General features: G+C 40.2%; 54 protein-coding genes and 2 riboswitches (2 of these 56 cut by a window edge). Of the genes, 37 read left to right on the forward strand and 17 right to left on the reverse strand.

The genetic code is table 11. The features are described from left to right. The 5 genes in view from Q7657_RS17245 to Q7657_RS17265 are tightly spaced (at most 11 nt apart) and all read left to right on the forward strand, a layout consistent with a single transcriptional unit that may run on beyond the window. Nucleotides 1-367, forward strand: the end of a protein-coding gene (locus tag Q7657_RS17245) for a hydrogenase small subunit (RefSeq protein WP_107166522.1). 770 nt of this gene lie to the left of the window's left edge; the window shows 367 of its 1,137 coding nt (coding positions 771-1,137); the start codon falls outside the window, past its left edge; its stop codon occupies nt 365-367. Between the two features lie 3 nt (nt 368-370). Further along, nucleotides 371-2,074, forward strand: coding sequence for a nickel-dependent hydrogenase large subunit (locus Q7657_RS17250; protein ID WP_053989596.1), 1,704 nt, complete (start codon nt 371-373; stop codon nt 2,072-2,074). Between the two features lie 11 nt (nt 2,075-2,085). After that, on the forward strand, nt 2,086-2,829 hold the full coding sequence (gene cybH / locus Q7657_RS17255) for a Ni/Fe-hydrogenase, b-type cytochrome subunit (RefSeq protein WP_107166523.1): 744 nt from the start codon (nt 2,086-2,088) through the stop codon (nt 2,827-2,829). A 5-nt stretch (nt 2,830-2,834) separates the two neighbouring features. Next, nucleotides 2,835-3,380 carry a HyaD/HybD family hydrogenase maturation endopeptidase gene (locus Q7657_RS17260; RefSeq protein ID WP_107166524.1) on the forward strand — a complete coding sequence of 182 codons (546 nt, stop codon included), beginning with the start codon at nt 2,835-2,837 and terminating at the stop codon, nt 3,378-3,380. Next, on the forward strand, nt 3,377-5,119 hold the full coding sequence (locus Q7657_RS17265; RefSeq protein WP_107166525.1) for a Kae1-like domain-containing protein: 1,743 nt from the start codon (nt 3,377-3,379) through the stop codon (nt 5,117-5,119). Before Q7657_RS17260 ends, Q7657_RS17265 begins: the two co-directional genes overlap by 4 nt. Before the next feature lie 559 nt (nt 5,120-5,678). Here Q7657_RS17265 and Q7657_RS17270 read toward each other — a convergent pair. Beyond that, on the reverse strand, nt 5,679-6,452 hold the full coding sequence (locus tag Q7657_RS17270) for an aminoglycoside phosphotransferase family protein (protein ID WP_107166526.1): 774 nt from the start codon (nt 6,450-6,452) through the stop codon (nt 5,679-5,681). A 19-nt stretch (nt 6,453-6,471) separates the two neighbouring features. Continuing rightward, a complete protein-coding gene (locus tag Q7657_RS17275) occupies nt 6,472-6,939 on the reverse strand; it encodes a GNAT family N-acetyltransferase (RefSeq protein WP_107166527.1) in 468 nt (155 codons plus the stop codon). A 382-nt stretch (nt 6,940-7,321) separates the two neighbouring features. Here Q7657_RS17275 and Q7657_RS17280 point away from each other — a divergent pair, with 382 nt between their 5' ends. The 3 genes from Q7657_RS17280 (at nt 7,322) to Q7657_RS17290 (ending at nt 11,066) form a co-directional block, all read left to right on the forward strand. Beyond that, nucleotides 7,322-9,016: a phosphoethanolamine transferase gene (locus tag Q7657_RS17280; protein ID WP_107166528.1), complete on the forward strand. Its 1,695-nt coding sequence runs from the start codon at nt 7,322-7,324 to the stop codon at nt 9,014-9,016. A gap of 92 nt (nt 9,017-9,108) precedes the next feature. Further along, nucleotides 9,109-9,795, forward strand: a complete 687-nt coding sequence (locus Q7657_RS17285) for a response regulator transcription factor (RefSeq protein ID WP_107166529.1) — start codon at nt 9,109-9,111, stop codon at nt 9,793-9,795. A 2-nt stretch (nt 9,796-9,797) separates the two neighbouring features. After that, entirely contained in the window at nt 9,798-11,066 is a 1,269-nt protein-coding gene (locus tag Q7657_RS17290; protein ID WP_107166530.1) for a sensor histidine kinase, read from the forward strand. Between the two features lie 67 nt (nt 11,067-11,133). Here Q7657_RS17290 and Q7657_RS17295 read toward each other — a convergent pair whose 3' ends face one another. The 6 genes from Q7657_RS17295 to hypB all read right to left on the reverse strand — a co-directional run bounded on the left by Q7657_RS17295 (nt 11,134) and on the right by hypB (nt 17,873). After that, complete coding sequence (locus Q7657_RS17295; protein ID WP_107166531.1) at nt 11,134-13,611, reverse strand: COG1470 family protein; 2,478 nt, start codon at nt 13,609-13,611, stop codon at nt 11,134-11,136. A 785-nt stretch (nt 13,612-14,396) separates the two neighbouring features. Beyond that, the gene (locus tag Q7657_RS17300; protein ID WP_107166532.1) at nt 14,397-14,744 is read right to left on the reverse strand and encodes a hydrogenase maturation nickel metallochaperone HypA/HybF; all 348 of its coding nucleotides are present in this window, start codon (nt 14,742-14,744) and stop codon (nt 14,397-14,399) included. Beyond that, nucleotides 14,744-15,775: a hydrogenase expression/formation protein HypE gene (gene hypE / locus Q7657_RS17305; RefSeq protein ID WP_053989585.1), complete on the reverse strand. Its 1,032-nt coding sequence runs from the start codon at nt 15,773-15,775 to the stop codon at nt 14,744-14,746. Before hypE ends, Q7657_RS17300 begins: the two co-directional genes overlap by 1 nt. Further along, nucleotides 15,776-16,894 carry a hydrogenase formation protein HypD gene (hypD, locus tag Q7657_RS17310; RefSeq protein WP_107166533.1) on the reverse strand — a complete coding sequence of 373 codons (1,119 nt, stop codon included), beginning with the start codon at nt 16,892-16,894 and terminating at the stop codon, nt 15,776-15,778. Then, nucleotides 16,891-17,133 (reverse strand): HypC/HybG/HupF family hydrogenase formation chaperone, encoded by a 243-nt coding sequence (locus Q7657_RS17315; RefSeq protein ID WP_107166534.1) that lies wholly within the window; start codon nt 17,131-17,133, stop codon nt 16,891-16,893. Before Q7657_RS17315 ends, hypD begins: the two co-directional genes overlap by 4 nt. Nucleotides 17,134-17,138: 5 nt before the next feature. Then, nucleotides 17,139-17,873, reverse strand: coding sequence for a hydrogenase nickel incorporation protein HypB (gene hypB / locus Q7657_RS17320; RefSeq protein ID WP_107166535.1), 735 nt, complete (start codon nt 17,871-17,873; stop codon nt 17,139-17,141). A gap of 365 nt (nt 17,874-18,238) precedes the next feature. Here hypB and Q7657_RS17325 point away from each other — a divergent pair, with 365 nt between their 5' ends. Both Q7657_RS17325 and Q7657_RS17330 read left to right on the forward strand, forming a co-directional pair. Beyond that, a complete protein-coding gene (locus Q7657_RS17325; protein ID WP_107166536.1) occupies nt 18,239-18,805 on the forward strand; it encodes a hypothetical protein in 567 nt (188 codons plus the stop codon). 220 nt (nt 18,806-19,025) lie between these two features. Beyond that, complete coding sequence (locus Q7657_RS17330) at nt 19,026-20,378, forward strand: trypsin-like serine protease (RefSeq protein WP_107166538.1); 1,353 nt, start codon at nt 19,026-19,028, stop codon at nt 20,376-20,378. Between the two features lie 101 nt (nt 20,379-20,479). Here the strand turns inward: Q7657_RS17330 and Q7657_RS17335 are convergent, their stop codons facing one another. From Q7657_RS17335 to hutW, 4 genes are all read right to left on the reverse strand, one after another. Beyond that, the gene (locus Q7657_RS17335) at nt 20,480-20,887 is read right to left on the reverse strand and encodes a hypothetical protein (RefSeq protein ID WP_023931937.1); all 408 of its coding nucleotides are present in this window, start codon (nt 20,885-20,887) and stop codon (nt 20,480-20,482) included. 213 nt (nt 20,888-21,100) lie between these two features. Further along, the gene (hutZ, locus tag Q7657_RS17340) at nt 21,101-21,658 is read right to left on the reverse strand and encodes a heme utilization protein HutZ (protein WP_107166539.1); all 558 of its coding nucleotides are present in this window, start codon (nt 21,656-21,658) and stop codon (nt 21,101-21,103) included. 51 nt (nt 21,659-21,709) lie between these two features. Further along, nucleotides 21,710-22,225 carry a heme utilization cystosolic carrier protein HutX gene (hutX, locus tag Q7657_RS17345; protein ID WP_107166540.1) on the reverse strand — a complete coding sequence of 172 codons (516 nt, stop codon included), beginning with the start codon at nt 22,223-22,225 and terminating at the stop codon, nt 21,710-21,712. 28 nt (nt 22,226-22,253) lie between these two features. Next, entirely contained in the window at nt 22,254-23,651 is a 1,398-nt protein-coding gene (hutW, locus tag Q7657_RS17350; protein WP_107166541.1) for a heme anaerobic degradation radical SAM methyltransferase ChuW/HutW, read from the reverse strand. 442 nt (nt 23,652-24,093) lie between these two features. Here hutW and Q7657_RS17355 point away from each other — a divergent pair, with 442 nt between their 5' ends. The 11 genes from Q7657_RS17355 (at nt 24,094) to Q7657_RS17405 (ending at nt 35,763) form a co-directional block, all read left to right on the forward strand. Then, nucleotides 24,094-24,903 (forward strand): energy transducer TonB, encoded by an 810-nt coding sequence (locus tag Q7657_RS17355; protein WP_107166542.1) that lies wholly within the window; start codon nt 24,094-24,096, stop codon nt 24,901-24,903. A gap of 3 nt (nt 24,904-24,906) precedes the next feature. Then, nucleotides 24,907-25,608 (forward strand): MotA/TolQ/ExbB proton channel family protein, encoded by a 702-nt coding sequence (locus Q7657_RS17360; RefSeq protein WP_107166543.1) that lies wholly within the window; start codon nt 24,907-24,909, stop codon nt 25,606-25,608. After that, nucleotides 25,605-26,027, forward strand: coding sequence for an ExbD/TolR family protein (locus tag Q7657_RS17365; protein WP_053989576.1), 423 nt, complete (start codon nt 25,605-25,607; stop codon nt 26,025-26,027). Before Q7657_RS17360 ends, Q7657_RS17365 begins: the two co-directional genes overlap by 4 nt. Beyond that, nucleotides 26,024-26,887: a heme/hemin ABC transporter substrate-binding protein gene (locus tag Q7657_RS17370; RefSeq protein ID WP_107166544.1), complete on the forward strand. Its 864-nt coding sequence runs from the start codon at nt 26,024-26,026 to the stop codon at nt 26,885-26,887. The genes Q7657_RS17365 and Q7657_RS17370 overlap by 4 nt, the downstream gene beginning before the upstream one ends. Nucleotides 26,888-26,948: 61 nt before the next feature. Beyond that, nucleotides 26,949-27,986 carry a FecCD family ABC transporter permease gene (locus tag Q7657_RS17375; protein ID WP_107166545.1) on the forward strand — a complete coding sequence of 346 codons (1,038 nt, stop codon included), beginning with the start codon at nt 26,949-26,951 and terminating at the stop codon, nt 27,984-27,986. Then, nucleotides 27,983-28,849, forward strand: a complete 867-nt coding sequence (locus Q7657_RS17380) for a heme ABC transporter ATP-binding protein (RefSeq protein WP_498827371.1) — start codon at nt 27,983-27,985, stop codon at nt 28,847-28,849. Before Q7657_RS17375 ends, Q7657_RS17380 begins: the two co-directional genes overlap by 4 nt. 394 nt (nt 28,850-29,243) lie before the next feature. Next, entirely contained in the window at nt 29,244-30,248 is a 1,005-nt protein-coding gene (purR, locus tag Q7657_RS17385) for an HTH-type transcriptional repressor PurR (RefSeq protein WP_053989573.1), read from the forward strand. Nucleotides 30,249-30,425: 177 nt separating this feature from the next. Further along, nucleotides 30,426-30,514, forward strand: a riboswitch (cyclic di-GMP riboswitch). A gap of 137 nt (nt 30,515-30,651) precedes the next feature. Next, nucleotides 30,652-31,242 (forward strand): TfoX/Sxy family DNA transformation protein, encoded by a 591-nt coding sequence (locus Q7657_RS17390; RefSeq protein WP_107166546.1) that lies wholly within the window; start codon nt 30,652-30,654, stop codon nt 31,240-31,242. A gap of 454 nt (nt 31,243-31,696) precedes the next feature. Continuing rightward, nucleotides 31,697-32,302 (forward strand): carboxymuconolactone decarboxylase family protein, encoded by a 606-nt coding sequence (locus Q7657_RS17395; protein ID WP_107166547.1) that lies wholly within the window; start codon nt 31,697-31,699, stop codon nt 32,300-32,302. A gap of 10 nt (nt 32,303-32,312) precedes the next feature. Then, on the forward strand, nt 32,313-34,457 hold the full coding sequence (gene lpdA, locus Q7657_RS17400; protein ID WP_107166548.1) for a dihydrolipoyl dehydrogenase: 2,145 nt from the start codon (nt 32,313-32,315) through the stop codon (nt 34,455-34,457). An 85-nt stretch (nt 34,458-34,542) separates the two neighbouring features. Next, complete coding sequence (locus Q7657_RS17405) at nt 34,543-35,763, forward strand: ABC transporter substrate-binding protein (RefSeq protein ID WP_498827402.1); 1,221 nt, start codon at nt 34,543-34,545, stop codon at nt 35,761-35,763. 77 nt (nt 35,764-35,840) lie between these two features. Here the strand turns inward: Q7657_RS17405 and punR are convergent, their stop codons facing one another. After that, the gene (punR, locus tag Q7657_RS17410) at nt 35,841-36,743 is read right to left on the reverse strand and encodes a DNA-binding transcriptional activator PunR (RefSeq protein WP_107166549.1); all 903 of its coding nucleotides are present in this window, start codon (nt 36,741-36,743) and stop codon (nt 35,841-35,843) included. Nucleotides 36,744-36,848: 105 nt separating this feature from the next. Here punR and punC point away from each other — a divergent pair, with 105 nt between their 5' ends. The 12 genes from punC to Q7657_RS17470 all read left to right on the forward strand — a co-directional run bounded on the left by punC (nt 36,849) and on the right by Q7657_RS17470 (nt 49,163). Beyond that, entirely contained in the window at nt 36,849-38,072 is a 1,224-nt protein-coding gene (punC, locus tag Q7657_RS17415; protein ID WP_107166550.1) for a purine nucleoside transporter PunC, read from the forward strand. 219 nt (nt 38,073-38,291) lie between these two features. Beyond that, nucleotides 38,292-38,522, forward strand: coding sequence for a hypothetical protein (locus Q7657_RS17420; RefSeq protein ID WP_053989567.1), 231 nt, complete (start codon nt 38,292-38,294; stop codon nt 38,520-38,522). A gap of 374 nt (nt 38,523-38,896) precedes the next feature. After that, on the forward strand, nt 38,897-39,625 hold the full coding sequence (artP, locus tag Q7657_RS17425; RefSeq protein WP_008987257.1) for an arginine ABC transporter ATP-binding protein ArtP: 729 nt from the start codon (nt 38,897-38,899) through the stop codon (nt 39,623-39,625). A gap of 59 nt (nt 39,626-39,684) precedes the next feature. Then, complete coding sequence (locus tag Q7657_RS17430) at nt 39,685-40,413, forward strand: arginine ABC transporter substrate-binding protein (RefSeq protein ID WP_107166551.1); 729 nt, start codon at nt 39,685-39,687, stop codon at nt 40,411-40,413. Between the two features lie 3 nt (nt 40,414-40,416). Then, nucleotides 40,417-41,124: an arginine ABC transporter permease ArtQ gene (gene artQ, locus Q7657_RS17435; protein WP_107166552.1), complete on the forward strand. Its 708-nt coding sequence runs from the start codon at nt 40,417-40,419 to the stop codon at nt 41,122-41,124. After that, nucleotides 41,121-41,792 carry an arginine ABC transporter permease ArtM gene (gene artM / locus Q7657_RS17440; protein ID WP_107166553.1) on the forward strand — a complete coding sequence of 224 codons (672 nt, stop codon included), beginning with the start codon at nt 41,121-41,123 and terminating at the stop codon, nt 41,790-41,792. Before artQ ends, artM begins: the two co-directional genes overlap by 4 nt. 218 nt (nt 41,793-42,010) lie before the next feature. Next, nucleotides 42,011-42,367 (forward strand): c-type cytochrome, encoded by a 357-nt coding sequence (locus Q7657_RS17445; protein ID WP_107166554.1) that lies wholly within the window; start codon nt 42,011-42,013, stop codon nt 42,365-42,367. Nucleotides 42,368-42,399: 32 nt separating this feature from the next. Further along, entirely contained in the window at nt 42,400-43,833 is a 1,434-nt protein-coding gene (gene ccoN, locus Q7657_RS17450; RefSeq protein WP_107166555.1) for a cytochrome-c oxidase, cbb3-type subunit I, read from the forward strand. Next, entirely contained in the window at nt 43,826-44,434 is a 609-nt protein-coding gene (gene ccoO / locus Q7657_RS17455) for a cytochrome-c oxidase, cbb3-type subunit II (protein ID WP_107166556.1), read from the forward strand. Before ccoN ends, ccoO begins: the two co-directional genes overlap by 8 nt. Further along, the gene (gene ccoP, locus Q7657_RS17460) at nt 44,431-46,629 is read left to right on the forward strand and encodes a cytochrome-c oxidase, cbb3-type subunit III (RefSeq protein ID WP_107166557.1); all 2,199 of its coding nucleotides are present in this window, start codon (nt 44,431-44,433) and stop codon (nt 46,627-46,629) included. The genes ccoO and ccoP overlap by 4 nt, the downstream gene beginning before the upstream one ends. A 136-nt stretch (nt 46,630-46,765) precedes the next feature. Then, a riboswitch (Lysine riboswitch) is annotated at nt 46,766-46,940 on the forward strand. A gap of 85 nt (nt 46,941-47,025) precedes the next feature. Further along, nucleotides 47,026-48,606 carry a Na+/H+ antiporter NhaC family protein gene (locus Q7657_RS17465; protein ID WP_107166558.1) on the forward strand — a complete coding sequence of 527 codons (1,581 nt, stop codon included), beginning with the start codon at nt 47,026-47,028 and terminating at the stop codon, nt 48,604-48,606. Nucleotides 48,607-48,722: 116 nt separating this feature from the next. Next, a complete protein-coding gene (locus tag Q7657_RS17470) occupies nt 48,723-49,163 on the forward strand; it encodes a VOC family protein (RefSeq protein ID WP_060988206.1) in 441 nt (146 codons plus the stop codon). A gap of 70 nt (nt 49,164-49,233) precedes the next feature. Here the strand turns inward: Q7657_RS17470 and Q7657_RS17475 are convergent, their stop codons facing one another. The 4 genes from Q7657_RS17475 to Q7657_RS17490 all read right to left on the reverse strand — a co-directional run bounded on the left by Q7657_RS17475 (nt 49,234) and on the right by Q7657_RS17490 (nt 51,372). Next, a complete protein-coding gene (locus Q7657_RS17475) occupies nt 49,234-49,884 on the reverse strand; it encodes a Qnr family pentapeptide repeat protein (RefSeq protein ID WP_107166559.1) in 651 nt (216 codons plus the stop codon). 91 nt (nt 49,885-49,975) lie between these two features. Continuing rightward, the gene (locus tag Q7657_RS17480) at nt 49,976-50,368 is read right to left on the reverse strand and encodes a cystatin domain-containing protein (RefSeq protein ID WP_053989556.1); all 393 of its coding nucleotides are present in this window, start codon (nt 50,366-50,368) and stop codon (nt 49,976-49,978) included. Nucleotides 50,369-50,492: 124 nt separating this feature from the next. After that, nucleotides 50,493-50,834, reverse strand: coding sequence for a 5-carboxymethyl-2-hydroxymuconate Delta-isomerase (locus Q7657_RS17485; RefSeq protein ID WP_053989555.1), 342 nt, complete (start codon nt 50,832-50,834; stop codon nt 50,493-50,495). Between the two features lie 181 nt (nt 50,835-51,015). Then, nucleotides 51,016-51,372 carry a DsrE/DsrF/TusD sulfur relay family protein gene (locus tag Q7657_RS17490; RefSeq protein ID WP_053989554.1) on the reverse strand — a complete coding sequence of 119 codons (357 nt, stop codon included), beginning with the start codon at nt 51,370-51,372 and terminating at the stop codon, nt 51,016-51,018. A 315-nt stretch (nt 51,373-51,687) separates the two neighbouring features. Here Q7657_RS17490 and Q7657_RS17495 point away from each other — a divergent pair, with 315 nt between their 5' ends. The 4 genes from Q7657_RS17495 to gltS form a co-directional block, all read left to right on the forward strand. After that, nucleotides 51,688-52,215 (forward strand): hypothetical protein, encoded by a 528-nt coding sequence (locus tag Q7657_RS17495; RefSeq protein ID WP_053989553.1) that lies wholly within the window; start codon nt 51,688-51,690, stop codon nt 52,213-52,215. Between the two features lie 189 nt (nt 52,216-52,404). Then, entirely contained in the window at nt 52,405-55,473 is a 3,069-nt protein-coding gene (locus Q7657_RS17500) for a bifunctional diguanylate cyclase/phosphodiesterase (RefSeq protein ID WP_107166560.1), read from the forward strand. Nucleotides 55,474-55,541: 68 nt separating this feature from the next. After that, nucleotides 55,542-55,883 carry a hypothetical protein gene (locus Q7657_RS17505; RefSeq protein WP_107166561.1) on the forward strand — a complete coding sequence of 114 codons (342 nt, stop codon included), beginning with the start codon at nt 55,542-55,544 and terminating at the stop codon, nt 55,881-55,883. 671 nt (nt 55,884-56,554) lie between these two features. Next, nucleotides 56,555-57,671, forward strand: the 5' portion of a protein-coding gene (gene gltS / locus Q7657_RS17510) for a sodium/glutamate symporter (RefSeq protein WP_107166562.1). Its footprint extends 110 nt past the window's final position; only the first 1,117 of its 1,227 coding nucleotides appear in the window; its start codon is at nt 56,555-56,557; its stop codon lies beyond the right edge, outside the window.

A 57,671-nucleotide genomic window follows, 5' to 3' on the forward strand; every position in this document is an offset into this window, starting at 1 on the left:
CTGTGAGCGTCGTGGTCACTTTGATGCGGGCGAATTCGTGACTGAGTTTGGTGACGATAACGCTAAGCAAGGTTACTGCCTATTTAAGATGGGTTGTAAAGGTCCTTACACTTACAACAACTGCCCTACAGAGCGTTTCAACTCACACACTAGCTGGCCTGTGCTTGCTGGTCACGGTTGTATTGGTTGTTCAGAGCCAGACTTCTGGGATGAGATGGCATATTTCGAGAAGCCATTAAGCCGTAAGCCATTACATGGTTTAGATGCCACTGCCGATACTATTGGCGCAGTGACACTAGGCGTTACCGCTGTGGGTATTGGTGCTCACGCAGTAAGTAGTATTTTTGCAAAGAAAGTCGAGGAATAATTCATGAGCAAGCGTGTCGTAATCGATCCCATTACTCGTATCGAAGGCCACTTACGCATCGAAGTTGAACTTGATGCCAACAACGTTATTGAAAAAGCATACGCCTCTTCTACCCTGTTCCGTGGTTTAGAGATCATCATGAAAGGCCGTACACCTTACGATACTGGTCTATTAATGCAGCGTATCTGTGGTGTATGTACTTCATCTCACTACTTATGTGGCACATTGGCGGTTGAAAATGCAATCAATGCGCAAGTGCCTATCAATGCAAAATACATTCGTAGCCTGATCTTAACCTCACTTGAAATGCACGACCACATTGTGCACTTCTACCTACTTCACGGCCTTGACTGGGTTGATGTAGTGTCAGCTCTAAGTGCCGATCCTGCTAAAGCTGCGCAAGAAGCAATGAAGTGGTCGAAAACACCAATGGCAGCTGGTGAAGGTGAACTACGCGCCGTACAAGAGAAAGTACAAGGCCTAGTAAACACAGGTAAGTTAGGTCCGTTTGCTAACGCATACTGGGGCAACAAAACTTACGCTTTCACGCCAGAGCAGAACCTTATTGGTCTATCTCACTACCTTAAAGCACTAGAAGTTCAGCGTGTTGGTGCTGAGATGATGGCAATTTGGGGTGGTAAGAACCCTCACCCACAATCAATTGTTGTTGGTGGTGTGACGTGTGTACGTGACATGTTAGATCCTGCACGTCTACAAGAGTTTAAGCAAAAGTTTGTTCATGTTGCTGAGTTTATCGAACGTGCATACCAAGCTGATATTTTGATGGCAGCTTCGGCATTTGGTAAAGAGCCAAGCGTTCTAGGTGGCTGTAACATCAGCACCTTCATGTGTAGCGAGTCTATCCAGCTAAACGAAGAAACACATCTATTCACTAGCGGTGTGATCCGCAACAAAGACATCACTAAAGCAGAAGATGTGGATCTTAGCCTGATCGCAGAAGATGTGACTCACTCATGGTACAACGCAGATAAACCGCAGCACCCTTATGATGGCACAACCATCCCTGAGCATACGCCATTCATTGAACGTGACACCCTTGAAGGTAAGCGTCCAACTATTAATGAAGCTGGCAAATACTCTTGGGTTAAATCACCACGTTACAATGGCGAGCCTGTAGAAGTAGGTCCACTAGCAACTATTGCTGTGAACTACGCAAAAGGTAACCCATATGTAGTACCTGTAGTTAACGAGTTCTTAAAAACAACAGGTCTGCCAGCAGGTGCCCTATTTACGACATTAGGTCGTACTGCTGCACGTATGCTGCATACTTTGATCATTGCTCGTAACGGTTTAACCACATTTGAATCTATGGTGAACAACTTAAATTCAGATCAAACCACTTACATTGAACCAACTATTGATCCTGCGAAAGAGTACAAAGGTGTGGGTGTGATTGAAGCGCCTCGTGGCCTGCTAAGTCACTGGATCCGTATTAAAGATGGTTTAGTTGAAAACTACCAAGCTGTTGTTCCAACCACATGGAACGCAGGCCCTATCGATGGTAACGGTAAGATCGGTCCTTACGAAGCCTCTTTAGTTGGCTTAAAGTTAGAAGACCCAACTAAGCCTCTTGAAGTACTACGTGTGATCCACTCATTTGACCCATGCATGGCGTGTTCAGTACACGTGATGGATTACAAAGGCCAATCTTTGAGTGAATTCCGTATTCCTGCACAAGCGATGTAAGGAAGGAATTTATGTCAACAGATACAGTGTTGTACAAACGATCCTATGTTTTCTCTTTTATTATTCGTCTCTGTCACTGGCTGCGTGCTTTTGCCATCTTTGGCTTAATTGCAACGGGCTTTTACATTGCATGGCCTTTCTTGGTTGCGCCGGATAGCACGAATGTATTAGAGCAAGGCTGGATCCGTTTTGCCCATGAAGTTCTTGGTTTTGTGTTGATCGCGGTCACCTTAATTCGTGCTTACTTGTTCTTCTTTAGTCGCAGTAACGTTGAACGTCGCTCGGTGAAAGATGCTGTAAGTCCGACAAGTTGGATTAAACAGATCAAAGCCTATTTCTGGATCGGTCAACCGCCTCACCATGGCGCATACGGCCCATTACAGTTGGTGGTTTATGCGGGTATTTCTATTGCCGCTATTTTCATGTGTGTAACGGGCTTAACCCTGTATGCCAACGTTTATCATTTAGGTATGGGCGGTCTATTCTGGCAACCTGCTGAATGGGTAACGTACGCGATGGGTGGTTTAGCGAATGTTCGTGAATGGCACCATATCGTAACTTGGGCATTCATTGTGTTCGTTCTGATCCACGTTTACATGGTGATTTGGACAGGCATCCGTTTCCGTAATGGCTCAGCAGACGCCATCATGTCAGGTTACGACTACCACCCTGTGCATGTGAAAGAAGAGAACAAGGGTAAACACCCGGTTCAACATCACGCACACAACGCAAACACTGACCATAAAGGCCACTAGCACTAATGAAGATATTGCTACTTGGTATTGGCAATGTCTTGTACGCCGACGAAGGTGTCGGCGTACATTTCGTCAATTACCTCACCGAAAACTACCGCTTTTCACACCCAGAACATCAGATTGATCTCGTTGATGGCGGTACTCTTGCACACAGTTTGATTCCAACCCTGACCCAGTATGATCACTTAGTGGTGATTGATACCGTTAATGCCGCTGGTGTTGATGCAGGTGAAGTCTACTTCTTTGATTTTGATAAAGCCCCTGCTGAGATCGATTGGCAAGGCAGTGCTCACGAAGTTGAAATGCTGCAAACCTTGATCATGATGGAGTTAGTTGGTGATCGCCCTAAGACATTTGTTCTGGGTGTAACACCTACCGTATTAGAGCCAATGCACATGGGCTTAACACCGAAGATTCACGCCGCGATCCCTGTTATGGAATCTGCGATACTTAATCATTTGTGTGAGCTAGGTGTGACTTGTGAGCGCGTCAATAACATCGAAATTAATAGCCTAATTCCAACCGCTTATAAACGAGGAGTTGATTCATGAAATTAATCCAATTTTCATTTAAATGCTCTCGCCAAGTCCCGTTTTACGCCCAGTTATGTAACGATTATTTAGCTAATGAACCGTATGAAATCACGATCGGTTTCGTCAAGAATCGCTACATTATTGAAGCTGTTGGTGAGCAAGCGCAATTAGAAGCGTTAGCCGATAAAATTGCCCATGATTTCTTACTTTCTATCTGGTTACTAGAAACCAAAGTAGAAGAAATTAGTCATCGTGAAGGCAGTGTGGTTCCACTGGTGAACACTTCACATCAATTACCATTCTGCCAACATTGTGAGCCATTATTAGGTGATAACCAATCACCACAATTTGGCGAATTAAGCTTGTCATGCGCATGTTGTCACGGTGAAAAGCGTCTACCTGCTACAGTTAGCTTTAATCAAGTAAAAGCATGGGCTGATGATGTGATCAGTAATGGTTCGGTGATTTTCAACTTAACCAACGAGCAAGGTAAACATCAGCTATTTCAGCTAAGTACATCACCCGTTTCTACTTCGTCGCAGAAACGTCCACAAGTGCTGATTTGTAATCCTAATACTGTGCCAATGCACTTTATTACTCCATCAGCACATGTGTTAGCCTTATCTAGCTTAGAAAAACCACGAGTAACAGTTCAACCGAAAGCGCAACATCAGCAATTACATGCACCACTGTACGATTTATGTTTTAGCTATAATCGTGTGCTAACAGTACTGACTGAAGTCTTACGTCAGCAAGGTATTGATTATGTGTACCTTGATACTAATCACTGGCAACCCTTGATCACTTGGATTGAAAACGGTTGGAGTCAGATCGACAGCGATCCTGAGGTATCACTGCCAGTTTCGATCAAAGCGTTAGAGCCGCTACACGATCAAGCCTGTATTAACGGATTAAATGCTTACTGGCATAAGCGTCGCATTCACTTCGACCACCAGCCTAAACATGCCAATGATGTACCTGCTCATGCGCTACCGATTTGTGCCTTACATGGTGGCAATATTGAATCTGGTAATGGTCGTAATACCACAGTGATCTATTTTGGGCGTTATGCGGCAGGTGAAATTGTCTGCCAAGATAAATTTACTCGTACCGATAGTTTCTTAGTGCTACCTAGCCTACCTCATACAGGACATGACATTATTCGTGCCATGGCTGAGGGTGAGCAAGCAACTATATTAGCTAAATTTAAAGATGCACTGCCAGAGAGTTACCAAGCATTAAGCCAAATCGACATTAGCCAATGTTATAACCAGTTAACAGGCTTGTTTGCCGTTGCCGCAACAATTTTGGGCTTATCGACGTCAAGCACTAATAGTATTCAATACTTAAACGATGCCCTAATTGCCAAAGCACTACAAAACAGCGGTCAAAAAGGTCATCGCGTTGATTACTCATTAGATATGGTTGATGGCAAGCGCACCATTGAATGGGCGAAAACATTAGGCAGCTTAATGAGCTTCCGTTTAGTGGTCGATGAATCCGAGTTAGATAAGCTCGCCTTTGGCATAATGGATTCACTGGCTGATTACATTGCTAATTGGGTTGAACGTATTGATGAAACCACTGGTGTTAAAGCGGTTGTGCTTGCTGGCAGTGACTTTGCCAATGAAGTATTAACAGAACGTTTATCACTTCGTGTGGGCAAAAACTTCCCTATTACTGTAAACCGTCAATTAGAACTCGATGGCAGTAACTTAAGTGCAGGCGCATTGTATCTGAAAATGCGTCGTCGCTAATTGAATAACGCCTTTTTGACGGTTTAAAAAGGCGTTATTTCCAACCTTAAATCACCTTTTATAAAATAGATTGAGATATTTAACTTTTCATAAAATAAAGCTTATACCAACGATTAAATAAGTCGCTTTTATTACTTTTTCATGACCATTCATCGCTAAGAACGAAATTAATCGTCATTTTTTTGACCTGAAAATCTAATTTTGTACAAAAACAAGAACAAAAAAATACAATTAACTATGCATCTCTGTGTCTAGATCTCAAAATGATTATTATCTATTTTGAAATTATCCCCGAATCATATAAAGTTAGATTCATACCTAGCCGGTATTTAGGCTCCTTGCCAATAAATAATCTGAATCTATTGATTATTAAGCCTCATTTTTTAATGAGGCTTTTTTTATTCCTTAAAATGATAACTATTGGTAATAAAATGATCATTAGTTGCTGTGGTCAATTATTCTAAAACAAACATGAAACTCTTCATTATTTGTCTAAAGTTACGATTTTATGACATCCTCTAATAACAACAATATCAAACCAATAGCCGTCAAAAAAATATCACTTCATTAAACCTGATACGATTTGTTTTCCATTCTGCTGTAAATAATCAATATCAGCTAAATAGCTCAGATGATGACCATCCGCTATATTCGCAATAAATTGAGTATTTCCTTCAGCCGCTTGTTGTTTCATAAAATCAACCAGCGTTTTTAGTCGCTCAATCATTGTCGCTACCAATTGCTGACGCTGACTATTTGTCATACCGTATGCATCACAAAATAGCTTGGCACGAACAATCTGATCCGGCAGCTCTCCTAATTTGTCATAGACATGGGTTTTAAATGGAGCCCAACAATAAATAGCATACGCAAGATCCCATAACCTTGATGCAGGATGAGCAGTATCAAAATCAAAAATACCCACCACTTCATTACCTGATAATGCGACGTTATAAGGTGCATAATCACCATGACACATCACCTCAACTGGCTCACACTCAGGTAGCATCCAGACTTGGTCTTTGTAAGTTGCATCGGTAATAAATCCGACCGAGGCATCATGCAAGCGCCGAAGTAACTTACCAGCACTGATCACTGCTATATCTGATGTTACCGCTCCTGATAATGGATAGTTCGCGGTCTCTCCTTCAACAAAGGTTACAATTTCATTGTCCCCCTCAATAGCAACAAAACGTGGTAATCCTTCAATGCCCTGTTTTTCAAAATGTTGAAGTAACAAATGTACGCTTGACGAATAAAAATTTAGCGGCCTAACTACCGTATCTTTACGCTTAAAAATTGCGTTTTCACGCCCACTAGAAAGTATTTCCATCCCATTCTCTTAGTTTGCTTTACTGCCATTGCTTAAAGTCATAACGCATAAATAAGCTATGAGGATCAGGTAAATAGTCAGCAAACGGTTCACAATATTCAAAACCAAACTTTTCATATAAACGACAGGCTGACTCAAAAAAGTTATGTGAACCTGTCTCTAAGCTAATGGTTTTAAACCCCAGACTATGGGCTTCAACTAACACATATTCTAGTAACCTTGCCCCAACACCGCGATTTCGAGCATCAATCTTCGTTCGCATTGATTTCAGCTCTGCATGGTCAGCATCAAGGCGTTTAATTGCGACACAGCCAAGTAATGTCTCACGTTCCCAACAAGTGTAAAACGTCACATCATCGGTTTTGAGTCCATCAACATCCAATGCATGAACACTATCAGCAGGTGATGTAGCATACATATCTTCCAGGTGTTCCATTAGCAACTGAATGACTTGTGGGTGTGTTAAGTCACCAATTTTAATATCCATTTCAACATTCCTTTTCGCGTAACCTGCTAAGCCGATAGTATTTGTGAAGATACGGGTTATAGCATGATCCTATTGGGTAAACATTGACTTACCCATTATTTATAAAATACAACCATAACGGGCTCTACAATACATCAGCAATGTCTCGTTCAATTTAATTATTACAAATTTAAACATTCTCTAAATTTGCAACTACGCTAAATAGAGTACGTATCAAAAATGAGACAATTAACATCCTCTATGTATTACTCAGAAATAATGCGTTTCAACATTTTTTTCACCTTTCAGCGTTTATAACTTACGGCGAATAACGACGTGGAGATAGAAGGATACCATTCCGCTTATTTGCATCGGTGTGGTGTGTAACCCTTCAAAATAAACAATGAATATTATTAAGCAAAAACTTATTGGTGGCATGTCTTATGCCACCTTTACTTTCCTACTCGCGCTCTATTTTACAGTGGTGGTAAATCTGCCTGTATATAAAGCACTGATTGGGATTTTTAACCAACTTGAAACAGTCAAACTTGGCTTTATACTCACGATCCCGCTTTTCTTTCTTGCCTGCTTAAACTTTCTGTTTTCATTATTTAGCTGGCCTAAGATCAGCAAGCCATTTTTTATTGTCTTGCTGATCTTATCGAGTATGGTGAGCTATGCTGGGTTCAATTATGGTGTGATGTTTGATTACGGCATGATTGCCAACATTATGGAAACGGACAGCAGTGAGGCAGGCTCATACATCAGCTTATACTCCGTAATGTGGACTGTTCTCATGGGCATAATACCCGCGCTGATCATCTATAAGCTGCCAATAAAACCACTAACGAACCCTTTTAAGTTTGTTACAGCCAAACTTGCATCAATGTTGATTTCATTAGTGGTTGTTGGATTAATTGCCGCAGCCTATTACCAAGATTACGTTTCTGTTGGGCGTAATAATAGCTATCTAAAAAAAGTGCTCATTCCTACTCAGTTTATTTATAGCACCAGCCAATATGTAAAAGACACTTACTTCACTACCCCACAGCCTTATAAACAAATAGGTTTAGACGCTACACAAAGTGACATAGCACTGTCACAAGCACTAACAAAGCCGACACTTATGATCATGGTTGTGGGTGAAACAGCGCGGGCACAGAATTACGAACTAAATGGCTACCACCGCCAAACCAATCCTTATACCCGTGAGTTTGATATGATTTCATTTCAAGATGTCACGGCATGCGGCACTGCAACAGCGGTATCGGTTCCTTGCATGTTTGCCAATATGACCCGAGAGAATTTTGATCGCTCACAGGCTGATAACCAAGATAACCTACTCGATATCATGCAACGTGCTAACGTTTCTCAGCTATGGAAAGAGAACGATGGTGGTGATAAGTCGGTAGCGAAGAATATTACTAAGATCGTGATAGATCGTTCCCGTAAAGATGAGATGTGCAATGGCTCGACTTGTTACGACATGGCACTACTTGAAAATATCGATCAAGATATCGCTGATCTCAGTGGTAATAGTATGATCACGCTTCATTTAATTGGTAGTCATGGTCCTACTTATTATCAACGTTATCCGTCAAATAAAGCGATATTCCAACCTGATTGTCCACGTGCTGATATTGAAAACTGTAGCCAAGAGCAAATCATCAACAGCTACGATAATACGATTTTGTATACTGACTATGTGATCAGCCAAATGATTAAGAAATTAAAGCAGTTAAGTGAGCAATATCATACAGCACTGGTTTACGTCTCAGATCATGGTGAATCATTAGGTGAAAACGGTACTTATTTACATGGTATTCCCTATCGCTTTGCCCCTGAATACCAAACCAAGGTACCGCTGATGGTATGGATGTCGCCAAGCTTTCAAGACGCTAAAAATATTGACTATGCCTGTTTAAAACAATCGGCACACAAAACAGATACCTATTCTCACGATAATATCTTTCATTCCATGTTAGGTGTGATGGATATAAACACCGAAGAATACCAACCGCAATTAGATATTTTTAGCCAATGCCGCGAACAATTTGCTACTGAAGTCGCAAAAAAAATAACAATTAAGAATTATTAAACCAGTTAAGCGGTATAAAAGAGAATAGATAGTGCACGATCTATTCTCTTTTCTATTATTTCTATATTGAACAACTGTCGAACTCATACAGAATGAAATTATTGCTAATTGAAGATCACCAAGATATTGCCAATATCATCTTCGACTTTTTTGAAATTAAAGGCTACACCCTAGATTACGCAAATAATGGTCTACAAGGATATGAACTCGCAAAACAGCACCATTATGATTTGATCATACTGGATATCATGTTGCCACGCATGGATGGTCATATAGTATGTCAACAACTACGTGAAGATGGTGTAGATACCCCAATTATCATGCTCACCGCCCGCGATACCCGTGAAGATACATTGCAGGGATTTGCAACAGGAGCTGATGATTACCTGATCAAGCCTTTCGATTTAGAGATCCTTGAAGCACGAATCACCGCGTTAACCCGCCGTCGTAAAGGCACCATGGCGACACAAACACTGCAATTTGGTGATTTGTCACTTGATCTCAAGACCCATATTGCTACGCGTGGAAATAAGCAAATTTCATTAAATCCGACCTTGTTCACTATTTTAAAATTAATGTTATTACGAGCACCAGATATCCTCGCAAAACAAGAATTAATTAATACCTTATGGGGCGATGATGAACCTGAAAACAATGTGCTACGTAGCCATATCTATCAACTAAGAACACAAATAGATAAAGGCTTTAACCATGCTTACATCAAGACAATACCTAAAATCGGTTATCAACTGATCCATGTAGTGCAGGACGATCAATAACAATGACCCAATTACGCTCAGCACGAAATGTTACTTTTTACTATTTTTCCATCATGGCAGTGGCAATACTCACGAGCCATTACATCTTATTGGAATCCACTATTGATAAGTTGGAAGTACTCAACGCCCAAAATACACTGGAAAATGAAAGCAAAATTATTACGCAAAAGCTAAAGCATATCCCCTCAAAAAAGGTATACACGGAAGATAACATTCAAGCTTATGTCGGTTTAGATGCTATTCCACAAAATTTTTCAATTCAAGACGATATCCCCTTCTATAAAGCTATTGAGGTCTATCAAACCAATGGCTATGCTACTGATTTTTTTGTAATGAAAAGTCCACTGACTTATGCCAACGGAAAAACTGAAGACCTATATCTTTTTTATTTCGACCGAATCTATGAACTTAGCGAAGATCAAATATTTGAAAATCATCGAAAACAAGCCATTACTGCCAGCTTGTTACTTATCCTAATCCTCATTGTTGTTATGCTGATCTCTCGTCGTCTAACACATCCACTGTCTGTTTTAGCAAAACAGCTACAGAAACGTTCAGCCACCGACTTAAGTCCAATCGATATACCTAACGGTGTAAAAACCATGGAGCTGCATATGTTGGTGGAGAGTTTAAATCAGTATCAAGATCGGATTAACCGCTCAATCGAACGAGAACGATCCTTCAATCGCTACGCCAGCCACGAACTACGATCGCCTTTAATGGTAATAAAAGGTGCAACATCATTATTAGGGCAATCAACAGAGCCCAAATTCATTGCTAAGCAGCGTAAACGTTTATCCCATGCCTGTGATGAAATGAACGATTTTGTAACGACGCTACTCTATCTCACACGTGAAGAAAGCCCAAGCGAACAACAAATGCGCGAGTTAACCAAAGAAGAATTAGAAGAAATAGTACAAAGCCACACACATCTGATCGCATACAAGCCGGTTGAATGCCAAATTGAGTTGACCCAACCTATTCACGTTAAAATCCCCAAAACCAGCTTAAAAATTTTAGTGGGAAATTTGCTCAAAAATGCATTTGCGTGCACCGAAAAAGGCTCTGTAGTGATTAGTGTTACGCCATCACGTATATCGATAATTGATACAGGTATCGGATTAGGAAAGAAACCAAGAGGTATTGAAGGATATGGATTAGGCTTATTGATCTCCCGTGATATATGCCATAAATACGGTTATAAATTCGATCTACTGATCAACCAATACTACGGTTGTACTGCTAAAATAACCTTACAGCCACAAAAATAAAAATAAGACTTATATAAAAAGTGGAGAATTTATTTCCCCACTTTCTATATTTCATTTCAAAGTGAAATTATTTAGTTATATCAGCAACACACATAACGCCACGCTGACCTAAACGATGAATTTTAAGCACAGTATCAAATTGTAGCCCATCTTCACCAAAAGTTACTGTTGATTCTGTTAGTAATTTATTACTTGAAATAAATGTATCTGATATAAAACCAGACAATTTATCTGATTTTTTTAGATAATTATATACATCTTGATAATCTTGTTTATTAGCTAAACGATTATCTTTTAAATAATATGATTTACAATAATCTTTAACTTTTCGATAGTGTGCTTTATTATCTAATAAGTTCTTATTAAGAATAGTATACGTTTTATCACCAATCTCATAGACTTTACTCGGTGACAAATCCGTTGGTTTTACTTTGACTGTTGTAACATAAACCGCATTATCATCCCAAATTTGAATGTAAATAGGGCTTGTCACTGTCTTATTAAACTTGAAACTAATTGTATTCTTATCTTCATTCTCATCAAACTGAGTAGTAACATCGTATTTTTTACCACTCATCAATCGGAAATGTACATTTTCTGGATCATTTAAATCATACTTGGAATATAAATTTAAAGTCAGTTTATTTTCTGATACGTCATATTGAGAAGCAACTAAAATATCCGGTGTATGTAATTCTAATGAACCATTATACAAAGGCTGATTACCATTTCGATCAGCTTCAGTTTCATTATATGTATCAAACATTGATGCATATGACTGCGTCACCTGGCTATCATGATCATAACCATAAGCATGTCCCCCTTCATGGAAAGTAAGTGCAGGGTGTCGACCAGAATTACGTAGCGCTAAAAATCCAACCTCATCATCATAAGTAGAATTAATATCAGGTCTAAAACCTGCTCCTACAGCATATACACCTGAACTTCCTACAAATGTTTTTAATGCTAGTTTATGACCTTCCATTCCCACTGTTAAATAGCTTAACAAGCCATAATTCAATCCATTATTACCACTGTGAGAATAACTATAACACTCACTATACTTATCGCATTCGTTGAAATCGTTAACGCTATCTTCTATTTTATTTACAAGTTTAACTTTATTCATTGTATCTTGAATTAATACAAGTTGATTAGCTAGTTGTGCTTTTTCATCCTCTTTGGGAGCTTTTACATCTATAGAATCTTTTGTCTCATAATATGCATGAGGATTGTACATACCCATCTGTTGATCGAATTTTATATCTGAAACAGAACGGTCAGACAACTCAAACTTAACTTTTGTGTAAGGTAATACTTCCTGATCAAACGTTAATAGTGTTGGTTTGTTACTATCATTAAATTTGACACTAATACTATGTAGCGGTCTAGATGTTGGGTTAACTAAATACCAAGCACCATCATTTTTTTCAAAACGAACAGAAGCAAGAGAGATAAAGTGCGGAACTTCAATATCTGTACTATCAACTACAGATGCACTACTTTCTGCAACCTTTGGCAACGTCATCATCGTATCTAAATTAACAAGATGACGATTTTCATAAGTCGTTGGATTATTAACAAAATCATCAACTGTTACTTTATACGTACCATAATCTGTTAAACGATTTTCTTTATCTTCAATACGAATTTTAAAAGTATAGGTTCCAGGTTTAACACCTTTAGGATCCATACTTATAACACCCTTGTCATCAACCGATACCCATTCAGGAGCAGTTTCAATCGCATATGTTAAGGGACCAGCTTGACCACTACCTTTCATATCAAATGTTTTGATTTCATCTGATGTAATATTGAAGTCACCCGTGCTAATAAAACTATACGTAGTTTTTTTGACTGTTAACTTAAATTGCATGTCTTTTGAAAAACCAGTCGAAGTATCTGTTGCACGAATCGTTATTGTATATGTACCTGATACATTTTGTGGCGGTGTAATCTCAAGTACAGGTAAGCGTCTAAATCCATCACCATCTAAAGCTTTCCCTACTACATGAAAATCTACCCAACTAGGATTATTTACCCCTGAAAGGACGAGTTTATGATTTGGCGTACCGCTTTTCGCTAAAATAAGCTCAGATCTATGCTCGCCAGCACGAACAGTCATATCTGCGCTTTGAGGAAGATAAATAGTATTCTTTACAACATGAAGAATCATTGTTCTTGTAACTTTATCTACACCATTGCTTGCAGTAATTGTGACGGGGAAATCACCTAGAATTTTTTCATCAACTAGATCAATCTTTAATTGTTGATCTTCCATGTGAACCCACGATGGCCCTTTAACAATCGACATTTTTATTCGCTTTAAACTTCTTAATTTACTATTTCTGTTTAGAGCAAAAACATGAATTACTGTTGCCTTCTCCTGTTCAATGACTCTATTTGCCATTTGAGGAAAGAACAATGAACTTGCAGCACTTGTTGATTTTTCACTCTGTACATTAGAAGTCAAATCATCCACAGCATAAGCATTGCTGACTGATAACGCACTGAGAATTAACGCCGTTAAAATGTTTTTTTTCATAAATACGCTCTTTTTATTATTAATATAAAATAAAACACAGGTAAATATTTAACCTTATGTTTTATTTAAGTATATAGATTTAAATATCAAGATAAAATCAAGCTATATTTAAAACACAGGCAGCACATCTATTTACGATATAAAATAAAAAGAAAAATTAAAGAAATAAATTATTTTAATTTAAATTATGAATAAAAAAAGCATGAAGAGAATTAATGAATTATAATGATAACAAATAAAAAAAACAAAATTAACAAATACACCTTTAACACAAAACATTAATAGTTGTATTTTTACAAAAAATCGATATGCATATCCAAATTAAAATACCAAACAAATAATACAGTTATATATAATGAAAATAAAACAAATGGAATTAAATACATTTTACAAAATATAAGACACAAAAGCTTTATATTATATAATCTTGCAAATAATCGAATTTATAAAAAATAAAGATAAATTTTAAAAAGTGTATAAGAATAGATTACAAATTTAAATTAAAAATGACAATGCAACAAACAATAAAACTAACAAATGTATTACAACATAATTTTATTTATTTTATGAAAGAGTTTAAATGAAAAAAAACATATTAACTTTTATCATTTTCCCTGACAAGGTCACATAAATAGTAATTAAGGTAATAAAAAGTATTCTTTATATATCTTATTATGTATTTTTCTGTTACTGAAAAAGGATATAAAAAAACCGGACAAGCCGGCTTTAATATCGAGATTCATTATATTATTTAAATAGTTACAATATAACTCATTCTACTTTAATTACTCACTTTCAAATTCTAACTGCATTAATAACAAATCTTCACCATCAATCACTTGAGTATGATTACTTTGGCAATGGCTACAAACCACACTGCGTTCGTTATGTGTCGTTTGCTTACCACAAGCTAAACAAGAGAGCACCAGAGGCTGAATTTGCATTTCAAACTCAGCTTCACGGCAAATACTTTCTAACTTAAAGGTTTGAAATGCCGTTTCTAACAACGCAGGTTCTACCCCGCTTAAGATACCGACTTTAATTGCAACACGAGTGACTTTAGTCGCGTCGTTGGCAACAGCATGTTGTTCACATTGCTCAATCAAAGCACCAACAATGGAATACTCATGCATTAGCAAATCCTCGGTAATAACTCACCTTGTGGCAAATCTAGATAACGACGACTGCCCCACGGGCTGGTTAAAATTACGCGGCCTTGATGCTCATCACTCACTTGACCAATTACCGCAGCATCACCACAGGCAGCAAATGCACTTAATACTTCTAATGCTTTTTCTGCTTGTTCTTGCGGTAACGCAATAATGAATGTGCCTTCATTTGCCAGATCAAAAGGTTCAAAGCCGTAAAGCTCACATAAACCACGCACTTCTTCACTTACCGGCACATCTTCTTCGCTAACAGTAATACCTACGTTAGATGCTTGCGCCCATTCGTTAAGTACTGCAGATAAGCCACCACGTGTTGCGTCACGCATCGCATGAATATCAAGATCAGCGTCAATTAACGCCTCAACCGCAGGCCATAGTGTATTGCAGTCACTCACCAATTCAGATTCAAGTGTTAAGCCTTCACGTGCCATTAAAATCGCAGCACCATGACGACCAATATCACGCGATACAATGATCACATCATCTTGCTTTAGGTTACGAACTGAAATGCCCTGCTTAACAATTGAGCCAACACCTGTGGTATTGATAAATAGTCCATCAGCGCAGCCTTTTGGCACCACTTTAGTATCACCGCAGACGATTTTAGCACCTGAAATGCTTAACTCTTTTGCCATGCTATCAACAATTGTTTTTAAGTTAGCAACATCAAAGCCTTCTTCGATGATCACACTACAGCTTAAATACTGAGGTTTTGCCCCCATCATGGCTAAGTCATTTACTGTACCCGCAATGGCTAATTTACCGATATTGCCACCAGCAAAAAATAGCGGTGAAACAGTAAAAGAGTCTGTGGTAAATGCCGTTTTACCTTCAAAGGTTAATACCGCTGCATCTTCTTCACTGCGTAGAATATCGTTATCAAAGGCTTTGAAAAATAAGCCTTTGATCAACTTATTCATTTCCTGACCGCCACCACCATGACTTAACTGAATAGACTTGGTTGAAGACAGGGTTGTTAAATCAATCTCACTCATTTACACACCTCGGTAACGGAAATAGGCATTGCAAGCACCTTCAGAGCTAACCATGCAGCTACCGAGTGGTGTTTGTGGCGTACAACCACGACCAAAAACTTTACAATCTTGTGGTTTAGCTAAGCCGCGAAGAATATCGCCACATTGACAGGCCTTATGATCATCAATGGGTGTCATGGGTAAGCAATCAGCAAAACGCACTTCTGCATCACGATGCTTGAACGTGTCATTGAGTTTAAGTGCAGAGTTTGGAATGGGTCCTAAACCGCGCCAACGGAAACTATCACGCACATCAAAACAGCGTTTCACTGCTTGTTGAGCAACAGTATTGCCTTCTTCAGTCACAGCACGGGTGTATTGCACATCAAGGTCTGGCTCACCGGCAATTTTCTGTTTCGTTAGACGAAGGATTGACTCCATCACATCAACAGGCTCAAAACCTGCAACCACAACAGGTGTGTTGTATTTCTCAACTAACGGGCGGTAAATTTTCGCCCCTTCAATCACACTCACATGTGACGGACCAATAAACGCATTCACTTTAACTGCAGGATCAGCCATAACTGCATCAACAGCAGGCGGCACTAATACGTGATTAATGTGGAAATACAGGTTATTGATTTGACGCTGCTCAGCTAGTTCAACCAAGATGGCAGTCATTGGCGTGGAAGTTTCAAAACCAATTGCGAAGAACACGACGTCTTTGTCCGGGTTTTCAGTTGCAATGGTTAAACAATCCAGCGGATCGTAGATAGGTCGAATATCACAGCCTTTAGCACGATATTGCGCCAAACTGCCTTTTGAACCGGGAACACGGATCATATCCCCAAGCGTTACCAAAATTACATTTGGTTGACATGCCAAGGCTGCGGCATGATCAATACGCTCTTTAGGCATCACACAAACTGGACAACCAGGACCGTGGATAAAGTCGATATTGTCTGGCAATAATTGCTTTAAACCATACTTCATAATGGTGTGAGTATGACCACCACACACTTCCATCACCTTTAAAGGCTCTGGCAATTGTGGCGCTAATGCTTTGATTTGCTCAGCAAGGTTAAGCACCGTATCAGCATCACGAAAGCCTTGATATAACTGTTTTAAATCAAAACTCATAATGCTAAAGGTCCAGTTTCTGCTAATAGCTGGCGATACATTTCAAGGCTTTCTTGGGCATCTTTCTCATCAATTTTGCTCATCACAAAACCAATGTGAATGAGAACGTAATCTCCAATGTTTAGCGGCTCCATTAATAGATGACAGCTCACTGTACGCTTAACGCCCATAGTATCAACAGTTACGCTATTATCTTGCTTATGAACTTCAACAACCTGAGAAGGAATAGATAAACACATGGTAATTACTTTCCTGCTACTTGGTTGTTATTGATCCACTCAACTAAAGGCTGGAAGCTTTCAGGTTGCTTGGTTGATAGCGTGATAACTTCAACCTCAGGGTTAAGTTTTTGTAGCTGTAATTTTGCTTCTTCAACACTGAAATCAAAGTAAGGCAGTAAGTCGCACTTAGTAATAAGAACTAAATCTGCACGACGGAACATCACTGGGTATTTTTCAATTTTGTCATCACCTTCCGGTACCGATACCAAGACGATGTTTTTATGCGTGCCTACATCGTAGCTAGCAGGACAAACAAGGTTACCCACGTTCTCAACGAAACAGATATCTAACTCATCTAAGTCGATGTGATGCAGTGCAGAATGCACCATGAATGCATCAAGATGACAAGCTGAACCAGTTTGAATTTGGTAAGCGTTAATGCCATGTGCTTTTAGTCGGTCAGCATCACGAGAAGTTTCTAGATCCCCTTCTACAACCGCATATTTAAGTGGTGTGTACTGATGTAGATGTTCTAACAATGTGGTTTTGCCACTACCTGGACTACTCATCAAGTTAAACGCCGTTACGCTCTTGGCATTAAAATGTGCACGGTTATGTGCCGCTTCCACGTCATTCTTATCAAGAATTTTATGAATCACCGATAAGGTTTTTTTATCGTTTAATTGTGGATTAGCTTGTAATTGATGATGGTGATGATGATCACCTTGAGGCAGTGAACAACCGCAATCTTGACACATAGGAACTCCAACCTACATCGGCTTACATCAGTTTTTTGTAATACACAAAAAGCTGTAAGCCCTGCAAAACCAAAATGGATAATGGCTATTAAACGTGCAATAGCCCAAAAATTTGAGCTGAGATTATCTATGCTATAAAGGAATAATGCAATTGTATGATGATTTATTTGCGTAGAACTATGATTTACGATATTAGTAGTTATATATCCAAGTCACCTGACGGTATTAAGGTATAATGCTGTTCAGATCAAGATACGAGCATTTGTCAGCTAATATTCAGACTTCATGACAATTAGCTGACAAAGGCAGTTTTTACACAACGTATCTTACGCTGATGCCGTATTAACACCGAAAGAGAAAGTAATATGCATTCTAAAACTACAAGCTTAAAAACGAAGCTACTAAAGGCTGCTGTTCCACTAGCTCTTGCATGCGCATTTACCGCAGCACCAGCTATGGCAAAAACAACAACAGTGCCAGCTGCTGCACCACAAATCACTGCTGAACAACAACACATTGCTCAACGTATTGGTGCGATTCAGCAAGAACTTGCCGGCATTCGTACTAAAACACTTCAGGCACACCCTGAACTAGTGAAAGAACTTAAAGCTTACGAAACTGCATTTAACAACAAAGTTAAATCAATGGGTTACCACCCAGAGAAGCTAATCAAGCGCGCACAAGAAATCCAACTTGAAGCACGTAAAGAAGGTCTATCTAACGCAAAACGTACTGAGCTTGTTAAAGAGTTTGCAAGTATCCGTACTGAGCTTGCTAAACAACAACGTACTATCCTTTCTGATCCTGCGATCAGCAAACAAGATAAGCAAGTACAACAAGACGTTATTACAGCAATGAAGAAGCAAGATCCTAAAGCATCAAAACTTCTTGCTGAATTAGATGGCTTAGTTAAGCAATTTAAGAAAAGTTAATTTTACTTATTAGCTTTAACTAAACAAAAAAGGATAGCGATCGCTATCCTTTTTTTATATCTCGTATTTGTATTTAGTAGGATTTTATTAAGACAAAAAATTAAAAACGAAATATTTATATTCTCATTGCTAATAATTATTCTTATTACTAAGATTTTAAAGTGAAATAACTTAACAATAATTCCTGCTGTAATATACATTTCAACAGAGAGATAACATTATGATTTCGTTTGTAAAATCGTCAGTGTCAATGTTGTTATTCGCTTTTTCAGCATTATCCTATGCTGAATCCCCTCCACCCATCATTGAACCTGAAATTGACTATAAATATAACGTTAACGTTGAAAGCTATAACCCAAATACATTAACAACCACCAATTGCCAAGGTACGTTAATCAGTCCTAGTTGGGTATTAACAGGCTTAAAATGTATTAAAAATGTCAATCTTTCTGAAACACATGTCATTGCTTTACATAGTAACGACTCATTAGGTATTCACTTAGTCAAAAAGGCCTATAAATTTAAGAAGAAAAAGTTTGCTCTTCTTCAATTAGATCAACCTGTAGCAACATCCTCAGAAATTACACTTTTACGTGAACCTCTTTTACCTGAGCATGGTCGTTTTGCAGCAGAAGTTGTTCAAGGCTTAGGCTATAGCACAGCATTTAACATCAAAGGCAAAAACAAAAAAACGGCTCGCCACAATACAAGACCTGTTGAATTCGAGAAAAATTTCAAAGGTGGTGCATGGGTATTAAAAACGCATAACTTGGGTGATGTACAAGTTGGTTTGACGCATACCCGCTATCAGGCCATTCAAACTGCCAGTATTGCGAATAAGATAGACCGTATTGTTAATGCAAATTCGGGCGAAACTGTCAATTGGATTGATCGCCAAACTTTATTGGATACCCTTGCTTGTGAAGCAGATGGCTCTTGTATTGAACCACCACTGCCACCTGAGTGTCCTGAAGGTGTAATGGATTGTGGGAATGTTTGTGATTGGAACGATTGTACTCAACCACCTCTTCCGCCTGAGTGCCCAGATGATGCCTTAGACTGTGGTTTACCACCGTGTGAATTATCGGGTGATTGTATTACCCCGCCACCAGAGTGCCCTGAAGGCGTGATGGACTGTGGTCATTATTGTGATTGGAACGATTGTACTGAGCCTCCACTTCCACCTGAATGTCCTGAAGGTGTAATGGATTGTGGGAATGTTTGTGACTGGAATGATTGTACTGAGCCTCCACTTCCACCTGAATGTCCTGAAGGTGTGATGGACTGTGGTCATTATTGTGACTGGAATGATTGTACTGAACCACCAGTTATTACCCCTGAATGTCCTGAAGGCGTGATGGACTGTGGTCATTATTGTGACTGGAATGATTGTACTGAACCACCAGTTATTACCCCTGAATGTCCTGAAGGTGTGATGGATTGTGGTGATGTGTGTGACTGGAATGATTGCTCAACTCCAGAGGTGATCACCGAGGGATCTACAGCATATCGTGCACCATACATCATCAACAATGACGTAATGACAATTCATAACCGACCGCTAATGAGTTAAACACACTATTTATATCCTCTTGCAATTAACTCAAAGCAAAAAAAAGAGTGGCTATCTAGCCACTCTTTCTTTTTATCTTAGCGTTTCTTGAATAGCTGAGCTTACAAACACATTGGTTTGTTTTGGCTTAGCATACGCATGCCTTTAACGATTTTGAACAACCAGTAAAGCACTGCAATAGCTGCAATCACACCACCAACAAATGGGATCACGTTAAGCACACTATTCATCACATCGTGTAACATCGAGCCTTGAACCCAATAATCAGCACCAGCAACCATACCAGTTGTTGTTGCCGCTGTTACACCCAGTACCACGAAAAATGTAAAGAACAAAAAGAAGCTACGGATAATGGAGTAATAGTGACTGTATGTAAGCTCATCAGTACCTTTATTTAATTGGTAACCAGCATAGATGATTGCCACGATACCTGAAGCCAGTAGTGTAAATGGTGTTAAGAAGCTTGCGATATAAGCAAACCAAACGCCTTTCTTATTATCTTGTGTCATAACGTTGATCCAAATCAGCAATAAGGTAATGATTTAACCCTAATTATCACAGGTATTTCACTGACTTCAAGTTTCGCTGCAAATTACGATGATCAGGATCAAAACAGCCCATTTACACTTCGCTAAAGTCTGCTATAACACCCTAAACGAACAAGTGCCCGCCTATGACTATGCGAGCACTGGATAAGATTCAATCACTGTTAAATAACTTAATTACAGCTTCTCTTCTGCTGATTCAATTTCACTACCATCTTTAATACGACGGTGTCCTTCTTGAAGATGCACAAAATCCACTAAATCATCACCACTCACTTGGAATGCCTGACCAAAGCCTTTTACAAATAAACCTTGCGTTGGTGCTAATCGGAACAAGCTGAAATCCTCTAGCCCACTTAGCCCTTCCACAATCTCACCAAAACGTGCTTGCAGTGCTGCAACACCTTGTTGCCAACGTTCAGAATTACGTTCAATCACACTCACATCCGCTTCAAAGGTTAAGCGCTTACGGGCATAAAGCACTTTTGATGCAGATTCGTCTTCAATCATCATCAATGATACTTGTGGGTTTTCTAATAAATTACGTGCGTGTTTTGCAATCTGGCTAATTAGCACGTAGTAACCATCATCAAGTAAAGCAAACGGTGCATAACTTACATTCGGTTTTCCATTGGCATCAACAGTCGCTAACTGCAATGTTTGGCAGGCTTCACGGAACTCTTTAATTTCTGGGCCTAATCGGTTTTGTAAGCGTTCCTGTTTTACTTCACTCATTATTTCTTCCTCGAATTTGCTGATTTTTGTAACCTAAATCTGCGCTTAGGTTTATTTCATTTGTTTTAATTGCTGGAATTTTTCAATTTGCTCAGGGAACAAGTTACGTTGCTTATCACGACCTAAGTAAACCTTAAATACGCACTCACCCGTCGCTGCAAAAAAGCCAATAAAGTAACTTTCTTGCCCCATAAATGGCTTACTGACTAATGCAATATCTGACACATTTTCTAGGCGAAGATGTCCGTGAAGCTCACCTTCTTTACCCATTAAATTATAATAACCACGGGCTTCTTTCCCTTTAGGAAAACGGGCTTTAACCTCAAAAATCGATCCCATTGAATGCACGATAGTGGTGACGGGACCCCATGATGGCAATGCTTCTAAAATAGTTTTAGCTAGGCTTCCCGGTAATAATTGCACCATGTCATCAGGGTAAGACAAGACGATTTCACCTTCAGTAACACCTAAGTCTTCAGAAATAGACACCGCATGAAGTTTCGGATTTTCCGTCAGTAGTGTTGCTACGCGAGTTTTTAACTCTTCTCGTGTGTATTTATCAAACACCTTCATTTTCCTCATTTGTCAGTGCGTTCTATGCTGCTCGCATAGTTGAATCATTAACTTTGTTAATCACCTTAATCATGGCTTGCGCTAGAGTGACTGCCCAAAACTGTCCTGCTAATGTCAGCGTGACATATTGATTTTGCTTTGTTGTATTTAAAGTAACAAAACCATGTTGTTGCCATGCTTTAAATAATGGCAAACAGTAATCAAACACATTCCAACCAGCTTGCTGCTCTAATTCAATTTTAGACACAACCCCACGATCAAAAGCACATTTGATCGCCATGGTCGTTGCAACATTAACAGGTTGCTTCATCATCATCGCCACAGGCATTAAACCTTGCTTGATCGCTGCTAAATAACCATCAAGAGTGCGATGCTGCATTACGCCATAACTGCCGATATTACCTCCCGCCCCTGCGCCTAATGGCAAAACCTCTGCGTTTGTTTTCGCTAGGCTGTTGTATAAGCTGCGCTCCCGATTATCTTTTGCCCAATGATTAACACTTAAGCGATTGAAATGATGAGCATCCATCGCAGCAACACCCGCTTCAAACATCGATGCTTTTATCGCAGTGCCAGCAGGTTGTGGTAATCGCCCTTTCTCAACCAAATCCGCCATTGGTGTGCCATTCATTTCAACCAGTTGGTATAAATCAACGCCATGAGCACCCGTTGCAAAAAAGTCGGATAAATCTTGTTGCCACACTGTCAAATCTTGATATGGCAAGCCATAGAGCAAATCAATCACGATGGGTGCTTGATCATATTGTGCTAATCGTTGAACCCGAGATAGCACCACTTCACGATCATCTAACCGTTTTGCTTTACGTCGTACTTGAGTATCAAAGCTCTGCACACCAAATGAAAAACGGTTAAAGCCGCCCTCCAAGGCTGATTCAAACATTTCATCATCAAAACGATTGATCCGACCTTCAAGGGTTAACTCGCAATCCGTGGTTAGCGGAAAATGCTGGCGGATCATCTTGCCTAATTGTTCAATTTGCTTAGCTGATAAATCTGTCGGTGTTCCACCACCGATATAAACCGCTTGAAAAGGCGCAGCTTGCGTCCAAGGTTGTTTTGCCTTTTCCACTAGCTCAATCATTAAAGCGGCAAAGTAATCGTCCACCAGCTGTTTGCTCGATGCGTATTGGAAAAAATTACAATATGTACAACGCACACGACAAAACGGGATATGCACATATAAACAACGTTTTGCTGTGCCATTTATCATAGATCCACTACGTGATTCGCTCTTCCCTTGCAACAAGGCTGCCATCAAGGATTGATGCTCATCTGGCTTTATCGGTTGAGAATGACCACCAACATGCGCTGATGTTTTCTTTACAAAACCAAAGCGCAAAGGATCTGGTGTATTTTCACCGATAACATCCGTGGTCAATTGTTCCTCTGGGACTGACATCCCCTTTCCTAACGTCGAACTTTCATGGGTTTTACGCATAACTATTGGCTAATCGCCCCTCGGTTGCCCTGTGCTTATTATTAATACAAGTCACAAGGTAGAGCCCTCATAGGTTGGCATACTATGCACAGGCTCAAGAGCAAATCTATTAGCTGTTTACTTTCAATCTTTTTGCTTTTCGCAATCTAAGCGAATGATCTTGTTCAAAAATCACCCACATAATTTTTGGTTTTAATTATCATATTGAGCATCAAATAATATTGCAAATGATAATTGATATTATTCGCATTTCATGGATAATAAATTCAAAGTGTGCCGCACTAAGTACACCAGTACCAAAATAATTAAGCTAATTCATTGAATAAACGGACTTATCTCACGATGCAAATTATCACTTCCGATCAATACCGAATCATGGCTATCAGCAAATAAGGTTGTTGTTGTGAATTTAAAACGCTACGCCATTGCAGGCAGTGCTTCCATTTTGTTCCATAGCCTTCTTGTCTCTGCAATGCCTGACAAAAAAATCATCACAGTGCCAGTCTCTGAACCTGCTAGCGTAAGTGTGAATCTGGTTTCTTTGCCAATCGCCAAGCCAGAACCTGTTATTCAGCCTATGGTTGAAACGCCTGTTGAACCGATAAAGCCTGTTACAAAAACGATGACGCCAGAACCAAAAACAGCAATGAAAAAGCTGGTTCAAAAAACCAAGTCAGTCACAAAACCAAAAGCTGAACCTAAGAAGAAAGCTGTTCCTAAAAAGCCGACACCTAAAAAAACAGTGACTAAAAAAGCTGATGTTAAAAAGCCCTTTCAGAACAAAACAGTAAAGAAATCACAACCAGCAAAGCCTAGTACCGCAAGCAAAGAATTTACGTTAAATAAACCCAGTAATAAGCCTGCCACCAAATCAGTGGTTGAGGTAAATAAAAAGCACCAGAACCCGCAAGCAACTCTGGGTTCCAGCGAGCCGAAGTTGGTCTCAAAACCGACATTTGCGACTAAACCTTCCCCTGTTAGCTACCCTCGTTTGGCTAAGCGTCGAGGTATTGAAGGCACAGTATTAGTGGAAGTGTTAATTGGTAAAGACGGCAAACAGCTAAAACAGAAATTAGCTAAATCATCTGGTGCTAGCGTGCTTGATAAAGCGGCACTGAAAGCAATCAAACTGTGGCACTTTTCTCCGCACATCATCAACGGAAAAGCTATCGCTCACCGTGTACAAATTCCTGTTCGTTTCAAATTGGATTAAATCATGAGCTTTTTAGACAACCTGACCCAACAACTTGGCCTAATGGCATGGCCTCTCATTATCTGCTCTGTGCTCACGGTAATGATCCTTGTGGAGCGTTTAATTCAAGTTTTGCTTTGCACTGGTGTTGGCAAAACTAAGGTAAACGCCATCCTTGCCAAACAGAATCGTCACGATGATTGTGCGCTAGATACACTGACTGAAGAGTTAAAACAGCAACGCCCTCTACTTTATAAAGGCATTGCGATGTTGATTGCTCACCGTCACTTCACCAAACCTCTGCGTGAAGATGCAGCTGCTATTTGGCTTATTCAAAAACGTACTGAATTACGTTCAGGCTTACGTTTGCTTAGCTTAATTGGCGTGATCAGCCCACTATTAGGTTTGCTTGGTACCGTTTTAGGTTTAATTGAAATGTTCAGTGGTATTTCGCAATCGACAGGTTCAGTAACACCTAGCGATTTAGCCGACGGCTTAGGCCTAGCCATGCGAACAACAGCTGCAGGCTTATTGATTGCCCTACCAGCTATTACAGGTGCACAGCTTTTAGGCTTATGGGCTGATAACGTGACAGCCAAGTTAGAGCACTGTTTAAATCGCTGCAACCTGTGGCTTGAAGGGATGAATATCGAAGTGGAAAACGGCAAAACGACCGCTTGTGATACTTGTGAACAAAACCCAGCGGTTAGTGGTAAAGCATTATGATCAAAGCCAGTAGCAGCATAACTCAGTCTGATGATATGACCCCAGATCTGACACCTTTGCTCGATATTATATTCATTGTGATGGTGTTTTTACTGCTTACCGCTACGGTAAAAATTAAGTCGTTGGATGTCGATTTACCACAAACTGCCACTAAGACATTACAAACCACACAGGCTGATCCTATCGCCATTAATCTCGTTGCTAATGCGCCACATTGGGCGCTTCAGGGCGAGAAAATCAATGACTGGGACAGCTTTAAACAAGCGTTATTAACTGAAGTAAAAAACAACCCAAATAAACCTGTTGTGATCGGGGCAGATAAAACCGCCTCTGTTGAGCAAATGCTTAAACTGCTCGCGTTCTTACAAGAAAACAATATCAAAGCAACTCAGCTACTTATGGAAGAATCATCATCATGAAACGACGCACACTTTTAACCACATCTCTGCTGACGATCACATTAGGATTGAGTAGCTTTTCATACGCCAATGCAGATCCCAACACCAACAAAATCATCAGTGCAGGCGCGTCGATTACACAAATCATTGACGCTTTAAACGCACAAGATCAGCTAGTCGCCGTGGATCTCACCAGTAAAACACTCGTAGATAAATCTGTGCCTAAAGTAGGCTACCACCGCCAACTATCAGCAGAGAACCTGATGTCACTATCACCAACAAACGTCATTGGTTCAGATGAAATGGGGCCGCAAAGCACATTAGATTTACTTAAACAATCAGGCGTTAGTGTGGATGTCGTGAACTCAGGTGAAACCGTTCAAGATTTACTCCAACGTATCGATCAAATCGCCTCATTGACACACCATCAACAGCGTGCAGAGGTATTAAAAGAAAAACTGAATAAGCAGCTAAACGAGATTAAGCAGGCAACAACTAACATCAAAACCACTAAAAAAGTGCTGTTTTTGATGATCCATGATGGTCGACCAATCAATGTTGCAGGCAGTAATACCACGGCAGATAGCATTATCTCGTTAGCGGGTGCCGTGAATCCTGCAGCTGAATCAGTCAGCAATTACAAACCGATTTCTGCCGAAGCAATTGTAACCATGCAGCCAGATATCATTCTTTTGAGCACTCGTACTGCAAGTAAGATCAAAAGTATGAAAGATCTGGTTAAGCAAATGCCGCTCATTGCTGCAACACCAGCAGCTACCAATAACGCCTTGTTAACTATTAACGGTACAGCTTTAATTGGCGGTTTAGGGTTAGAAAGCGTGAATGAAGCATTAAGACTTAATCAAGTTATTTATCCTTAATCATCTATCTCAAAATAACGTCATATTCGATTAGTGCCTCATGTTTTAAGGTTGTTTTTTCATGTACGCAAAACGATTTTCAGCCCAACATATTTATATTTTAAGCATTGGCTTACTGGTGTTAGCAGGGCTTTCTTCTATTGTGATTGGCCCAATGGCAATCAGTTATAAACAAAGTCTACTTGCGCTGATACCTGGTGATCATCAACTGGCGCAACATGTCAGCTTAGTGATCCATCAAATACGTCTACCTCGCACCCTACTCTGCTTTGCCATTGGTGCAATTTTGGCGATTTGCGGCAGCGTACTGCAAGGGCTATTTCGTAATCCTCTTGCCGATCCCGGGATTATTGGTATTACAGGCGGTGCCGGATTAGGTGCAGCATTAGCCATTGTGTTATTTGCCCCACTTACTAACACTTTCCCACAGTTACTTAACTTTGCCATTGTGCCTGTGTTTGCGTTTATTGGCGGTGCAATTAGCACTGTCATGGTTTACCGCTTAGGCACAGATAAAAACGGCACATCAGTGATGATCATGCTATTAGCTGGGGTTGCGATTACCGCAATTTCAGCGGCAGGATTAGGCTTACTTAACTATATTGCTGATGATGAGGCACTGCGTGATTTATCACTGTGGTCAATGGGCTCACTGGCTGGTGCTACGTGGTCTGGGATCCTTCTTGCCTACTGTACTTTAGCGTTACTGTTTAACTACTGTTATCGCCATTGTAATAACTTGAATGCGTTCCTATTAGGTGAAGCAGAAGCCCGGCACATGGGCGTCAATACTCAGCACTTAAAGCGTAATCTTATTATTGTCTGTGCGGCAGGTGTCGGTATTACCGTGTCGATTTGTGGCCCTATCGGATTTATCGGTTTAGTCATCCCTCATGTCGGACGTATGCTAACAGGTCCAAATCATAAAACCTTATTGCCCATTTCAGCTCTATTAGGCGGTTTAATTTTATTAGTTGCAGATATGATCGCCCGTAGTGCTTTTTCACCACAAGAATTACCCGTTGGCATTATCACCGCTATTTTAGGTGCGCCTTTCTTTATCTATTTACTTAGCGCTCAAAAGAGGCACATTTCATGACAGCAACTGCCATTGATATTGATTTACTTAGTTCGAAAGAAAACAGTTCTCAAAATAACGCTTCTCTAAATACAAACAGCGTTATTCAAGCTAGAAATCTCAAACTCCGTTACGGCAATAAAGTCTTATTAGATGATCTGAATTTAGATATTCATTCAGGCGAGGTCACCGCCCTTTTAGGCCCCAATGGCGCAGGTAAAAGTACCTTATTAAAAGTGCTCTGTGGCGAAGTGACACCTGAATCTGGCGAGGTCTCTTTTTTCGGGCAACCACTGTCATCATGGGACAGAGCTACACTGGCTAAACATTTAGGCATACTGCCGCAACACAGTGCCCTTTCTTTTGCATTCACAGCAAAAGAAGTGGTGGAGTTAGGTGCAATTCCGTTACAGCTGACTTCACCACAGCTCAAATCAGTAACCAAAATGACAATGGATTATGTAGATGTCAAAAACCTTGCAAATAGGCTTTACCCGACACTTTCTGGCGGCGAAAAACAACGGATCCATTTCGCTCGGGTATTAACCCAATTAAGCCAAGCTGGTGAACATTGTATTTTGATGCTAGATGAACCAACCTCAGCTCTTGATTTGGCACATCAGCATCACACCTTACAAATCGCCAAGAACATGGCAATGCAAGGCGCTGCGGTTATTGTGGTATTACATGATTTAAACCTTGCAGCGCAATACACAGATCGGATGATTTTCCTAAAAGATGGGCAAATAAAAGCGGATGGAACACCGTCACAAGTGCTCACGGCAGAAGTTGTAGAATCGCTGTATGGTTGGCCTGTTACGGTGCATACCCACCCTAAAGAAAACTACCCTTATATTTTGTCAGCGAATCATCCTATTCTTTAATAACCAATCAGTTATTAATACTGTAAAAATGCGATAAAAATCGGATTAAGCGTGACAACGACCTACATTTTTATACTTTATCATCAATAATTTCACTCAAGATGAACAGAAAGATTGCACAACGCAAAACACACAGTAAAATGTGAGCGCAAGCGATTACACATGTAAAAGTTGTAATAAAAATTTCGATACACTAATGCCGCATTTATTGCGGCTTTAGTTGTTTAAGAGCGGTACTCTATAAAAACGGTGCCAAATTGAATAATTAAGTAGTTAATAATTAAAGAATTTCATATCTACTAGTCTCTCAACTAGCCATCTACTACGTAATTAATCAATTGGGTACCACAACCTTTTGTCAGATCTCTATCTGACCATAATTAGAAGAATAAATATGGCAACCATTAAAGACGTTGCACGTATGGCAGGTGTATCAACCACAACTGTGTCACACGTGATCAATAAAACACGCTTTGTTGCAGAAGCAACACAGAAAAAAGTGCTGGCTGCGGTAGACGAGCTTAACTACGCACCAAGTGCTGTAGCGCGAAGCTTAAAATGTAATACAACTCGTACCATTGGTATGTTGGTAACAAAATCAACTAACCCATTCTTTGCTGAAGTTGTACATGGCGTTGAAGAATACTGTTACGGCGCAGGCTATACCCTGATCCTATGTAACACAGAAGGTAATCTTGAAAAGCAACGTGACTACCTACGCATGCTGGCAGAAAAGCGTGTTGATGGCTTACTAGTAATGTGTAGCGATCTTGATCAGAAGCTACTTGAACTACTAGAGCGTCAGAACGATCTTCCAATGGTTATCATGGACTGGGGTCCAGAACGTCCTCACACTGACAACATTCAAGATAACGCTGAAGATGGTGGCTACATTGCGACTAAACACTTCATCGATAACGGCCATAAGAAAATTGGCTGTCTATCTGGTCAAGCTGATAAGTCTACTTGTCATGAGCGCCTAAAAGGTTTCCGTAAAGCTATGGCAGAAGCGGACTTAAGCGTTAATGAAGATTGGCTACTTGAAGGTGACTTCGAATGTGAATCTGCTGTAGAAGCAGCGAAGAAATTTATCGCAATGAAAGATCGCCCTACTGCTATCTTCTGTTTCAACGATATCATGGCAATGGCAATGATCAGTACATTCCAGCAAGCAGGTCTACGTATTCCTGATGATATCTCTATCATTGGTTACGATAACATTGACCTTGCACCGTACTTTGCTCCACCGCTAACGACCATCCACCAGCCTAAGCGTCGTTTAGGTAAAACAGCGGTGGAAATTTTGCTAGATCGTGTTAAAGACAAGAATCACGCTCGTCAAACTTTTGAAATGACGCCTGAGCTTGTTGCGAGAAAGTCTGTTAAAGATCTCAACTAACAAGATTGACCTTGGTAAGTCATGAAAAAGCCGATAAGTTTAACTTGTTGGCTTTTTTTTACTTTTTTAAAAAAGATTTATGCTCACCACAAGATAAGAACAATTACCTGAAGCAGTATCACATTTTTGAGGACTTGGATTTAATATTAAAACTAATATTTAATATAACTTTATATAGTCACGAACAGGCAAATTAATTGAAAGATTAAGACGCAAAACCTCCGGCCTAACAATTATTATTAATTCACGGTAGCGGGGTTACCGAAGGATTATAATTAGTCTCGCCAATATAATGACGATTATTTTAACAATATATTGACAAGCCTATTATGAAGATTGATTAATCTAATTCCTCGCTCTTGATGTTTAGGTGACACTCATATTTATTTCACCGAGTAGAAGCATGGATAAACCAATATTAAAAGATTCATTAAAATTATTTGACCATTTTGGATCTGTGAAATCACGGTCGATGTTTGGCGGTTTTGGCATTTTTGCTGGTGATACAATGTTTGCATTAGTTGTAAATGATAAACTTCATTTACGCGCAAACGCTGAAACCGAAAAGGAATTCAAAAAAGCAGGTCTTGAGCCTTACGTTTATAAGAAACGTGGCTTCCCTGTTGTAACCAAGCACTACGCAATACCTGATAATTGGTGGGACGAACCTGAAAAGATCGTTGCGCAAGGTCGGTATTCATTGGATGCAGCAGAAAAAGACAAGCAAGAAAAGGAGAGTTGCGTACCTGACCGTATAAAGGACTTACCAAACCTACGGTTATCAAACGAAAGAATGCTTAAAAAAGCAGGCATAGAGACTATCGAACAACTTCAAGCTGCTGGTGCTTTAGGTGCATACCAAGCGCTACAAAAAGCGCAAAACAGTCCACTTAGTCTTGAATTACTATGGGCGCTAGAAGGTGCAATAAGTGGTCAACATTGGTCTGTTATTCCTGAGCAACGTCGAAACGAATTATTATCAGCCCTTTCTTAATAAATCTACTTCGACAATTCTATTTAACTTAGAAATAAAAGATGTTCATTCTTTTATTTCTAAGTATACCTACTAAATATATATTTAGAATAATACCTAACCAGACTACTCTATTTTATATCTTTTAATACATAAAGCTCATAATAAGAACTAGCAAAATAACGCACCTAGAAGTAATTAATAACTTCTTGTTTTATATCAATGCTAAAACATAAATATTTAATTTTGTTTTTTATAACGTCAAATATTTAACGCTTTATTAATCTCGCATCACATTTATCGCTATTTACAATATCCTCCTCGCCTTTTATTTTCTTCACCATTGGTTTTATTTTCGCCAACTGATTGGCGAAAAAGCCATAATTCTTAGTAAATGAAATACAATACATACAGTTAAGGTCTACATGTATACCCTAGCAACTCGCTTTTTAGGTATCTGTTTTAAGGAATGGCTGTGCGTATCTCAATCAAGAAAATCGACTCTCTCTGGGTAAAACCCTTGCTATGGCTCCAAGCTCGACATTATGGGCAAGTGCTAAACCCAGCTAAGCTTTGGGGCCGCAAACCTGTACTGTTTTGGTTAGTCGCAGGATTTTTCGGTTTTCTCGATCGCAAAAAATCCCCTATCCAAGCTGTGATACGCTCGCTGATCTGTGTTCGTGTGTCACAACTCAATGACTGTGCATTCTGTGTTGATGCTAACGGTATGAAGTTGGCAGAGCGTTGTGATTCTGAAGAAAAAATCAAAGCATTGGCGAATTGGCAACACTCTGATTTATTTACGGAGCAAGAACGCGCTGTGCTTGCCTACACGGAAGCCATGACCATTACAGGGCAACGTGTTACTGATGAGATGCTTAATGCGCTCCAGCAGTGGTACAGCAGCGATGACATCATAGAGATCACCGCATTAGTCAGTTTCCAAAACCTATCCGCTAAATTTAACACCGCTTTGGACGTGCCAGAGCAAGGCTTCTGTACTCTGCCAATTAAACCCAATGATGTTGCGGCTAACCAAGAGCAAGACAAATCACAAGCTGATACTCAGCAAAACAAATAAGGTGAGAGACATGGATAAGAAAAAGCTCGCTTTACTCATCGTGATTGTTAGCCTGATTGCAAGCTGGATCCATTTCGATCTCGGGCAATACCTCACGCTTGATTTTATCAAGCAGGAGCAATCTGCCCTACAAACGAAAATTCAAAGCCAGCCAATCGTGGCTTATGTGTCGTACTTTGCTATTTACGTTCTAGCGACTGCCTTATCCTTACCGGGTGCCGCCATTTTAACCTTGCTAGCAGCCGCTATTTTTGGTTTCTGGCCTAGCCTGATCATTGTCTCATTTGCCAGCACTATTGGTGCAACCTTAGCATTTCTCTCAAGCCGATTTATTCTACGTGACTGGGTACAACAGCGTTTTGGCTATCGCTTAAAAACCATTAACCAAGGGATCGAGAAAGAAGGCGAATTTTATCTCCTAACGCTGCGCTTGATCCCTGTGTTTCCGTTTTTCCTGATCAACCTATTGATGGGTTTAACTCCCATTAAAACGCGTACCTTTTATCTAATAAGCCAGTTAGGCATGTTACCTGCTACGGCTATTTTCATTAATGCTGGTACTCAACTCAGTAATATTGAATCACTGCGTGGAATTGTTTCTACCCCAGTATTGCTATCGTTAGCTCTACTCGGCACGTTTCCTCTGATTGCCAAGTTCATTGTCAACGCTGTAAAACGCCAAAAGGTTTACCAAGACTTTCAAAAACCTCACTCATTTGATCAAAACCTAGTCGTCATTGGTGCAGGTGCTGGCGGTTTGGTTAGCTCATATATTGCTGCCGCAGTGAAAGCTGAAGTGACCTTGATTGAACGCCATAAAATGGGTGGCGATTGCTTAAATACTGGTTGTGTACCCTCTAAAGCCTTAATTCGTGCCGCCCACAGTGCTCATGAAATCCAACAAGCGAAACAGTTAGGCATTAACGCCAACATTGAAGCTATCGATTTCAAAGCCGTTATGCAGCGAGTACATCACGTTATTGCCGATATCGAACCGCATGACTCTATTGAGCGATACACCAAGCTAGGCGTGAACTGTATTCAAGGTGATGCCACTATCATTTCCCCTTGGCAAGTGAAAGTGAACGATACGATCATCACGACACGTAACATCATTATTGCTACAGGTGCTTCGCCGCTATTACCAAACATTACAGGGTTAAAAGATGTTGATCCGCTCACTTCCGACACCTTATGGCAACTAGAACAACAGCCGAAAAAACTGCTTATTCTTGGCGGTGGTCCTATTGGTTGCGAATTAGCACAAGCGTTCAATCGTTTAGGTACGTCTGTTACCTTGGTTGAAATGGCTGAGCAATTACTCAATCGTGAAGATAACGATGCGGCTTGTGTTATTCGCAATAAACTCACTGATGAAGGTGTGAAGGTATTGCTTCAGCACAAAGCGGTGAGCTTTAAAGCATCCAATAATGAATATCATCTTGCGCAGTTAGATGATCTTGCGAATAACCAATCAGTCGAAGTGGAATTTGATCAAGTCATTGTCGCCCTTGGTCGTGTTGCCAATACCCAAGGTTTCGGTTTAGAGACGTTAAACATTGAAACGACACCACAAGGAACCATCAAGGTTAATGACTATCTGCAAACCCAGTACCCAAATATTTATGCGGTTGGTGATGTGGCTGGTCCTTTCCAACTGACCCATGCCGCAGCACATCAAGCATGGTATGCGTCAGTTAACAGCTTATTTGGTGCCATTAAAAAATTTAAAACCGACTACTCGGTATTGCCAGCCGTTACCTACACCTCGCCAGAGTTAGCACGAGTGGGATTAAACGAAAAAGAAGCGCAAGCCCAAGGTATTGAATATAAAATCTATACTTATGATATTGCGGATTTAGATCGTGCAATCACCGACAACAACAATGAAGGTTTCATCAAGGTGCTGACACCGCCAAATAGCGACAAGATCTTAGGCGTCACTATTGTTGGTCATCATGGTGGTGAACTATTGGCAGAATTTACGTTAGCAATGCGTCACAAATTAGGACTAAACAAGATCTTATCGACGATCCATCCTTACCCGACCATGAGTGAAGCTGCGAAATATACCGCTGGAGTGTGGAAACAACACAACGCACCACAAAAGCTATTATCCTTAGTGCAGCGTTACCATCAATGGATGCGTAAATAGCCTTACAAAGCGCATAACAATAACGAAAACAACAAGCAGCAAAGGAAGATGAATGAAATCACTATTTAAGATGCCACAGTGCAACATGCCCTATTTAAAAGCACTGTCGCAAGGCATTGCGTTATCGCTTGTACTCTCCACTGCTGCGTATGCTGAAATACCAGAGCAAACAACGTCAACACCTTCGCTAGCACAAGCATCATGGCAACAAGTGCTTGATAAAGCCAAAGGTCAAACCGTTTACTTCAATGCTTGGGGTGGCAGCCAAGAGATCAATGAATACCTAAAATGGGCAGATAAACAGCTGCAACAACAATACGGTGTCACGTTAAAGCAAGTGAAAGTCACTGACATTGCAGAAACCACACAGCGTTTACTGGCAGAAAAAGCCGCCAATAAAAACAAAGACGGTAGCGTTGATATGGTTTGGATCAACGGTGAAAATTTCCGCTCTATGAAACAACATCACCTGTTGTATGGTCCGTTTACTCAACGTTTACCTAACTGGAAATACGTTGATACCTCATTACCGATAGATAAAGATTTCACCGTTCCAACCGACGGTTATGAAGCACCTTGGGGAGTGGGACAACTGGTGTTCATTTACGACACCACTAAGTTAAAAAATCCACCACAAAGTTTTAAACAACTATTGGCATTAGCACAGCAAAACCCGGGGAAAATTAGCTACCCTCGTCCGCCAGAGTTTCATGGCAGTAGCTTTTTAAAAGCAGCATTGCTTGAACTCACAACCGATAAACAAGCGTTATACCAACCCTTATCGTTACCCGCTGAAAAAGCCTTATTTGATAAAGTCACCGCACCACTTTGGCATTATTTAGATCAGCTTAATAAAGTCGCATGGCGTGGTGGTAAACAATTCCCAGCAGGTACAGCAGAAACGGTTCAGTTATTAGATGATCAACAGCTTTTATTAGCGATCACTTTTAACCCTAATGCCGCTCTAGCAGCCATTGAAAACGGCAACTTAACTGACACCGCCAAGACTTATGCTTTTAAAGCTGGTGCATTAACGAATGTTCACTTTTTAGCGATCCCTTGGAATGCAACAGCAAAAGAAGGCGCATTAGTGGCGATTAACTTTTTAATGAGCCCAGAAGCACAAGCTCGCAAGGCAGATACAAAAATATGGGGCGATCCAACCATATTAAAACCACAAGCATTTAAAGCCTTGCCAGAGCCATATAAAAGCCAATCATTTAAGCTCTACCCTGCTATTGCTGAGCCAAACCCAACATGGCTAACAGCGATTGAGCTCGAATGGCAAAAGCGTTACGGTCATTAATCGCAAATTTAATAAGTAGAATACCCTTTGCCCCGTCAGATGATGGGGCAAATTTTTTAAAACACTTTTAGAAACATCTAACGCATCCATTCATGGTGAAGCTGCTCACTATCACCTAAATAGTCCAATAACCAACTTACCGCAGGGCTCATACTTTCCGTATTCCACGCTAAACAACACGGGCTCATAGAGGGCTTTATTGCCAATTCCTTTTCAACCAGCTTGCCTGATTCAATTTTACTGATAGCCATATGGCTAGGCACAACAGTGATCCCCAATCCGGCTTCTAAACATTGAAAAGCACTGTACCAACTCGGCACCATAATGCGACGTTGGTTATCCATCAGCCAAGTGGTACGTTTTGGCAAAGTACGTGAAGTATCTTCTAAGCAAATTGCAGGATATTGCGCTAATTCATGAGGCTCAATAGGATGATCAACCGCTGCTAATGGATGCTCAGGCGCAACCACAAACTTCCACGTTAAAACGCCCATATCACGATAATCAAAGCTACCACCAATCGGCACTGCCGCCGTTGCACCAATGGCGATATCAGCACGACCATCGGCTAAAGCATCCCATACGCCATTAAACACTTCCATGGTTAAGTGCAGCTCCACATCTGGAAAATGCAGATAGAAATCACGCACTAAGGTATTCACTCGACTTTGGCGAACCACAGTATCAAGTGCCACCGAGACATTTTCCGACCAGCCATTGGCAACCCGTTGAGTTTGGTATTTGATGGTATCCATTTGTTTGATCAGCTTGCGTGCTTCTTCAACAAAATACTCACCTGCTGGCGTTAATTTCACCTGCCTGTGTAATCGAACAAATAATTCGACAGCTAATCGCTCTTCTATTAACCGAACTGTATAACTTATCGCACTCGGCACTTTGTGCAATTCTTCCGCTGCCGCTGAAAAGCTGCCACGACGGGCGACAACGTCGATAACTTGGAGATCATTGTATGAAAACATATCAAATCAAATTTTTTGAAAGCAATGTTGAAATATTAGCGTTTCACAGCAATGAAAACCAGCATTACACTATCACTATGTCTTATAGATATAGTTATTATAAAAATGAAAAAAGAACTCGCTAAACCATCAAAAATCACCCTATTCTGGTTCGCATGTCTAAGTATGCTGGGCTTTTTAGCTACAGATATGTATTTACCTGCGTTTGAAACAATCCGTGCCGACTTTGCTACATCACAATCTCTTATCGGCCTATCGTTGAGTGTTTTCTTACTGGGTATGGCATTAGGCCAACTGGTTTACGGTCCACTGTCTGATCGCATTGGTCGTATCAAAGTTTTAGTTGGTGGTATCGCCCTATTCAGCGTGGCTTCTATCGCATGTTCATTTGCACCTAACATCGAAGTGTTCCTACTTGCGCGTTTTGCTCAAGCATTAGGTGCATGTAGTGCAACAGTGATTTGGCAAGCGGTGGTTGTTGACCGTTACGAAGGCAAAACATCTGAGCGTGTATTCGCAACCATCATGCCTTTAGTTGCATTATCGCCTGCATTAGCACCATTACTTGGCGCATTGTTAGAGCATAACCTTGGCTGGCGCAGCATCTTCATCGCACTTGTAGCATTTGGTGTTGTACTTGCCATGCTAACGCTGAAAGAAAAAGAAAGCGCAGCATTAGATCAACAACAAGAAAGCGTGACAGTTCAGCTACGTAAAGACTACAGCCAAATCCTGCGCTCTAAAAAGTTCTGGGGTAACATGGTAATTTTCGCAGCATGTTCTGCGGCATTCTTTGCTTACCTAACAGGTTCACCATTTGTTATGTCAGCAATGGGTTACTCAGGTGCAGACATCGGTTTAAGCTACGCACCACAAACCGTTGCATTCATCGTAGGTGGTTACGGTTGTCGTACGCTACTTAACCGTTACTCTGGTAAGCAGCTTCTACCTTGGATCTTGGCGCTATTCTTCACCAGCGTAGCAGTCATGTTCGTTATCTCGGTAACAACCACAGTAACAACAATCTGGCCTATCCTGATCCCATTCTGCTTCCTAGCAGTGGCGAACGGTGCAATTTACCCGATTGTAATTAGCGCAGCACTGTCTGACTTTAAAAACTGTAGCGCAACCGCTGCTGGCCTACTTAACTTCATGCAAACCATGGTATGTTTTGCGGCAAGTGGTCTAGTTTCAGCATTCGCTGCACACGGTCTGCTAACAGTAACAACTGGCATGTTCATTACAGGCTTTATCGCACTATTTGGTTTCTCTCTAGTGGTTAAAGCACGTAAAGAAGAAGCACAAGACGCTGAACTTCAAACAGCGTAATCCATTGCGGTACGTAATATAAATGCTAAGGGGAGCTGACTATCAGCTCCCCTTTTTGTTTTCTCGCTATGATATTTGAACCAGCTCGCAAAACATTATCCGCATCATGACACTTCAGAATAAAACTGGTGATGAATACAAAGAATCACTAGCCTGCCATTGCATCTAACAAGAATCCTAATTAGTACATTGAACTATCATGCAATTAAGGACTTGCTAATGCTAAATACGTACCTGTCTTACTTTAAAATTTTGCTAACAGACTTCGTTAAATATTACCTAGCAACGGTACTTGTTCTTGGCATCAAAGGTGAGCTATTCAATATCGGCTTGCGTGTTTGGTCAGATAACCAAATGTCATTTTATGAGGATGGTTTGTGGCAAATAACGTTGATCTTATCATTCTTAATTACTTGCTGTGTGATGGTACATAAGTACGCGCCTGAGTAGTGATAATTGTAGATAGAATTCACTTGATACCCAATTATAAAGACGGCTTAGTTAAGCTCGTAATTGATAACACTTCATACCAATAACAGTTCTCTCTCACCGCTCAAAACCGCCCCTTTTTCATTTGAATAATTACCCACAACTCCATTTACTCTCAAATCTAAATTTTTTGCACAAATGTAAATATTCCACTAGAGCTATTTAACATTCCTAATTCACCAGTTTAGTTTCGCTATCTCAATAGGATATAAAACCAACAAACGGCGATTAATTAAACAATCATTTAACAAATTAAAAATTTTTTACTTTTTTATTGCATAGCAGAACAACTTGGGTAATATAAAACCAAGTGAGAATAAATGCAGAATAATCGCATGGGTATTCAAGTAAAAAACATTAATAAATTCTACGGCAACCATCAGGTGCTACATGATGTGACCTTTGATTGTCATAAAGGCGAAACCTTGGTTTTACTTGGCCCAAGTGGTGCAGGTAAAAGCTCGCTGCTACGGGTATTAAACCTGTTAGAAGATGCCTCGGCAGGTGAACTGAGTATCGCTGAAACTTACTTTAATTTTAAAAAGGCAGTGGCTGAAAAAGACGGATTAAAACTGCGTCGTAAAGTTGGCATGGTATTCCAGCAATACAATTTATGGCCGCATAAAACGGTGCTGGAAAACTTAATTGAAGCACCTGTAAAAGTGCTAGGTATAGATAAAGAGCAAGCCAAACAGGAAGCAATGACGCATTTAGCGAAATTGCAGTTAGCAGATAAAGCCGATGCATGGCCTTTGCAACTGTCTGGTGGTCAACAACAGCGTGTGGCAATTGCCCGTGCGTTGATGATGAAACCTGAAGTTTTATTGTTTGATGAGCCAACTGCGGCACTTGATCCTGAGATCACAAGCCAGATTGTGCAAATCATTAAAACTTTAAGCGGTACTGGCATTACTCAAGTTGTGGTTACCCACGAAGTGGATTTTGCCAAGAAAATCGCCAGCCATGTGCTTTACATGGAAAACGGAAAAATTGTTGAACACGGCAGTAACGAGGCATTTAGTAACCCTCAAACACCTCAGTTCGCAGATTATTTAAAACACTAGTTAAAACTTAACGTTATATCCCCTTTTATACGTTCGTTTAAGACGCATGGAGTATCGCGATGAACAAAATTTTATTAGCTACGATTATCGGTTTGGTTTCTTCACAAGCAATGGCACAAGAGATCAAGTTCGCAATGGAAGCAACTTACGCTCCTTTCGAGTACATGGATGAGAACAATCAAATTCAAGGCTTTGATGTCGACGTTGCCAATGCGCTGTGTAAAGAGCTGGATGCGACTTGTACTTTTCATAATCAATCTTTCGATAGTCTGATCCCTGCTCTTAAATTCAAGCGATACGATGCGGCGATTTCAGCCATGGATATTACTGAAGCTCGTCAGCAACAAGTGAGCTTTAGCCAACCTTATTACGATAACGCTGCTGGCTTTATTGCTATCAAAGGCAAACTTGCTGATGTCGATGCCCTTAAAGGCAAGCGTGTTGGCGTACAAAATGGTTCAACTCACCAAAGCTACCTAACAGATCAAATGGCTGACGTGACAACTGTGCCTTATAACAGCTACCAAGATGCCTTCATTGATATGCAAAATGGCCGTATTGATGCGGTATTCGGTGACACAGCAGTGGTTGCTGAGTGGCTGAAAAAAGACGACAACCTAGCGTATGTAGGCAAGCCTGTAACAAACCCTAAATACTTCGGTAATGGTTTTGGTATTGCAGTGAATAAAAACAATCAAGAGTTACTTAAGCAGTTGAACACTGCACTTGCGAAAATTAAGCAAGACGGTCAATACCAAGTAATTTTTGATAAGTACTTTGGTAAGTAAATTATGATGTTATCGGGATATTCACTTTCCCTGTTAGAAGCAAGCTGGATGACTGTCCAGCTAGCTTTTACCAGTTTAGTTGTTGGATTAGTGTTAGCGATGCTTTTTGCTGGCGGTGAGATGTCTCGATTTCGCCTTGTGGCATGGCCGACAACGGCTTTAGTAACGGTGTTAAGAGGCTTACCTGAACTTCTTATTGTGTTGTTTATCTTTTTTGGTTCAGGTCAGATCTTGTTTTATATCACGGGTGATTATGTCGAGATCAGCCCGTTTTTATCCGGTGTTATCGCACTTTCTTTGATCTTTGCATCATACGCAGCACAAACCATTCGTGGTGCAATCCGTGCTGTACCCAAAGGTCAACGTGAAGCAGCAAGCGCATTAGGGATCAGTAAGAGCAGAACGTTTTTCGCCATTATTGTGCCGCAAGCAGTGCGTCATGCCCTACCGGGGTTAACGAACCAATGGTTGGTGCTATTAAAAGATACAGCATTGGTGTCATTGATTGGTGTCACAGATCTATTAAAGCAAGCGCAATTAACCTCTGCCGCAACCCATGAAAGTTTTACATGGTACGCAACGGCTGCTGGGGTGTATTTGGTGATCACCTTGATCACGCAGAAGATCATTAAGATTATTGATGCGAAATACAGTGCTCAAGATGGCGCAAGTAATTCAAAGCCGCCTGTGGTTGAAGGAGCAATGGCATGAATGAACAACACTTCTGGCAATTGATGGATGGTCTTGCCACTAGCTTACAATTAACTTTTGTGTCATTACTGGTGGGCTGTACGCTTGCACTATTAATGACAATGACGCTGATTTTAAGAACCTCTGTTTTACATTGGATCAGCCGTGGCATTATTACTCTATTTACGGGTACACCTTTGTTAGTTCAGATCTTTTTGATCTACTACGGCCCAGGACAGTTTGATGTGATCCGTGAGAGTTTCTTATGGAATTGGTTAAGTCAGCCATGGTTCTGTGCCATGTTAGCACTGGCTTTAAATACTGCCGCTTACAGTACCCAATTGTTTAAAGGTGCATTTGACGCTATTCCAAAAGGACAATGGCAAGCCTGCCGTGCTCTAGGGATGGAAACAAAAACTACCCTAAGCACCTTGTTACCATTTGCGATTCGTCGTGCAGTACCTGCTTATTCCAATGAAGTGATCTTGGTGTTTAAAGGTACATCTCTTGCCAGCACCATTACGATTATGGATATCATGGGTTATGCTCAACGTATCAATGCCCAAACCTACGACACGTTAACGGTGTTTGCGATTGCTGGGGCAATGTACTTAACGGTGAATGCGATACTTTCTATCCTCTTCCGCTTGGTAGAAAAGAAAGCGTTGGCTTTTGAAGCTGCAAATTAATCCCTCTCCTAAAGCCAGCTATCTCCTGCTGGCTTTTGTTTTTCTTGTTACTCATTGGTGATTTCTTTCCTATTTCACCGGCCTGCTCTGCCCTCTCTTTTCTTATTTCTCAGCACTGAATCTAAAATCTGACATTGACCAAAGCTAAAAACAGCTATCTTTAAAACTGTGTATTTGTATTGCTAGTTCTATAAATAGTGTTTGAAAGGGAGATGTGCATGTCTTTGATCCTATCTATTAAGCGATGCTTACTGATCGTTTTACTCGCAACTCCCCTTTTTGCTGTTGCCGATGAAATGACACCAGAACAACAGTTTGAAATTGGCAAACAGAAAGCCTTGGTGTGTGTGACCTGTCACGGTGTTGATGGTATTTCCGCCACAGAAACTTACCCCAATCTACAAGGGCAAAAGCAGCAATACCTGATCGCCGCCCTTAAAGCCTATAAACAAAACCAACGTATTGATGGGTTAGCGATATTAATGCAGGGCTATGCGAAACATTTAAGTGATCAAGATATGAGGGATCTTGCGTATTACTTCAGCCACGTAAAAACAGAAAATCATGAACAATAAAAACAAACTGCATCATTGCTAAGGTTATGACGATGGATACTCGGTACAACTATAAAATCGTTCAATACTTTATGGTTGCCAGTGTTATTTGGGCGCTAATTGGCATGTTAATCGGGGTGATTTTAGCGGCACAACTGTATTGGCCTGCCTTGAATTTAGACTCTGAGTATTTCCAATTTGGTCGTCTTCGCCCTTTGCATACCAATGGGGTGATTTTTGGCTTTGTGGTTAACCTCTTGATGGGAACATCTTTTTATATTGTTCAACGCACCTGTAAGCAGCGACTTTATAATATGACGATTGCTTGGCTGGTATTTTGGCTCTGGCAATTCATCTTAATTCTCGCAGTTATCACCTTGCCAATGGGCTTTACTACCTCGAAAGAATATGCCGAGCTTGAATGGCCGATCGATATTCTTATTGCTATCACTTGGGTGATGTATGCCATTGTTTTCTTTATGACAATTGCTAAACGTTCGGTACATCATATCTTTGTTGCCAATTGGTTTTATGGTGCGTTTATTATTGTGATTGCGATGATTTTTATCGCTAATAATCTCGAATTACCTGTCACCATGTGGAAATCATACTCCATTTATTCAGGGGCTGAAGATGCAATTGTGCAATGGTGGTGGGGTCATAACGCAGTAGGCTTTTTACTCACCGCTGGGATCATTGGGATGAATTACTATTTCATTCCGAAAATCTCAGAACGCCCTATTTATTCTTACCGTTTATCTGTGATTCACTTTTGGGGTTTAGTCGGGTTTTACACTTGGGCAGGTACACACCATTTAATTTATTCATCAGTACCTGATTGGCTGCAAAACCTCGGTATTGTGATGTCACTTATTCTGTGGCTACCGTCTTGGGGTGGCGCATTTAATAGCATCATGACCTTGCTTAACAATAAGCAAAAACTCAAACATGACTACATTATGTGGTTCTTCTTCTCTGCCATTATCTATTACGCCCTTGCCACTTTTGAAGGGCCATTATTAGCCATTCGCTGGTTTAATATGATCGCCCATAATACCGATTGGGTGGTTGGTCATGTGCATTCTGGCGCACTGGGCTGGGTAGGTATGTCTGCCATTGCGACCTTCTATTACTTTATTCCTCGCCTGTTTGGTCATGAACAATTGTGGTCTAACCGTTTGGTGAAATGGCATTTCTGGCTAGCCCATATTGGGATTGTGTTATATGCCGTTGCTCTATGGATTGCAGGTATTGGACAAGGCTATATGTGGCTTAAAGAAGAGCCAAATGGTTCACTCAGTTATAGCTTTGTCGAGGCCATGAACTTTAGCGCCCCTTGGATGTTAGTTCGCTTTATTGGCGGTGCGCTGTTTGTACTTGGCGTGGTATTGATGATCTATAACCTTTACCGCACGATGAAACAGCCAAAAACGAAAACCAATAATAACGCTGACGCCACTTCAGAAAAGGTAGAAGCGCATGATTAATAAAGACTTTACTTCATCTGTGGTGATTTTAATTGCGTCAACAGCGATTGTTGCGGCATTTTCTTTCCTTGTCTGGGTGCTACCTGCCTTTTTCTATCAAGACAGATTAATCGCAGAATCGACAGCCAAACCGTTAACTGCATTGCAAGTGGCTGGACGTGATATTTATATCAGTGAAGGTTGCCATACTTGCCATTCGATGATGGTTCGCCCATTAAATGCTGAAGTGAAACGCTATGGCAGATACAACCGTGAGAGTGATGATATATACGAGCATCCCAATCTTTGGGGCTCAAAACGAACAGGGCCTGATTTAACCAATCTTGGGCGTAAATATTCAGATCAATGGCACATTATTCATTTGCGTAATCCTCGTGATGTTGTTCCAACATCGATCATGCCCTCTTATCCGTGGCTATTTGAGCAAGTATTAGATGGCGAAGACATTGAAGCCAAACTCACAGCCCTACGTACATTGGGTGTGCCATACAGTGATAAAGAAATTCGCCAAGCGAGATTAGAGGTGAAAGGTAAAACCAAAGCACAAGCATTAATCGCCTACTTGCAAAGTTTGGGACAAGATCAAGGAGTATGCCCATGAGTGCTTTTTGGAGTAGTTGGGTCATTATCTTAACGCTGATCTTTTTAGCGTTTATGATTGCTGTGGTTGTGGTGTATTGGAAAAAGAACCACTCCGCCAACGCTAACCGTACTGTTGATAGCTTTGATGGCATTGATGAAAACGATGCCGCTGTTCCCAGTCTGTTGCTGTTGTCTTATCTTGCCGCGTTTATTATCGCTGCGGTGTTCTTGGTGCTTTATCCCGGTATGGGAAATTGGCAAGGGTTGATGAAATGGCAATCCACCAACGAAGCAGAATCAACAGCCCCTACTTCACTCCAAGCCCAAATAGCTCAAGTGGGTGACGAGAACTCAAGTTATGAAGATTTGAGTCAATCCCCTGAAATCGTCAGTGCTGGTCGCGCTTTATTTCAAACCCATTGTGCAGCTTGTCATTTAAATCAAGCTCAAGGGCAACTGCATTTCCCTAACTTAAGCGATACAGTTTGGCTGTATGGTGGCAGTGACGAAGCGATACATCACTCCATTGTTCAAGGTCGTAATGGTGTTATGGCGGGTTGGAAAGATATTCTGACTGAAGAAGAAATTGAGCATGTCTCTTCATATGTTGCTTCACTTGAAAAAAATCGCATTATCGCGGAGCCAGCGGTCAATCTTGAGCTTGGTAAAGCGATATTTGATGCTAACTGTACCGCTTGTCATGGCAGTGATGCGAAAGGTAATCAAGCATTAGGCGCACCTAACCTTACCGATAATATTTGGCTTCATGACGGCAGTATTGAAGGCATAAACGCCACCGTGACCTATGGCTTAAATAACGTCATGCCCGCTTTTGAAAACCAACTCACTAATGATGAAATTCAAGCGCTTGGTGCTTATATTCGTCACCAAGGTAACGAGCAAAAAAATAAGTTAGCAGAGCTCAATCAAGACATGGTTAGTAAAGGGCAATATCTAGCTTACGCAGGTGATTGTATTGCTTGTCATACAGGTGAAGGTGGTGAACCTTTCGGTGGTGGTTTAGGTTTCTTAACTCCGTTTGGTACGCTTTATTCAACCAATATTTCAGCTCACCCTACCTATGGTATTGGTGACTACACTTATGAAGAGTTTTACGACGCACTGCATAAAGGTAAAGGGAAACACGGTTATTTGTACCCTGCAATGCCTTACTCGTCTTATCAATATGTCACCGATGAAGATACTCAAGCGTTATGGGCGTATATGCAATCGCTTAACTTTGTAAATACCCGTAATAAAGAAAATAAAATGATGTTCCCAAGTAACATTCGTTTGGGGCTATTAGGTTGGAATATTGCCTTCTTAAACACTGCACCACTTGAATATCCCGATGATATGACCGAACAATGGAAGCGTGGTAAATACCTCACCATGGGATTAGGTCACTGTTCGGAATGTCACACTCCACGCAACGTAGCGCAAGCTTTGATCGAAAAAGAGCTATTTCAAGGTAATTTAATTGATGGTTGGAAAGCCCCTGATATTACTGCAACAGAGCTATATCAAGACCGTTGGGATGTAAAAACATTAACAGACTTTTTAAAAACGGGTCATTCCGATAAAGGAACCGCATTTGGTGGTATGGCGGAAGTAGTACAAAACAGTACTCGATTCTTAACCGAACAAGACGTCGCTGCCATTGCGGAATACTTGATCACCGGTGATAAATATAACGAGTTAAATAGCTCGGTTCCTCAGCTTAATCCACCAGGATTTGGCGATCTCGTTCCCGCCAATGTTGATATCCAAACCGTTGAGCTAAAGCCGTTAAGCAGCAACGATCCTGAAAACGAAGCCAAACTGTATGGCGTATATGTTCAAACCTGTGGCGCATGCCATGGTAAAGACGGTAAAGGCCGAAAAGGTATCGCCCCTACACTGCTTAACAACGGGATAATTATGCACAGTGATCCTTACGATACCATTGCTGTTACCATTCGTGGTTTATTGCCAAACTTTATGGAACAAGACACCAATTTCATGCCTATGAGTAGCTTTAACTCGGTGATCAGTGATGCCAACTTGGCAAAACTGATCAGCTTTGTGCGTGCGAAATTAGGTGATCGTACCGTGCCCGTTACCCCGCAAGAAGTTTCAGATGTGCGTAAGGCATTAGTTGAAGGTGGTTACGCTGGAAATATTCACAGCATGACACCACCAGAAGCTAACGAGCCAAATAGTTTAACGGAATAAGCGGATATCTAAACAGTGTACAGTTTCATTATCTGCTTAACATTCCATCAACAGTAATAATTTTTACAATTTTTATGCAATTTTTCACTGCTTTATATTGCCTCTGTAAAATTTATAAGTATCATCAAATTTCAATCCTTTGAGTAGAGGCGCGCTGCCTATTAGTATCCAGATGGAGGGTGACACCTAAGAAGTCTGGGGAAAGGAGTCGGCGCCGAAGTCATTGTTGTGTCATCAACAGTGGCTGGGTCTGCATTAAATAAGTGCAGAACTGCCATAGTTTACGTAGTCTATGGAGCGCTACCCTAAGGGATATGCAGAAGTATATTTTCTACAGAAATCTGTTTCTCTATCCTTTCGGTAGATCTCCACCTAATATAGGTGTTTAAGAGATCCATGAATCTAGTTCAATATTCTGATTCCATTTTATCAGTTGTCCCTGCATTACTAGCTGTTATTTTAGCTATTGCTACCCGTCGCGTATTGCTATCGCTTGGTCTTGGCATTGTTGCTGGCGCAATCCTTCTTAATGATTACAACCCGTTATCTGCGCTGAAATACATTGTTCACCAAGTTGTTGGCCTTATTTGGTCTGACGGTGCAGTAAATAGCGGCAACGTGAATATGATTATCTTCATGTTGTTACTAGGCGGTTTGATCAGCCTAATGACAGCAACAGGTGCAACCCGCGCATTTGCTGAATGGGGTTACCGTCGTTGTAAAGATCGCCGTAGTGCAAACATGCTAACGGGCTTAATGGTTTTTGCTTTCTTTATTGATGACTTCTTCCACAGCTTGTCTGTAGGTCCTATTTGTCGTCCTGTGACTGACCGTTTCAACATTTCACGTGCGAAACTGGCTTACCTACTGGACTCAACCGCAGCACCTGTTTGTGTCATTACACCTATTTCATCTTGGGGCGCATACATTATTGCGATCCTTGGCGGTATCTTAGCAACGAACCATATTACTGATATCAGTGCGATTTCATTGTTCGTTCAAATGATCCCAATGAACCTATACGCGGTATTCACACTTCTGATGGTTATCGTGGTTATCTTCTTCCAACTAAACATTGGCCCTATGCGTCAACACGAAGCGTGGGCAGAAGAAGGCAAGCTATGGGACGAATCTAAAGGTCATCCAAAAGGCTTAGAGATCACAACAGAATCTTCAGGCAAAGGCACAATGATCGACATGGTTCTGCCAATTCTAACGCTAACGGTATCAAGTGTTATCTTTATGGTGATCAGCGGTGCTGACGTTCTAGCCGCTCGCGGTGAAGGATTTAGCCTAATTAAAGCCCTTGAGCATACCGATCTTGGTTCGTCGCTGGTTAACGCTTCACTATGTAGCCTTGCCGTTTCAATGGTATTAGCACTTCGTTTGAAGCTATCACTAAAAACATGGCTAACCGCTGCACCACAAGGTGTTCAAGCAATGATGCCAGCTATCGTTATCCTAATGTTCGCATGGACGATCGGTACCGTAGTAAGTGACATGAAAACAGGTCTGTACCTAGCGTCATTAACCAAAGGTGGCTTCCCTACTGAACTACTACCTGCATTAGTCTTCGTTCTATCTTGTGCGATGTCTTTCGCAACAGGTACAAGTTGGGGTACGTTCGGTATCATGTTGCCACTAGCAGGTGATATGGCGGTAGCAAGTGATGCTCACCTACTAATGCCTATGCTTTCTGCGGTACTTGCTGGCTCTGTATTTGGCGATCACAGCTCTCCAATTTCAAGTACAAGTATTCTGTCTGCAACAGGTGCTGGTAGCCATCACATGGATCACGTAATGACTCAGCTTCCTTATGCTATTACTGTGGCATTCGGTGCGCTATTGGGTTACCTAACAATGGGTATCATGTCGTCAACTATCGCTGGTATTGGTGTGAGTGCACTATGGTTCCTTGCATGTTGTACGATCCACCTACGTCGTCACAGAAAATACCAACAAGCGGTAACAGCATAAGCTAACCGTCTAAATTCAAAATAAATTAGAGAACTCCCCGTTCGTTTTATCCTGTAATTGCTTTATGCTTAGGATTAAACAACGGGGATTTTTTACATCAAATTTAGGAAAGAAACATGGAATACTTACACACAATGATCCGCGTGAGCGACCTAGATGCATCACTGGACTTTTACTGTAATAAGTTAGGATTAGTTGAAGTTAACCGTAAAGAAAGTGAGCGTGGACGCTTTACCCTTGTGTTCCTTGCCGCACCAAGCCAAGCAGAAGCAGCAAAAGAGACAAAATCACCGTTACTTGAACTGACTTACAATTGGGATCCTGAAGAGTACACTGGCGGTCGTAACTTTGGTCACTTAGCATTTGCGGTTGAGAACATTTACGAGTTATGTGCGCATCTGCAAGATAACGGGGTTGTAATCAATCGCCCACCACGTGATGGACACATGGCGTTTGTTCGCTCCCCTGACGGTATTTCCATTGAACTGCTACAAAAAGGTGACGCACTTGAAGCGCAAGAGCCTTGGGCATCAATGCAAAACCAAGGCGAATGGTAATAAACGATTATTGCTACTTGTCAGTGCTAAAGTACTGACAAGTGGCTTTTCAAGAAGTGAGGAAATCAAGCTATAAAACAATAATGCCTAGCTGACTTAATAGCTGCTCTTGTTGCCAATCACAAATTTTCACTCCTTGTAGATTCACTCGTCGAATATCAACCCCTTCCAAATCTACATGACAAAGATCTGCTCCTTCAAACATGCATTGCTGCCAATGCTCGGAAGAAAACTCACCTCGGCTAAGATCAGCGCCTTTCAAAGATGTGGCTAATAGGTTTGCCCCATTCCAACGGTTTTCAAACAGCTCGCATTGCTCCAGCTTTACATCTTCAAAATTGCTATAGCGTAAGTTACAGCCCGTAATATATGCCGAGCTAAAGAAGGTATTTTGGGTGATGTAATTAGAAAACGACGCATACTGAAAGTCCGCCCCTTGCAAGTTTGATTCTCGCATTTCAATGCCAAAACACTGCGCATGACGAAAGTTAGCTAAAGATAAATTACAATTTTTAAAACTGGCATCCTTTAGTTTGGCATAAGAGAAATTCACACCATCTTCTGCGCCAGCTTCAATAAAGCTGCAATCAATGAAACTTGCTTCAACCAAATTAGCCCGAGAAAAATCACAGCGATAGAATTGACAATTCTCAAATATCGCTTCTGATAAGTCAGCACCAGAAAACGATTCATCTTGATAGCACTTTGCGGTGATATGCATGGTTATTCTCTATATTTCATCAACAAAAAAACGCTGTTACTGAGCACTCAATAACAGCGTTTTTAATTTTACATCAAAGCCAATAAGCTAATTAGTTAGGTACATCACAGTTAGACACTGCTGATGGTACTTGCTTGATCTCTTTAACTTGGAATGTGTTTTGTAGGCTATGGAACACTTTAGCACTGTAGTAATCACCATTATCAATACTGAAAGTAATGAGGTAATTCATACCTGCAACCACCTGTTGACGCACTTCGTAAATTTTACCTAACTGGTGATCACCAGAAATTGCTTTAACAGCTTCTTTTGCCGCTTGTTCTACTTCAGGAGTGATTTTGCCTTGGGCCCAACCACCAGCAATTGCTTGAGTAAAATCACAACCAGTTTGCACATTTGCCTCTTTTTTTGTTTCGTTTTTTGCAGAGCTACACGCAACTAACACAATTGAACTTAAAGCGATCAGTAAAATTTTCTTTTTCATTTTCTTGTCCTAATACATAACCTTTCTATATATATGACCAGAAAATGTGATCAAACGCAAACAATTTTGTTTAAAACATCATTTTATTGCTAACAAAAGCCAAAAACGCAACTTTATTTGCATTTTAAATGACATACTTTCTATACGACTCTTGGTTAATATCTTCAATCTCAACCGTTACACAAATATCATTATGGAACATGGCTGCTACTTGATGAAGGATCACCTCAGCTAGATTATCTTTTTGCTTTGGATCTCTCCCCGGCAGTACTCTTACCGTAATATGGACAAAGGGTTTCTCTGTTGTTCCTGTTCGATAAAACTCAAAAGGGATTGCACGTGTTTTAATGTCTTCTTCATCAAACAGACCTGAACTAAACGTCGCATAATGGGTGGTTGCCATTAGTTCATTTACGTTGATCTCATTCTCAAGATCTTTGGCGTACTCAATAATGCAATGCGGCACAACGATTCTCCTTTCTATAGATAGAATACCGACGTAAAAACACTAGCACATATCAAAATGAGAACTCGTAGCGAGATCTGCTTTTTGATAATAATCATTATTAAGTACTGGGTTATTTCAGTTTCTGTGACTCCGATTGAAAATCTACAAAATAGTCACATGTGACAATGTCACCTATTTTTTAGAAGGTTAGCACCTTATTAGCTGTTAATGTCCAATGTGCGAGATCATCTAAAGTGCCAATTTCACATCCTTCAATCAACAACTCTTTCGATAAGCCACGAGCACTACAGCACGTTTTACATAATGACACTTCACTCCCCTGCGCTAAGGCGATTTCAACCATTTGCTGAATATCATAACCTTCAACCGGATTTTGCTTCTTCATCGCACACATAACCGCATCAGACATTAAAAATAGCTTAATTTGTGCTGCTTGTTCTTCTTGCTCATTCAGCTTAATCGCTAAACGTAGCGCATTAAACGGACGCTCTGAGCCATAAGGTGCATCATTGATCACAATTAAAATGGTTTGCATAACATACTCTTCCAACAAATAGTTTCGACTGGAAATATTGTCACACAAAAGTTGAGGTAATTATAGAAATCCTGATTAAGTATGAATGGCAAATAACAATGAATATTTAAGAATAAAGATCACATTTTCAGTACGTAACCAGAACACAAAAGCTCACTAAACGCCCAACTAGCGCAAATAATTATCGCAAATTCAATTTATATGCATATTCTGCTATTAACCGTTGAAATAATTTGGCACATTACCGCCTCAGTTGGTTTACTGCTTGATTTCATCCAGCTGTTGTGTGTTTAACTTCTAGCTAGAGAACATCTAATGAGCCATCGTCTCCAACTTACCCATGCCCCATCAGTCCTATTTCTGTTTGGCTTATCTGGTGCAGGTAAATCCTATGTCGGTGATGTTATTGGGGCTCATGATGACTGGTTTGTTTACCACGCCGATGATGATCTTACAGATGAAATGCTAGAAGTTATCCAAGCAGAAAAACCTTTCACAGAAGAAATGCGTGATAACTTTTTTGAGCGCATTAGCGATAAGGTTAATCATTTCCGTACCCTATACCCACGAATTGTTGTTACTCAAGGTGCTTACAAGAAAAAGCATCGTGATTTCATTCGTAATAACATTAGTGATATTGAAATGATCTACGTGACAGCAACGGACTCGCTGATCCATCAACGCTTAGAATATCGCCTTAACGGTATTTCAAATGCCAGTGCTGAAGCCATTAAGCATATTTTTGAAGTACCAGATCCATCGGTAAAAACTATTTTCAATTACGAAGGTAAGTCTTCCATCATTGAGCAACTTAATTCTTTTTATAGTAAAGAAATTGCTTAACATCAGCATATTATAATGCTTCTAAAGCAGTAAATAGTGGACTATATATAATCTAGCGAATGTAATTGATTTTACTATTCAAAGTGAAACAATTCGTTCATCACGTTTCTTTATACTCTCCCTTAACCATATGCGCTTTTTAGCATAAACTTATCCTTGTATATGATGTACTCATAATAAGGTGTCTATGTGAATGGGTTAAAACCGTATCTTGCTGTCATCTTTGTTCCCTTAGTGGCAATAGTGACGATTATTAGTCTTTATTTTTATCAAAAAGACAGCATTCAATTAACGGAACACATTAAAGAGAATGAGCTCAGTCAATTAGAGTCTCTACTGCACCTAACTAACTTACATCTCAATACTGTCTCTGAAGACTTAAATAGCCTCACCTATCAATTACAACAAGCCCCACTACATGAACCTTTACGCGTATTAGAAAAAGCGCGTGTTCTCAAGCAATTTAAAAGCATTCTTATCAATTCTGACTTATACGAATCTATTCGACTGATTGATTATAAAAATACCCAAGTGTTATTTTTACGAAAAACAGAAAATGGTTTTTTTATTGATTACAACGAGAGCATTACTGATAAAGAGCAATTAAAGAACATTGATCACACTTTCTCGTTAAAAGATAAGAAAAGTTTTATTAATAAAACAGGTAACACAATTTCGTTTTACCAGCATCTGCAAATGGAACACAGCCACTGGGTGATCCAATTAAGCTATCGTCAGCTCCCCATCAACAACATCTCGAATAACAATGGTCGTATTAACTTTATTATTAACCATGACGGACAGTGGATCTCCTCACCTTACATTCAAAAAATTGAAAATAAAGCGCAGCCAAATATACCGACATCAGAAGAGTCTCTTTTTTCAGAAGCTTACCCGTATTTGTGGAACACCGTTAAACGCTTAAACAAAGGTCAAACCATCATTGGAGATTACTTATATACCTATAGCCCTATTATTTATAATAATAAACAACACGATGAGAACCTAAGCAATGGCATTTCAGAGTGGGTGCTAATCTCCTCTATTAATATAGATAAAGCCCTTAATAGCCTGTATTTCTCCAATTTCACCCGTATTCGATTAGCCGCAATATGCGTGATGTTTTTTATCCTCATTGGCAGTACAGTGATGCTTGTTTGGCGACTGGTTCAGAAACATAAAAACGAGCAAGAGCTTCGTCAGCAACGTGACAACAACCTCAATCGCTATGCTGCAATCATTAAAAATAGTGAGGATGGCATTATTGTTTTAAATGATAAACGTAAAATATCGGCAATTAATGATGCCGCGCATTCTATTTTAAATATCAATCGCAATGTGCTGCATCAACCCCTACTGCAGCTATTTAGCTCTGAACAAATTCAAATTGAATTGACTAACTTACTCAACACCATTGATCTTTTACCTAATACCGAGCACTTAAAAACCCATATCAAGTTAAAGTTTAAGCGGACTAAACACTTAGAAGTGATTGCAACCAAACAAAACGACAGTATTGAAGATAATATTTTACTCCATATTGCGGATGTGACGTATTGGGTCAATCGTGAAAAACGATTACAAGCACTCTCACGTGCAGCAGAGCAAAGCGCCGAGTCTGTTGTGATCACAGATAAGAATGGTTTTATCCAATATGCGAATGGCGCTTACCTGAAGCAAACAGGTAAAACATTCCGTGATTTAATCGGCAGCCACAGTTCTGAATGTTTCAATGATTATGTTGATAATGAAAATGAACGTAATGCCCTCTTTAGCAAGTTAATGTCGGGACAGTCCATTCACCATGTAATTGCTAAAAAGGTAAATCACGACATTCACTACGTGGACTACACTATCTCCCCTATTCGTGGTGACGATGGCAAGATCTGTAACTACATCGCAACCAGTAGAGACATCACTGATCGCATCACTTATGAAAATAAACTTCATCGACTAGCGCACTATGATTCATTAACCCAATTGCCAAACCGTACGTTGTTTAGCCAAGACATTAATCGCTGCGCATTGGAAGCAGCAAAACATCAAGCTCAAGTGGCAGTGATGGTTATCGACTTAGCATTGATCAAACAGCTTCATGAATCGCTAAGTAATGAAGAAATTGAGAAGATCCTCTTAATCTTATCTCAACGTATAAAATCCAATTTACGAGCGAGCGACATTTTGGCGCGTATTGATTCCGATGAGTTCGGTATTTTAATTCGTTCCTTTCATGATACTAAGGTCATCAACCAGTTAGCTGAGCGCATCTTACAAAGTATCAGTTCGCCACTGTCTATTCATTGCCGTGTATTCTCCATCTCTGCCAATATTGGTATTGCCTTTAGCTCAGAGACGGAAAACGATCCAAAAATACTGCAGAAATATGCCCATATTGCGCTATACCGAACTAAAGGATTAGCAGGAAGCAATTACTGTTATTTTACGGAATCAATGGAAGTTGAAAATGTACAGCGTTTATTACTCGAATCTGATCTAAGACGCTCTATTGGCACTGATCGCTATGAATATTTTTTCCAACCAAAAGTCAGTGCTGTCACCCATCGTTTATGTGGCGTCGAAGCGTTATTAAGATGGAAAAATGATAACGGTGAATATCGCTCACCCGCTGATGTGATCCCTATTTTAGAATCTTCAGAGTTAATCATTGAAGCTGGCAACTACCTGATCAAACAAGCATGTAGACAGCTTAAACAATGGCAAGATCAAGAACACTATTTTGATATCGCGATAAATATCTCAGCAAGGCAGTTACTTGAGGCTGATTTAGTACAAACCATTACCGAAGCAATTTCACAATCAGGCTGCGATCCACATTACTTAGAATTAGAGTTAACGGAGAGCGTATTAATGTGTGATGTGAATTTTGCCTTAACCCAATTACATGAGTTACGTGAGCTAGGGATCAAGATCGCTATTGATGACTTCGGGACTGGCTACTCATCATTAGCTTATTTATCTCGCTTCCCTATCAATATTCTCAAAGTCGATCGGGAATTTATTAAAGATCTGCCTTCAAATAAAGACAGCATTACCATCTGTCGTTCCATCGTTGAGTTAGCTCACAACCTCAATCTCACCATTGTTGCCGAAGGGGTTGAAACACAAGAGCAACTGAGCTTCTTAGAATCACTTGGCGTTGAAGAGTTACAAGGCTTCTACTTTGATAAACCCCTACCATTGACAAACTTTGAAGATAAATACCTTACGGAAATGACAAAAGCACCGGTTTTAACTTGATACAGGTTCTCATCAGTTGAATTGTGGCTTATCATTACAAAAGAATGATTGTTATGTAGGATGCTTTGATGAGCTTTGACGAACATTTAAATAACTTTATCAAGCAACGAGAACAGTTTGGTACGCCTGGCCAACAACGACAGCAGAAGCGTAATTCGTATGTTGTGGTTGATGCCACAGATCAAAGTAAAGCTCGTGAAGCAATAGCTAAAGAACAAGAACTCGCCTCTAAACGTGCAGAGTTCGAAACAAAGCAGCATCATGAACGAATTAAAGGTCGTTGTGTATTACCTGACGAAGCGAAAGCGTTAGAAGGTACAAATACGCAAGCTCGACCAGCGGATCCTGGTCGCATAGCCTATATCCAACAGCTGAAAAAAGATTTAAAACTCAAAAAATATAGTAATTAGAGAAATGATAATAAATGAGGAAGCAAACCGTTTGCTTCCTTTTTTATATGCATAGAGATGACAAAACCTGTACTTTTCGTGCATAAAAATTCGTAATAAATTTTATTTCTCTACATAAAATTGACAAAAAACAACCACCAATTACAGCATTCAATACTATTAAAAACAGGATTTCAGACTTTTTCTGAATTTTTATTAAAATAAATACAAAAAAATATGCTTGCAAAGTAAGCAATCTTACAATGTGAGAATAACCACTTTTTTTTAAATTGCATTCATAACAACTAAATTTGCATTTTAACCTTAGTATTACAGCAAGGATTTGGTAATAAATAACCACATGCACATTGATTTACACAATATTTATAAAACAACCTGCTGTTTTTAAAGTAATTTGCAAATTTAAAGATCATAATTATGTAAATTCTCTTTGCACTTTTATTGATTGTTAAAAGTCAACAAACAACCATTTCTTAATAAACAATTTACCAACAATAATGAAAACAAAAAATAACCAACATCTCTATTATTGATAAATATATTCGATAATAGATACAATTAATCGATTATATTCTTAATTGCCTACTATATTAAGTAATAAATAGCAATATGGTAAGAACAGCTTTTACGCGTTAAAATTACCATCAAAGAAATACAATAGAAGATTATCGATGAACACAACTATTCAAATTAATGAGCTCGAATCATTGCTCATAGCAATAATCGTGCTTTTTCTCGGTTACTTTATTAACAGCAAAGTTGCGTTTTTAAGAAAATATAATATCCCAGAGCCTATTGTTGGTGGCTTGGTTGTTGCCGTTGTTATTACTATTTTCCATTTCCAAGGCTTTGACATTATTTTCAAACTAAGCATGAAAAATGCATTGATGGAAATGTTCTTTGCTACTGTTGGTTTAGCTGCAAGTTATAAACTATTAGCGAAGGGCGGCTCTCGCGTATTCCTTTTCTTAGCGCTAGCCACTGTTTTTATCGTTATCCAGAACGCTGTAGGCGTAAGTTTAAGTAAGCTACTTGGCCTAGATCCTTTACTTGGCCTTGTTGTAGGTTCAATTACACTATCTGGCGGTCACGGTACAGGCGCAGCTTGGGCACAAACATTATCTACTGATTACGGCTTAAACACGCTTGAGCTCTCGATGGCTTCAGCAACCTTTGGTTTAATCATGGGTGGTATTATTGGCGGACCTGTTGCACAGCGTTTGATCAACAAATACAACTTAAAATCTGAATTTGGTGAGAGTGGTAACCACCACATCGACCATCCAGATCTTGTGACTTACAGCGACAAAGAAGAAGATCGTATTACTTCAAAGAACACCATTGAAGTTCTGTTTATTCTACTTCTTTGTGTCGCTGGTGCATCACACGCTAAAGACTTTGTAGATAGCTTTGGTATCAGCGCACTACGTATTCCTGAGTTTGTGTACGCGCTATTTATCGGTGTGTTTATTACTAACTTATGTGAAGGTACTAAGTGCTACAAAATCAACAAAGAAACTGTTGATGCATTGGGTACAATTTCATTATCCCTATTCTTAGCAATGGCACTGATGAGTCTGCATTTATGGGAGCTAATGGATCTTGCACTACCAATGCTTGTTATTCTTGTTGTACAGACTGTCGTACTCGCCCTGTTCACTTACTTTGTTACATTCCGTGTAATGGGTAAGAACTATGACGCTGCAATCATTGCCGGTGGTCACTGTGGCTTTGGTATGGGTGCAACACCAACAGCTGTAATGAACATGGGTGCGCTAGTATCTCGTA

This window comes from Candidatus Photobacterium acropomis, assembly GCF_030685555.1.
Taxonomy (GTDB): domain Bacteria; phylum Pseudomonadota; class Gammaproteobacteria; order Enterobacterales; family Vibrionaceae; genus Photobacterium; species Photobacterium lucens.

Excerpts from the sequence above, each read along its gene's own strand:
- Q7657_RS17250 (WP_053989596.1), top strand. The coding sequence starts at position 371 with ATGAGCAAGCGTGTCGTAATCGATCCCATTACTCGTATCGAAGGCCAC.
- cybH (WP_107166523.1), top strand. The coding sequence starts at position 2,086 with ATGTCAACAGATACAGTGTTGTACAAACGATCCTATGTTTTCTCTTTT.
- Q7657_RS17260 (WP_107166524.1), top strand. The coding sequence starts at position 2,835 with ATGAAGATATTGCTACTTGGTATTGGCAATGTCTTGTACGCCGACGAA.
- Q7657_RS17265 (WP_107166525.1), top strand. The coding sequence starts at position 3,377 with ATGAAATTAATCCAATTTTCATTTAAATGCTCTCGCCAAGTCCCGTTT.
- Q7657_RS17270 (WP_107166526.1), bottom strand. The coding sequence starts at position 6,452 with ATGGAAATACTTTCTAGTGGGCGTGAAAACGCAATTTTTAAGCGTAAA.
- Q7657_RS17275 (WP_107166527.1), bottom strand. The coding sequence starts at position 6,939 with ATGGATATTAAAATTGGTGACTTAACACACCCACAAGTCATTCAGTTG.
- Q7657_RS17280 (WP_107166528.1), top strand. The coding sequence starts at position 7,322 with ATGAATATTATTAAGCAAAAACTTATTGGTGGCATGTCTTATGCCACC.
- Q7657_RS17285 (WP_107166529.1), top strand. The coding sequence starts at position 9,109 with ATGAAATTATTGCTAATTGAAGATCACCAAGATATTGCCAATATCATC.
- Q7657_RS17290 (WP_107166530.1), top strand. The coding sequence starts at position 9,798 with ATGACCCAATTACGCTCAGCACGAAATGTTACTTTTTACTATTTTTCC.
- Q7657_RS17295 (WP_107166531.1), bottom strand. The coding sequence starts at position 13,611 with ATGAAAAAAAACATTTTAACGGCGTTAATTCTCAGTGCGTTATCAGTC.
- Q7657_RS17300 (WP_107166532.1), bottom strand. The coding sequence starts at position 14,744 with ATGCATGAGTATTCCATTGTTGGTGCTTTGATTGAGCAATGTGAACAA.
- hypE (WP_053989585.1), bottom strand. The coding sequence starts at position 15,775 with ATGAGTGAGATTGATTTAACAACCCTGTCTTCAACCAAGTCTATTCAG.
- hypD (WP_107166533.1), bottom strand. The coding sequence starts at position 16,894 with ATGAGTTTTGATTTAAAACAGTTATATCAAGGCTTTCGTGATGCTGAT.
- Q7657_RS17315 (WP_107166534.1), bottom strand. The coding sequence starts at position 17,133 with ATGTGTTTATCTATTCCTTCTCAGGTTGTTGAAGTTCATAAGCAAGAT.
- hypB (WP_107166535.1), bottom strand. The coding sequence starts at position 17,873 with ATGTGTCAAGATTGCGGTTGTTCACTGCCTCAAGGTGATCATCATCAC.
- Q7657_RS17325 (WP_107166536.1), top strand. The coding sequence starts at position 18,239 with ATGCATTCTAAAACTACAAGCTTAAAAACGAAGCTACTAAAGGCTGCT.
- Q7657_RS17330 (WP_107166538.1), top strand. The coding sequence starts at position 19,026 with ATGATTTCGTTTGTAAAATCGTCAGTGTCAATGTTGTTATTCGCTTTT.
- Q7657_RS17335 (WP_023931937.1), bottom strand. The coding sequence starts at position 20,887 with ATGACACAAGATAATAAGAAAGGCGTTTGGTTTGCTTATATCGCAAGC.
- hutZ (WP_107166539.1), bottom strand. The coding sequence starts at position 21,658 with ATGAGTGAAGTAAAACAGGAACGCTTACAAAACCGATTAGGCCCAGAA.
- hutW (WP_107166541.1), bottom strand. The coding sequence starts at position 23,651 with ATGTCAGTCCCAGAGGAACAATTGACCACGGATGTTATCGGTGAAAAT.
- Q7657_RS17360 (WP_107166543.1), top strand. The coding sequence starts at position 24,907 with ATGAGCTTTTTAGACAACCTGACCCAACAACTTGGCCTAATGGCATGG.
- Q7657_RS17365 (WP_053989576.1), top strand. The coding sequence starts at position 25,605 with ATGATCAAAGCCAGTAGCAGCATAACTCAGTCTGATGATATGACCCCA.
- Q7657_RS17370 (WP_107166544.1), top strand. The coding sequence starts at position 26,024 with ATGAAACGACGCACACTTTTAACCACATCTCTGCTGACGATCACATTA.
- Q7657_RS17375 (WP_107166545.1), top strand. The coding sequence starts at position 26,949 with ATGTACGCAAAACGATTTTCAGCCCAACATATTTATATTTTAAGCATT.
- Q7657_RS17380 (WP_498827371.1), top strand. The coding sequence starts at position 27,983 with ATGACAGCAACTGCCATTGATATTGATTTACTTAGTTCGAAAGAAAAC.
- purR (WP_053989573.1), top strand. The coding sequence starts at position 29,244 with ATGGCAACCATTAAAGACGTTGCACGTATGGCAGGTGTATCAACCACA.
- Q7657_RS17390 (WP_107166546.1), top strand. The coding sequence starts at position 30,652 with ATGGATAAACCAATATTAAAAGATTCATTAAAATTATTTGACCATTTT.
- lpdA (WP_107166548.1), top strand. The coding sequence starts at position 32,313 with ATGGATAAGAAAAAGCTCGCTTTACTCATCGTGATTGTTAGCCTGATT.
- Q7657_RS17405 (WP_498827402.1), top strand. The coding sequence starts at position 34,543 with ATGCCCTATTTAAAAGCACTGTCGCAAGGCATTGCGTTATCGCTTGTA.
- punR (WP_107166549.1), bottom strand. The coding sequence starts at position 36,743 with ATGTTTTCATACAATGATCTCCAAGTTATCGACGTTGTCGCCCGTCGT.
- punC (WP_107166550.1), top strand. The coding sequence starts at position 36,849 with ATGAAAAAAGAACTCGCTAAACCATCAAAAATCACCCTATTCTGGTTC.
- Q7657_RS17420 (WP_053989567.1), top strand. The coding sequence starts at position 38,292 with ATGCTAAATACGTACCTGTCTTACTTTAAAATTTTGCTAACAGACTTC.
- artP (WP_008987257.1), top strand. The coding sequence starts at position 38,897 with ATGGGTATTCAAGTAAAAAACATTAATAAATTCTACGGCAACCATCAG.
- Q7657_RS17430 (WP_107166551.1), top strand. The coding sequence starts at position 39,685 with ATGAACAAAATTTTATTAGCTACGATTATCGGTTTGGTTTCTTCACAA.
- artQ (WP_107166552.1), top strand. The coding sequence starts at position 40,417 with ATGATGTTATCGGGATATTCACTTTCCCTGTTAGAAGCAAGCTGGATG.
- artM (WP_107166553.1), top strand. The coding sequence starts at position 41,121 with ATGAATGAACAACACTTCTGGCAATTGATGGATGGTCTTGCCACTAGC.
- Q7657_RS17445 (WP_107166554.1), top strand. The coding sequence starts at position 42,011 with ATGTCTTTGATCCTATCTATTAAGCGATGCTTACTGATCGTTTTACTC.
- ccoN (WP_107166555.1), top strand. The coding sequence starts at position 42,400 with ATGGATACTCGGTACAACTATAAAATCGTTCAATACTTTATGGTTGCC.
- ccoO (WP_107166556.1), top strand. The coding sequence starts at position 43,826 with ATGATTAATAAAGACTTTACTTCATCTGTGGTGATTTTAATTGCGTCA.
- ccoP (WP_107166557.1), top strand. The coding sequence starts at position 44,431 with ATGAGTGCTTTTTGGAGTAGTTGGGTCATTATCTTAACGCTGATCTTT.
- Q7657_RS17465 (WP_107166558.1), top strand. The coding sequence starts at position 47,026 with ATGAATCTAGTTCAATATTCTGATTCCATTTTATCAGTTGTCCCTGCA.
- Q7657_RS17470 (WP_060988206.1), top strand. The coding sequence starts at position 48,723 with ATGGAATACTTACACACAATGATCCGCGTGAGCGACCTAGATGCATCA.
- Q7657_RS17475 (WP_107166559.1), bottom strand. The coding sequence starts at position 49,884 with ATGCATATCACCGCAAAGTGCTATCAAGATGAATCGTTTTCTGGTGCT.
- Q7657_RS17480 (WP_053989556.1), bottom strand. The coding sequence starts at position 50,368 with ATGAAAAAGAAAATTTTACTGATCGCTTTAAGTTCAATTGTGTTAGTT.
- Q7657_RS17490 (WP_053989554.1), bottom strand. The coding sequence starts at position 51,372 with ATGCAAACCATTTTAATTGTGATCAATGATGCACCTTATGGCTCAGAG.
- Q7657_RS17495 (WP_053989553.1), top strand. The coding sequence starts at position 51,688 with ATGAGCCATCGTCTCCAACTTACCCATGCCCCATCAGTCCTATTTCTG.
- Q7657_RS17505 (WP_107166561.1), top strand. The coding sequence starts at position 55,542 with ATGAGCTTTGACGAACATTTAAATAACTTTATCAAGCAACGAGAACAG.